General features: G+C 66.5%; 34 protein-coding genes, 1 tRNA gene and 1 pseudogene (1 of these 36 running past the window's edge). 20 read left to right on the top strand and 16 right to left on the bottom strand.

What is annotated here, in order from left to right:
* The 4 genes from ACFYOW_RS10775 to ACFYOW_RS10760 all read right to left on the bottom strand — a co-directional run.
* Positions 1 to 87: the 5' portion of a class I SAM-dependent methyltransferase gene (locus ACFYOW_RS10775; protein WP_387286637.1), read on the bottom strand. It extends 612 nt beyond the left edge of the window; only the first 87 of its 699 coding nucleotides appear in the window; its start codon is at positions 85 to 87; the stop codon falls past the left edge of the window.
* A gap of 360 nt (positions 88 to 447) precedes the next feature.
* A complete protein-coding gene (locus ACFYOW_RS10770) occupies positions 448 to 1,695 on the bottom strand; it encodes an erythromycin esterase family protein (RefSeq protein ID WP_387286635.1) in 1,248 nt (415 codons plus the stop codon).
* A 119-nt stretch (positions 1,696 to 1,814) separates the two neighbouring features.
* Positions 1,815 to 2,924 (bottom strand): DUF4185 domain-containing protein, encoded by a 1,110-nt coding sequence (locus ACFYOW_RS10765; RefSeq protein WP_387286634.1) that lies wholly within the window; start codon positions 2,922 to 2,924, stop codon positions 1,815 to 1,817.
* A gap of 178 nt (positions 2,925 to 3,102) precedes the next feature.
* Complete coding sequence (locus ACFYOW_RS10760) at positions 3,103 to 3,852, bottom strand: crotonase/enoyl-CoA hydratase family protein (protein ID WP_387286632.1); 750 nt, start codon at positions 3,850 to 3,852, stop codon at positions 3,103 to 3,105.
* A 111-nt stretch (positions 3,853 to 3,963) separates the two neighbouring features.
* Here ACFYOW_RS10760 and ACFYOW_RS10755 point away from each other — a divergent pair, with 111 nt between their 5' ends.
* The 3 genes from ACFYOW_RS10755 to ACFYOW_RS10745 are packed head-to-tail and all read left to right on the top strand — an operon-like array spanning position 3,964 to position 6,963.
* Positions 3,964 to 5,496 carry an acetyl-CoA acetyltransferase gene (locus ACFYOW_RS10755; RefSeq protein WP_387286630.1) on the top strand — a complete coding sequence of 511 codons (1,533 nt, stop codon included), beginning with the start codon at positions 3,964 to 3,966 and terminating at the stop codon, positions 5,494 to 5,496.
* Between the two features lie 23 nt (positions 5,497 to 5,519).
* Entirely contained in the window at positions 5,520 to 6,311 is a 792-nt protein-coding gene (locus tag ACFYOW_RS10750) for a crotonase/enoyl-CoA hydratase family protein (protein ID WP_387287460.1), read from the top strand.
* A gap of 4 nt (positions 6,312 to 6,315) precedes the next feature.
* Entirely contained in the window at positions 6,316 to 6,963 is a 648-nt protein-coding gene (locus tag ACFYOW_RS10745; protein WP_387286629.1) for a TetR/AcrR family transcriptional regulator, read from the top strand.
* Here ACFYOW_RS10745 and ACFYOW_RS10740 read toward each other — a convergent pair.
* Positions 6,947 to 7,735, bottom strand: coding sequence for an alpha/beta fold hydrolase (locus ACFYOW_RS10740; protein WP_387286628.1), 789 nt, complete (start codon positions 7,733 to 7,735; stop codon positions 6,947 to 6,949). The genes ACFYOW_RS10745 and ACFYOW_RS10740 overlap by 17 nt on opposite strands.
* A 105-nt stretch (positions 7,736 to 7,840) precedes the next feature.
* Between ACFYOW_RS10740 and ACFYOW_RS10735 the strand changes: the two genes are divergently transcribed.
* The 4 genes from ACFYOW_RS10735 to ACFYOW_RS10720 all read left to right on the top strand — a co-directional run bounded on the left by ACFYOW_RS10735 (position 7,841) and on the right by ACFYOW_RS10720 (position 9,325).
* Positions 7,841 to 8,065 carry a hypothetical protein gene (locus tag ACFYOW_RS10735; RefSeq protein ID WP_063046440.1) on the top strand — a complete coding sequence of 75 codons (225 nt, stop codon included), beginning with the start codon at positions 7,841 to 7,843 and terminating at the stop codon, positions 8,063 to 8,065.
* On the top strand, positions 8,052 to 8,348 hold the full coding sequence (locus tag ACFYOW_RS10730; RefSeq protein ID WP_387286626.1) for a hypothetical protein: 297 nt from the start codon (positions 8,052 to 8,054) through the stop codon (positions 8,346 to 8,348). Before ACFYOW_RS10735 ends, ACFYOW_RS10730 begins: the two co-directional genes overlap by 14 nt.
* Positions 8,349 to 8,463: 115 nt before the next feature.
* Positions 8,464 to 8,793: a hypothetical protein gene (locus ACFYOW_RS10725; RefSeq protein ID WP_063046442.1), complete on the top strand. Its 330-nt coding sequence runs from the start codon at positions 8,464 to 8,466 to the stop codon at positions 8,791 to 8,793.
* Positions 8,794 to 9,103: 310 nt separating this feature from the next.
* Entirely contained in the window at positions 9,104 to 9,325 is a 222-nt protein-coding gene (locus tag ACFYOW_RS10720; RefSeq protein WP_387286624.1) for a hypothetical protein, read from the top strand.
* Positions 9,326 to 9,420: 95 nt separating this feature from the next.
* On the opposite strand, the gene ACFYOW_RS10715 is transcribed toward ACFYOW_RS10720, so the two are convergent.
* A tRNA-Gly gene (locus ACFYOW_RS10715) sits at positions 9,421 to 9,491 on the bottom strand.
* 666 nt (positions 9,492 to 10,157) lie between these two features.
* Here ACFYOW_RS10715 and ACFYOW_RS10710 point away from each other — a divergent pair.
* The 3 genes from ACFYOW_RS10710 (at position 10,158) to dcd (ending at position 28,539) form a co-directional block, all read left to right on the top strand.
* Positions 10,158 to 27,191: an amino acid adenylation domain-containing protein gene (locus ACFYOW_RS10710; RefSeq protein ID WP_387286622.1), complete on the top strand. Its 17,034-nt coding sequence runs from the start codon at positions 10,158 to 10,160 to the stop codon at positions 27,189 to 27,191.
* Entirely contained in the window at positions 27,188 to 27,862 is a 675-nt protein-coding gene (locus tag ACFYOW_RS10705) for a DUF6875 domain-containing protein (RefSeq protein ID WP_387286620.1), read from the top strand. The genes ACFYOW_RS10710 and ACFYOW_RS10705 overlap by 4 nt, the downstream gene beginning before the upstream one ends.
* A gap of 104 nt (positions 27,863 to 27,966) precedes the next feature.
* Entirely contained in the window at positions 27,967 to 28,539 is a 573-nt protein-coding gene (dcd, locus tag ACFYOW_RS10700; protein ID WP_387286618.1) for a dCTP deaminase, read from the top strand.
* A 283-nt stretch (positions 28,540 to 28,822) separates the two neighbouring features.
* Here dcd and ACFYOW_RS10695 read toward each other — a convergent pair whose 3' ends face one another.
* The gene (locus ACFYOW_RS10695; protein ID WP_387286617.1) at positions 28,823 to 29,272 is read right to left on the bottom strand and encodes a hypothetical protein; all 450 of its coding nucleotides are present in this window, start codon (positions 29,270 to 29,272) and stop codon (positions 28,823 to 28,825) included.
* 234 nt (positions 29,273 to 29,506) lie between these two features.
* Here ACFYOW_RS10695 and ACFYOW_RS10690 point away from each other — a divergent pair, with 234 nt between their 5' ends.
* The 3 genes and pseudogenes from ACFYOW_RS10690 to ACFYOW_RS10680 form a co-directional block, all read left to right on the top strand.
* Positions 29,507 to 30,847 (top strand): XRE family transcriptional regulator, encoded by a 1,341-nt coding sequence (locus ACFYOW_RS10690; RefSeq protein ID WP_387286616.1) that lies wholly within the window; start codon positions 29,507 to 29,509, stop codon positions 30,845 to 30,847.
* Positions 30,848 to 31,120: 273 nt separating this feature from the next.
* The gene (locus ACFYOW_RS10685; protein WP_157124614.1) at positions 31,121 to 32,368 is read left to right on the top strand and encodes a pyridoxal phosphate-dependent aminotransferase; all 1,248 of its coding nucleotides are present in this window, start codon (positions 31,121 to 31,123) and stop codon (positions 32,366 to 32,368) included.
* A gap of 408 nt (positions 32,369 to 32,776) precedes the next feature.
* A pseudogene (locus tag ACFYOW_RS10680) lies at positions 32,777 to 34,045 on the top strand (YibE/F family protein); the annotation flags it as partial.
* Positions 34,046 to 34,525: 480 nt separating this feature from the next.
* Here the strand turns inward: ACFYOW_RS10680 and ACFYOW_RS10675 are convergent.
* Both ACFYOW_RS10675 and ACFYOW_RS10670 read right to left on the bottom strand, forming a co-directional pair.
* A complete protein-coding gene (locus ACFYOW_RS10675) occupies positions 34,526 to 35,860 on the bottom strand; it encodes an Hsp70 family protein (RefSeq protein WP_387286614.1) in 1,335 nt (444 codons plus the stop codon).
* A gap of 151 nt (positions 35,861 to 36,011) precedes the next feature.
* Complete coding sequence (locus ACFYOW_RS10670; protein WP_387286612.1) at positions 36,012 to 37,334, bottom strand: UDP-glucose dehydrogenase family protein; 1,323 nt, start codon at positions 37,332 to 37,334, stop codon at positions 36,012 to 36,014.
* A 149-nt stretch (positions 37,335 to 37,483) separates the two neighbouring features.
* Between ACFYOW_RS10670 and ACFYOW_RS10665 the strand changes: the two genes are divergently transcribed.
* The 5 genes from ACFYOW_RS10665 (at position 37,484) to ACFYOW_RS10645 (ending at position 42,387) form a co-directional block, all read left to right on the top strand.
* Complete coding sequence (locus tag ACFYOW_RS10665; RefSeq protein ID WP_387286610.1) at positions 37,484 to 38,032, top strand: YdcF family protein; 549 nt, start codon at positions 37,484 to 37,486, stop codon at positions 38,030 to 38,032.
* Positions 38,033 to 38,584: 552 nt separating this feature from the next.
* Positions 38,585 to 39,814, top strand: a complete 1,230-nt coding sequence (locus ACFYOW_RS10660) for an acyl-CoA dehydrogenase family protein (protein WP_387286608.1) — start codon at positions 38,585 to 38,587, stop codon at positions 39,812 to 39,814.
* Positions 39,814 to 40,962, top strand: coding sequence for an acyl-CoA dehydrogenase family protein (locus ACFYOW_RS10655; RefSeq protein WP_387286606.1), 1,149 nt, complete (start codon positions 39,814 to 39,816; stop codon positions 40,960 to 40,962). The genes ACFYOW_RS10660 and ACFYOW_RS10655 overlap by 1 nt, the downstream gene beginning before the upstream one ends.
* Before the next feature lie 2 nt (positions 40,963 to 40,964).
* On the top strand, positions 40,965 to 41,543 hold the full coding sequence (locus ACFYOW_RS10650) for a QsdR family transcriptional regulator (protein ID WP_387286604.1): 579 nt from the start codon (positions 40,965 to 40,967) through the stop codon (positions 41,541 to 41,543).
* A gap of 19 nt (positions 41,544 to 41,562) precedes the next feature.
* Positions 41,563 to 42,387 carry an enoyl-CoA hydratase-related protein gene (locus ACFYOW_RS10645; protein ID WP_387286603.1) on the top strand — a complete coding sequence of 275 codons (825 nt, stop codon included), beginning with the start codon at positions 41,563 to 41,565 and terminating at the stop codon, positions 42,385 to 42,387.
* A gap of 77 nt (positions 42,388 to 42,464) precedes the next feature.
* On the opposite strand, the gene ACFYOW_RS10640 is transcribed toward ACFYOW_RS10645, so the two are convergent.
* Positions 42,465 to 45,551: a heterodisulfide reductase-related iron-sulfur binding cluster gene (locus ACFYOW_RS10640; RefSeq protein ID WP_387286601.1), complete on the bottom strand. Its 3,087-nt coding sequence runs from the start codon at positions 45,549 to 45,551 to the stop codon at positions 42,465 to 42,467.
* A gap of 472 nt (positions 45,552 to 46,023) precedes the next feature.
* On the opposite strand from ACFYOW_RS10640, the gene ACFYOW_RS10635 reads away from it, so the two are divergent.
* Positions 46,024 to 46,779, top strand: coding sequence for a hypothetical protein (locus ACFYOW_RS10635; protein ID WP_387286599.1), 756 nt, complete (start codon positions 46,024 to 46,026; stop codon positions 46,777 to 46,779).
* A gap of 52 nt (positions 46,780 to 46,831) precedes the next feature.
* Here ACFYOW_RS10635 and ACFYOW_RS10630 read toward each other — a convergent pair whose 3' ends face one another.
* From ACFYOW_RS10630 to ACFYOW_RS10605, 6 genes are all read right to left on the bottom strand, one after another.
* Entirely contained in the window at positions 46,832 to 47,716 is an 885-nt protein-coding gene (locus ACFYOW_RS10630; RefSeq protein ID WP_387286597.1) for an NRDE family protein, read from the bottom strand.
* A gap of 137 nt (positions 47,717 to 47,853) precedes the next feature.
* Complete coding sequence (locus tag ACFYOW_RS10625; RefSeq protein WP_063044857.1) at positions 47,854 to 49,167, bottom strand: S1 family peptidase; 1,314 nt, start codon at positions 49,165 to 49,167, stop codon at positions 47,854 to 47,856.
* A 112-nt stretch (positions 49,168 to 49,279) separates the two neighbouring features.
* On the bottom strand, positions 49,280 to 50,644 hold the full coding sequence (locus ACFYOW_RS10620; protein ID WP_387286594.1) for a S1 family peptidase: 1,365 nt from the start codon (positions 50,642 to 50,644) through the stop codon (positions 49,280 to 49,282).
* 89 nt (positions 50,645 to 50,733) lie between these two features.
* Complete coding sequence (locus tag ACFYOW_RS10615) at positions 50,734 to 51,861, bottom strand: hypothetical protein (RefSeq protein WP_387286592.1); 1,128 nt, start codon at positions 51,859 to 51,861, stop codon at positions 50,734 to 50,736.
* A 44-nt stretch (positions 51,862 to 51,905) separates the two neighbouring features.
* Positions 51,906 to 54,650, bottom strand: a complete 2,745-nt coding sequence (locus ACFYOW_RS10610) for a LuxR C-terminal-related transcriptional regulator (RefSeq protein ID WP_387287458.1) — start codon at positions 54,648 to 54,650, stop codon at positions 51,906 to 51,908.
* Positions 54,650 to 56,473: an Hsp70 family protein gene (locus ACFYOW_RS10605; protein ID WP_387286591.1), complete on the bottom strand. Its 1,824-nt coding sequence runs from the start codon at positions 56,471 to 56,473 to the stop codon at positions 54,650 to 54,652. Before ACFYOW_RS10605 ends, ACFYOW_RS10610 begins: the two co-directional genes overlap by 1 nt.
* A gap of 289 nt (positions 56,474 to 56,762) precedes the next feature.
* Here ACFYOW_RS10605 and ACFYOW_RS10600 point away from each other — a divergent pair.
* On the top strand, positions 56,763 to 57,671 hold a 909-nt coding region (locus ACFYOW_RS10600; RefSeq protein ID WP_387286589.1), incomplete at its 3' end, for an IniB N-terminal domain-containing protein.

Here is a 57,671-nt window from a genome sequence, read left to right as displayed (position 1 = left end):
GACATGCTCCACCACAGTGCTGTTCGGCGGTGCGCCCCAAACCAGTTCACTCTGCGTATACCGCGTGTCCCAATCGGTCGCGTCCATATGCGCGAGTGTATTTGCCCCGCGTACCTCGCGACCGCTGTGCGCCCTGTGCCCGCCGCGTACCTCGCGACCGCTGTGCGTCTCGTGCCCGCCGCGCGCGTCTCGTGCCCGCTGTGCGTCTCGTGCCTACTGTGCGTCTCGTGCCCGCCGCGCGCGTCTCGTGCCCGCTGTGCGCCCCGCGACCGCTGTGCGTCTCGCGACCGCCGCGTACCTCGCGACCGCTGTGCGTCTCGCGACCGCTGTGCGTCTCGTGCCCGCTGTGCGTCTCGCGACCGCCGCGTACCTCGCGACCGCCGCGTACCCGCGACGATCGCGAACCCCGTCTGCGCGCCGGGGGAGCATCGCGGGCGGGCCCGAGTTTTAAGAAGTCGCTTGGGGCAACCAGTGCACCGGCGAGGTCTCGCGGATGTGGACGAGCACGTCGAAAGCATCCAGGAGAGATCGCACGCTCGTGTGGGCGGTGGCATCCTTGGCCGGATCGTAGATACCGCTGATCGTGCGCAGCTTCGCCGGACCGCGTAGCCACTGTTGCACCGATTCCGGTGCGTCGCTGTGCAAGTCGACGTAGAAGGCGGGCAGATTCACGTCGCCCAGGGAAGCGTCGACCAGGTCCGACCGTGGCTCCGGTGCCACCGCCATACCGAGATCACCGTGATGGAACCCGATGGCGACCGAGATGTACTGTGCACCGAAATGTTCGCGCAAATAGCTACCGGTACCGCGGAATTCGGCGGTCTCCGCCGGACCGTCGCCGAGGGTAAGGGCTGCGGTGTGGGCGATGCCGTCCCAATACGCGATCTTCGCGCCGGTATCGCGCTCCCATTCGATCAGTCGGTCTGCGGCGGGTCGCTCGTCGCGCGCGAAACCGCCCTGCCCGGCAACGCTCTTCTCGTGGAATTCGACTATGAGCCGCAGATGCGTCAGTGCGTTTTCGAATTCTGGTGTCACCGAGAGCTTTTCGAATAATGCCAAGGCATCGCGTGCGTCGTCGATGAACGGGCGGCCGGGGTGAATTCCCTGATGGCGCTGCACATGTTCATCTACCTGGTGCGCGGTGCGGATCGGAGCGAGGTGGGATTCTATGGCGGCCAACCGATCCGGTGCCTGCTGCCGAACATAATCCAGCACCACGTCGTAATCCGACGGTTCGGCACGCGGCGGTTCGACTCCGAAAATCCGCACCGGATCGTTAGGGTGCTCATTGTTGAATTCGCGAATCCATACCAGTGCCGCCGCCATTTCGCCGGTACGGTTCGGCCGCCATGCACCCGCGAGCACCGCTTCGGGATCATCCGCGCCGTTCCGTACATAGGCATCGAGTCGCTCACCGGAACGTGCACTGTCCTGCACGGCGAGCGCGCGGAAACCGTATTCCTCGACGAGCACCCGGAATACCCGCTCCCGTAGGCCGAAGGTCTGTCGAGAGAACCGGGTCGACTCACCGAGCCCGACCACGGTCGCAGATCCCAGCCGCTCGGTCAATGTCGCGATATCCGATCCCAGGCTATTCGAATGCGTATCGAAAATCGGCCGCGCATGCGAACGCAGCCATTCACGCAAATCCGAAGTGCCGGTAACTGATTCACTGGATGTGAGGGTGGTGCCCATGGTCTCTCCCGAAGCTCGACTACTCGACGCGACCCAGCTTCATACCTGAAGTGCCATTGAGGTCAAGTCGGCACACGAGCAACGGCACACGGTCACGGCCAGGTGCCGTTGCGGAGGGGCTAGAGGGTGGTATGCATCAGTAAAACGTTGTACTGACTGTGAACCGTGGTGACGAAGTACAGGTCGCGTCCGGTTTGGTAGGGGAAGATCGACGGAGCGTATGCGGACGGCAGTTCGCGGGTATCGATCAGGACCTCTGGATCGCTCCACGGACCCGCGGGTGAGGCGGCCCGCCGCATGACCACCGAATTGAACGGATCGGTGGTGAGTGAGATGAACTGGCCGAGGTACTCGTTGTACATCACCGACATCTCGCCGACGCCCCACATGATCGGCGCCGCGGCATCGACATCGCCCTTCTTGCTCCAGTGCTCGCCGTCCCAGTACTCGTACTCGCCCAGATTCTTGATATCGCCTTCGCGGACCCGCCCGATGTACGCGGCCCGGTTGCGCCCGGACTGGGTGCCGTACTCGTAGACGTACCCGCCGTTCTTGACGAATGCGTTCATCTGGAAGTTGGCGTTACCGCCCTCATTCGGGCGTCTGGTCTCGGGTAGTTCGGCCCAGGTCTCGCCGTTATCGCCGGATACGGCGAGTCCGGAGAAATTCGTGGTCCACCGGCCGATATCGTCCCAGGTCTGCACCGACATCAGGCTCATGTACTGAACGCCGCCGACCGAAATGCCCGCGGTGGGGATCCGGCTGATCTCGATGAATGGAATCTTCGGGCTCGGAATCAGATCGCGCGCCTGGCCGAAGATATCGCGCACGACGCTGTCGAAGTAGATGCCATTGGACGGATCGTGGGTGTGGCTGCGCACCAGAATATTGCTGCGCCACGCCCATGTGCTGCCCGCGAGCAGATTCGGCAGGCCGAGTCCGGCGGTATCGCCGAATGCGGTCAGCATCTCGCCGTCGCCGTTGTCCCACATGATGCCCAGATCGGTGCCCAGCACGTTATAGGCCTGGGTGTTATTCGGGCTGGCCATGCCGGTCACCTGGAATATCGCCCTGCTTCGGCCGACCAGATTGGGGAGTCCACTGGTGCCGTTCAATACCGGGATCGGATTGATCGCATTGGGGTTTGCCGAGGCTGGGGTAGTCGCAACGAGGAGCAAGGCCGAAGCTCCTGCCAGTGCCGAGAGCAAGGCGGACGCGGTCTTGTTCAAGTCTCAAAGCCCTCCGGTTCTGGCCGAAGTGGCACGATACGCGGCCCCCTACCTCGTGTGTCGTGTCACATTCGGCTGGCTGGCAAATCGTTCAAGATGCTAACAGCGAAACCGGGGAAATTGGTGGCTTGCGTGATTCGTCTGGACAGTTGTAAGCGCGGTGCTACCTGAATTGTGATCAGCGACGACGAGAAAAGGCCCGCCGCAGGATCAATGGCAGTTGGGTGGCTCGCTCGATGGCGAAGCTGCGGCGAGCCGAGGCGTGCCAGGAGCGATCGAATAGTTGTTTTGCCCCTGCGACGGCGTGCGGGGAGCGGATGGCGATTCGATCGGCGAGCTTTTCCGCCGCCGCGACCGGGTCCGCAGTCACCTCGGTGACCAGGCCGATCCGCTCGGCGTATGCGGCGTCCACGATATCGGCGGTCATGGTGAGCAGCAGTGCCTTGTCGACACCGATCAGCCGGGACAGCGTCGCCGCGCCGGTCATATCCGGGACCAGACCGTACTTGGCCTCCATCACCGAGAATTCCGCGTCGGCGCTGGCGAAGCGGACGTCGGCGGCCAGCGCGATCTGCAGCCCGCCGCCGTAGCAGTGGCCGTGTACCGCGGCGATCACCGGCACCGAGAGCCGACGCCAGGCCCAGCAGGCTTCCTGGAAGGTATTGGTGCCGCGCCAGGGCAGCGGGATGAAGCCGCGGATGACGGCCAGGGGATCGCGGCTCGTCCCCGCGATATCGAGGCCACTGCTGAAGCTCGGTCCGTTGCCGGACAGGATGACCGCGCGTACTTCCTTGTGATCTGCGACGGTATGCGCGGCCGTGACGAGATCGCGCAGCATCTCGATGGTCAGGCCATTGTGCTTATCCGGCCGGTCCAGCGTGACGTAGGCGCGGTCGTCGACGAACCGCAGCGCGATATTCGAGGCCATTCCCGAATATTACCCGCGAGTCAGTTAGTGGGCCATTGCTTGCATGTGTGCGCGTTTGTTCTAATCGAACGCAAGTTACCGTCAACATTGATGGTAAAGAGTTGAGGAACCATGCTGCCACCCGGATTGGACCCGCGCACGCCGGTACTTGTCGGTGCCGGACAGGTCGTGCACCGCAGCGGCGAGCCCGGACTGCCCGGACCGGTCGAACTCGCCGCCGAATCGCTGCGCCGTGCGGGCGCCGACAGCGGCACCGGGGATCGGCTATTGCGCTCGGCCGATCTGATCGCGGCCGCGGCCCCGGTCAGCAGGCCGTATCCGGATCTCGGTGCGTTCGTCGCGGCGGAACTGGGCGCCGCGCCGAAGCGGACGCTGCAATCCGCGCAATTCGGCGGTGACGCGCCGCAGCGCCTGGTCAATACCGTCGCGCAGGCCATTGCCGAGGGGCGGTGCGAGGTGGCGCTGATCACCGGGGCCGAATCGGTCGCATCCTGGAATGCGGCCATCCGCACCGGCGCCGCCCTCGACTGGCCCGAGCAGGGCGAGGATGTTCGGCCGACCGAGCTCATCGGCACCGAACGTGGACCCAATACCGAGATGGAGACCGCGGCGGGACTGTGGGGACCGATCTACTTCTATGCGCTGATGGAGACCGCGCTGCGCGGACGGCTCGGCCTGAGCGAGGCCGCGCATCGCGAGCGCATCGGCGGACTGTGGTCGCGGCTCTCGGCGGTGGCGGCCGTGAATCCGTATGCGTGGCAGCCCGCCGAACAGTCGATCGAGGATCTGGTGACGCCGTCGCGCGCGAATCGCATGGTGTCCTCGCCGTATCCGAAGTTGCTCGTCGCGAATCTGTCCGTGGATCAGGGCGCGGGGCTGATCCTGTGCAGTGCGGCGGCGGCCGATGCTGCCGGCGTGCCGAGGGACCGCTGGGTGTTTCCGCACGGTGGGGCGAGCGCCACCGACGAGTGGTACGTCTGCGAACGTGCGGATATGTCGAGTTCACCGGCCATTGCCGCGGCCGGGCGGGCCGCGTTGTCGAGTGCGGGTATCGGCATCGACGATGTCGCGCATATCGACCTGTACTCGTGCTTCCCGGTCGCGGTGCAGGTCGCGGCCGAGGCGCTGGGGCTGCCGATCGACGATCCGGCGCGGCCGCTGTCGGTCACCGGCGGACTCACCTTCGCGGGTGGCCCCGGCAACAACTACGCGACCCATTCGATCGCGACGCTGGCCGGTCGGCTGCGCGATGATCCATCGGCGTACGGCCTGGCGAGCGCGCTCGGCTGGTACATCACCAAGCACGCCATCGGCGTCTACTCCGCTCGCCCGCCCGCGCGACTGTTCCATGCCGACGAACCGGAAGTGCCTGTGGCACGGCGCGATACGGCGTCCGACTACACCGGACCGGCCACCGTCGAGGCCTACACCGTCGCCTATCGCAAGGGCCCCGCGCCCGAACACGTCGACGAACCCGAGGCCGTGGTGATCTCCGCATTGACTCCGGCTGGTGCCCGCATACTGGTTCGGTCGTTCGATTCGGAAACCGTCGCGGCGTTCACCGACGACGACCCGATCGGCGCGCAGGCCGATGTGATCGCCGCCGACAAGCTCACTTTGCTTACCGAGAGGACTGTCAAATGAATGCAGCGTCGCACAGCGACTCCATGAGCGGTGGTGGCCGGGAGACGGGTGGGCCTGACTTGGTGCTGGTCGAAAAGCGCGATGCGATAACGGTGTTGACCGTCAATCGTCCGGAAGCCCGCAATGCCATCAATTCGGCCACCGCGCAGGCCATCGAGGCGGCCGTCGACGAATTCGAAGCCGACGAGAGCGCACGCGTGCTCGTGCTCACCGGTGCGGGCGGAACCTTCAGTGCCGGAATGGACCTCGTCGCGGCATCGAAGGGGGAGATGCCGATAACCGCCAAGCGCGGCCCGCTGGGCATCGCCGCGAAACCGCCTGCCAAGCCGATGATTTCGGCGGTCGAGGGTTTCGCGCTGGCCGGTGGGTTCGAACTCGCGCTCTCCGGTGATCTCATTGTCGCCGCGAACAATGCCCAGTTCGGAATTCCGGAGGTCAAGCGCGGTCTGGTCGCCGCGGGCGGCGGCGTACTGCGGCTGACCCAGCGGTTGCCGCGTCCCATGGCCGCGGAGCTGGCGCTCACCGGTGGCCGCATCGATGCCGAACGGCTCTACCAGCTCGGACTGGTCAACCGGCTCACCGAACCCGGGGCGGCACTCGACGGCGCCTTGACCCTGGCGGCTGAAATTGTTGCCGCCGCACCGCTTTCGGTGGCGGCGAGTAAGCGGATCATCGACGAATCGCCGGATTGGTCCGTCGCGGAGGGGTTCGCCAAGCAGGGCGAAATCGCGCTGCCCGCGCTGTTCTCCAAGGATGCCGCCGAGGGGGCGCTGGCCTTCGCGCAGAAGCGCGAACCCCAGTGGCAGGGACGCTGATCCGATGCCCGAACGCGTCCGGGAGACGCAGGCGCAGCGGCGCTCGCGGATGCGCACGCGGCTCCTGGACGCCGCGGTGGAGAGTCTGGTCGAGGTCGGCTACGCGGGTACCACCACGCTCGAGGTGCAGAAACGGGCGGGGGTTCCGCGCGGCACATTGCAACACCACTTCCCGACCAAAGCAGACCTGCTCGCCGGTGCCGTAGAACATCTGGCCGAACGTCGATTCGCCCAGCTGACAAGGGAATTCGACGCGATCCCGGCCGATGCCGATCGCCTCGAAACGGCGGTCGAGCTGACCATGCGCATGTTCACCGGGCCGTCGTTCTGGGCGGCGCTGGAGATGTGGGTCGGCGCGCGCACCGATGCGGAATTGCTCGCGGCCTTCCTGCCGCTGGAATATCGACTGTTCGATCTGATGCACAACAGCATTCGCGACATCTTCCGTCAGGAATTCCCGGACGATCCGCGCGTGCCGACCATTACCGAATTCACCATCGAGATCATGACCGGTCTCGCCATGCGTGTGCTGCTCACCGGCGATCTGGACCGGAACCGAATCCTGCGGCACCGCTGGGGAAATGCGGTCCGCATCCTGCTCGGCGAGGCGGATCCGGCAACGCTGACGCGAGCGGTCAGGGATGTGGGCTGATGGTGTCGAGCAGGACCTGCGCGCAGCCGGCCGGATCGTCGAAGAACGGGGTGTGGCCGCTGCCGTGCAGCGTGACGTGGCGGGCATTGGGCAGCACGGCGCGTGCCTTCCTGCTCTGCGTGGCGTAGGTCAGCAGGATGTCCCGGTTGCCCCAGGCGATGGTGACCGGAATGTCGGCCAGCGCACCGATTTCGTGCAATTCCGCATCGGTGAAGGAGGCGAGGGCGGGCTCGAAGCCGGGTGCGTCGGCCGCGTCGGCGGCGGTGTCGATGGCCACCTGTGGATCCAGCGCCCACGGCTTGCCGAAGATCAACGTCAGAAATGTGGTGCGGCCTGCGGCGGTGCCCAGCACGTCGGGCAGCCACCGACGCAGCACCCGGGCGAGTTGACGGGATTTGCCGAGCGACTGTTGGCACCACACGCGGCCGGGGGTGTCCCAGAATCCGATCGGCGAAAAGGCGGTGACCGAGCGGGCCGCACCCCGTGCGCCGAGGTTCAGGCTGATGAGCCCGCCCATCGAATTGCCCGCCAGGTGCGGGCGCTCGATGCCTTGTTCGCGCAGGAAGTCGGCGAGCGCTTCGGTGAGGGTGTCGACGGTGGTGTGCTCGATCGGCGCGGACCCCGCGAAGCCGGGCAGATCGACGGCGATGACGTCGAAGGATTCGGCGAGGGTGCCGATGATCGGCTCCCACACCTGCCAGCGGCTGCCTACGCCGTGCACCAGGACCAGCGGTTCCCCCGCGCCCACCCGGTGGTGGTTCAACGTCGTCATATCTGTGACCGTACAGCGATTCGCAGCCGTCGGACCGAGATTTCCGGCCACGACCGGACCGGATTTCCGCTGGCAGTCGGCCGAAACGGCGGTACGATAAATGGTATGGCAACGCGTAAGGTCACCCTTTCGCTGGACGCGGCGTCCTGGGCCTTTGCCGAACAGGCGGCGGCCCGCGCGGGAATGTCGCCATCGGCGTGGATATCGAAGGCAGCGCGTCGCGAGGCAGTGCGGACCGGTGTCGGTCCGGTACCCGATGTGACGGCCCTGGCCGCGGCGGACGAAGCGGAGCTCGCCGCCGCCGAGGAGGCGATGCGTGCGCAGGGGTGAACTGTGGCTCTATCACCCACACGGTTCGCCGCGGCGCCGTACCGTCGTGCTCATCAGCAGCGATGGCATCAACGAATCACCGAGGCAGTGGCTGATCGCCGCCGAGATCCTCGACGAGGATCCGCAGGACATTCTGGCTGTGCCCGTCGAGCGGCACGGTTGGGTGCATGCCGGGAATATCGGTCGCATCTATCGCGGCTGGCTGGCCGAGCCCATCGATGAGATGGAAGCGGATGCGCTGGATCGGTTGGATACCGCATTGCGCGCGGCCATGGACCTTTAAACCACTTTTCGATTGGGAAGCCGATCGCTCGGCTACCGCTGGGCGTCGTACGGCATTATCGTTGCGGCGCCACGCGGTGGCCATAGATACAGACTGAATCGAGAAGAGGAATCAGGTGCGGACCTTCCTGATCGCCGCAGCGCTCGTCGCGCTGCCGGTACTGGCGGCGTGCGGTAACGACAAGGCCGCGGACCAGCCCGCGGTAACCCAAGCGGACCTCTCCAAGTCGCTCCAGGACAAGGGACTCAAGGACAAGAACCTGGCCGACTGCGCCGCCAAGCTCTATGTGGACCAAGGCATTTCGCAGGAGGGCCTGCGCAAGATGGTCAGCGACGAATACGACGCCAAGGCCGCCGACGCCAACAACTTCGGCATGAGCCAGTCCGATGCCGACAAGGCCCGCGAGGCCAACACCAAGATCTTTACCGAATGCCGCTCGAAATAGCGGGTTGATCAGCCTTTACGCGCCCCGGGCCCGTTGGGTTCGGGGCGCGTTCGGCCGACTGGTCAGCGTGTCGACGGTGCCGGGACGACCAGGTCGATGAGATAGCGGTCGGCTGCATTCGTCGTGCAGGGCGTGCGGTCGTAGAACCCGTGGACCAGCCGTCGTAGCCTGCGGCCCAGGCGAAATGGGCACGCGGCGTCGGGGTGGCGGCGTCTCGGATCGAGGCTGATGATGTCGAATCGCGCCCGCTGTCCCGGATCACCGCGATATCGTTCGTCGCACCATCGCGATCGGCCAATCGATCGGCACAGTGACTGTCGCGCAGTCGAATTCGGCATTGTCCTGGCAAGAGCGCCAATTCAGCGTTGGTGCCGGACTCGATGCGGAAGTACGGCCGACCAGGATGGCCGGTACCAGCGCGGTCACGATGGCGACGCTGAACATAGTGCGGCGGAAGACCTTGATGCTGCTCGTCGCCTCGCCGCGCGCCCACATCCCTCGGTCGAGCCATCCCGCACTGACACTCCGGTAGTACAGGGCTGCGGCCGAAACTGCTGGCGGGGAAGGGTTTTGGGGATAGTGGCGGATAAGAAAAGGCTCCCGGCAAGTTGCCGGGAGCCTTGTCCGAGCCGATGACGGGAATCGAACCCGCGCTGTCTGCTTGGGAAGCAGAAGTTCTACCATTGAACTACATCGGCAGACCCCGAAGGGTACGTCCGAGACTGTAGCAGAATCGTCCGGCGGCCGGTAAAAGTCCAGGTAGATGTCGCTGACCTGCTCTGATGCGGACAGGCGGTGGCGAACCGTTGGTGGCCACCGGATCGTGGCCGGCGCCGACACCTCGCCGCGATCCGCAACGCGGCGAACTCACCGCGTTCGGCATCGATGTTCGGCATCGATGTGATGAAATATCTCTGCGACACCTATTCGCCAATTTAGATAAAAGCGAAGATCGCAATGCTGCTGTCGGGTGTTAACAGTAGAATTGAATTTATATAGAATTGCATCTTGTATTGCAATTCGGTCGGTTTATACGTCAGGTACGTCATCGTGGTTTAGGGTATTTAGTCATAGGATCCGGGGGCAAAGGTCCCTGTGTTGCAACACGTTGCATTCCGCCTGCCGATGCGTCATGCCTCTCGCAGGAGAGTGTGGAGATCCGCAGGTCGCCACTGCGAATCGGGTGAAAATTTCACGGTGCAGATTCCGGAATGTGGGTATACATCGGCGAATGATTCGGCTTAGACTGGCCGTGGTCGGGGTTAGAGGAAAGTTCAATGACCGTTCTGCGACCTCAGCTTCACCCCGACCGGGGGTCGAGCGGAGTAACCGAGCCGGACGTGTCAGCAATAGCACGGATACCGTTGTCCGCTGGGCAGCGTGGGTTGTGGCTGGCGCAGAAATTGAGTCCGGATGTGCCGATATGCGAGGCACAATATATCGAGTTGCGTGGCGATCTCGATGTCGATCTACTGCGCGAAGTCTCGATACGAGCCGGCCAGGAGTTCCAGTCGGGCTACCTGCGGTTGGTAGAGGTGGACGGCGAGCCGTACCAGTTCTTCGACCCGTTGCTCCATACGACGGGGCCGTTGATCGATGTGCGCGGCGAGCCGGATCCTGTTGCGGCGGGCTTGGAGTGGATGCGTCGGGAGTACACCAGACTGCTCGACATGACACGGGACCGGTTGCTCGGGTCGGCGATTGTGCAGGTCGGGGACCATCATTACCTGCTGTACCTCAAAATCCACCACGTCGCGATGGACGGCTACGCCGGAGTGCTGATCGTGAACCGCATCGCTGCGCTGTACACGGCGGCGGTGCAGGGCCGGACACCCGAGCCGAACCGAGCGGCGGACGTACGCACGCTCTTCGAGGCCGACCGCAGCTATCGGGAGTCGAAGCGATTCGCAGACGACAAGGAATACTGGCTGAACAGACTCGCCGATGCGCCGGACGAGTCCAGTCTGGTCGCCGGGCACGCACCTGCTCGGGCGGACAGTACGGTCGCAACCGCCGAACTTTCGCCGGAGACGGTACAGCGGATCGGTGATTCCGCGAAAGCGCTGAACGCGAGCCCGGCCGCGGTGGTGATCGCCGCATTCGGCTGCTATCTGGCCCGGATGACCGGCCGCGACGAGGTCATGGTCAACATCCCCGTTTCGGGCCGCACCAACGCCGTACTGCGGCGGTCCGGCGGGATGTTCGTCAATGTCGCACCCCTTCCGCTCGCGCTGGGTCCGGGCGATACCACGGCGACATCGACGCGGCGGGTGCAGTCCGATCTGGTCGGGGCATTGCGGCACCAGCGGTGCGGCCTCACCGATATCCGTGCCGCCACCGGATACCACCGCGGACAGCGACGTTTCGCGGGCCCGGTAGTGAATGTCATGTTCTTCCACCAGGAGATCCAGTTAGGATCGATGAGCGGGGAGTTCCATATCCTCAGCTCGGGGCCGGTCGACGATTTGCTGATCGACCTGTATCAAACCGGGGACCCGCCGCGCACGATCCTGCACTTCCTGGCCAATCCCAACCTCTATACCGACGCCGAACTGTCGGCACACTGCACCAGATTCGGGGAGTTCCTCGATGCGTTCGCGGCCGATCCGGACGCCGCGCTCGAGCGGATTCACCCCGCCAGCATCCGTGATGGCGCCCTGATCAAGCGTCGACAAGAGAATCTGGCGTTCTGGCGAGCCGCGCTCGCGGACCTTCCCGATGAGCTTCGCCTGCCGTTCGACCGGCCGCGGCCAGCGGTGCGGTCGAATCGAGCCGCAACCGCACGGTACCCATTGCGTGCCGATCTGGTTCCGGCGTTGGAACGGTACGCGCGGCAGCACAACTGGTCACTGTTCACCGCGATCCATGGCGCGTTGGCGGTGCTGCTCGCCCGGCTGAGCGGTACCACCGACATTCCGATCGGCACACCGATTACCGCGCACGCTGCGGCCGCGCTCGACGATGTCGCCGATACTCCGGTGCTACGGACCGAGATCGATCTCGATGAATCGTGCAGCGACCTGCTCGGCCGCGTCGAACAAGCCGATCTGGACGCCTTCGAACATGCCGATGTTCCGTTCGAGCAGGTGCTGGCTGAACTCGGTCCGCAGCGGCATCCATTGTTCCAGGTGATGTTGGCGGTGCGGAGTGTGGAGCCGGATCCCGAACTGTCGGCCGAACTGCCAGTTGACACCTCCCGCTTCGACCTGCATTTTCTGATGTCGGCCGACCAGGACAGCGGCGCGGCGACGATAGCGGTCACCTATGCCACGGACCTGTTCGATGCCGCGACCATCGATTCTGTTGTCCATCGGTGGATTCGGATCCTGGAATCGATCGCCACCGATCCGACCATGCCTGTAGGGGCGATCGACGTTCTCGAACGCGCCGAGCGAGCTGATCTGCTGACCCGCTCCGGCGTCCCGTCGGCTCCGGCTACCACGTTGCCCGACCTGCTGACGGCGGCGGCCGCGCTCGATCCCGACGCCACCGCGATCGTGTGCGACGGACAACAGTTGAGTTACCGAGAGCTGGACCAACGTTCCAGCAGGTTGGCGCGGCAGCTCATCCGGCGCGGTATCGGACCGGAAGATGTCGTCGCGATCGGAATCCCACGTTCGGTGGACTCCGTGCTCGCGGTATGGGCGGTGACCAAATCGGGTGCCGCTTTCCTGCCGATCGATCCGACCCATCCGACTGAACGCATCACCCACATGATGACCGATTCGAAAGCAGCAATCGGTCTGACCGTGACATCTGTCCGCGCACAGCTACCCGACAGCACGGACTGGTTGATATCGAACAACCCCGACACTTCCGACGACCAGCCGACCACAGACGGTCGGCCCGTCACCAACGGCGACCGGGTCCGTCCGTTGCGGATCGACGATATCGCCTACGTCATCTACACCTCCGGATCAACCGGACTACCCAAGGGTGTCGCGGTCACCCACCGCGGACTCGCCAACTGCGCCGCAGAACACCGGGCTGCGATGGGCGTCGAGCCCGGCTCCCGGACATTGCATCTGGCGTCACCCAGCTTCGACGTGTCGGTACTGGAGATGATGCTGCCCTTGCCCGCCGGCGCGGCCATGGTCATCGCACCCAAGGACGTATTCGGCGGTGATGAACTCGCCGCGCTGCTCGATCGCGAGCATGTCAGCCACGTTCTCATCTCACCTTCGGCACTGTCCACCATCGACCACATCCGTTGGCCACTACCGGATCTGAAGTATCTGATGGTCGGCGGCGAGGACTACGGCACCGAACTGGTCGAGCGCTGGGGCGCCGACCGCGTCGTGCTCAATGAGTACGGTCCAACTGAAACCACTATCGCCGCGACACTGATCTCGCCGTTGGCGGCTGGAGAGGTGGTCACGATCGGTGGTCCGATCCGCGGGGTCTCGGTTTGGGTGCTCGATCAGCGGTTGCAGCCGGTTCCGGTCGGTGTGGCCGGTGAGTTGTATATCGCGGGTGATCTGCTTGCCCGCGGATATCACCACCGGGCAGCAACCACGGCCGGTCGTTTCGTGGCCTGCCCGTGGGCATCCGGTCGGCGTATGTATCGCACCGGTGATGTCGTGCGCTGGACTGGCAACGGAAGGATCCAGCACCTCGGCCGTTCGGATTTCCAGGTGAAGATCCGTGGCCTGCGTATCGAGCTCGGTGAGATCGATTCCGCACTCGCCGCCCACGAAACCGTTGCCTACGCGGCGACCATCGGTTATCGCAATGACGCCGGAACTCAATTGCTGGTCTCGTATGTCGTGGCCGCACCGGACCACAGCATCGATACCACGATGCTGACCGAATATGTGGCCGACCGGTTGCCGTCCTATATGGTGCCGTCCTCGATCATGGTGCTGGACCAGATTCCGTTGACCCCGGTGGGCAAGCTGGACCGAAGGGCGTTGCCGAAGCCGGTTTTCGCCGACCGCAAACCCTTCCGAGCACCACGAACACCAACCGAACACGCGATCGCCCAGGCAATCATCGACGTATTGGGCATCGACACAATCGGTCTCGATGATTCGTTCTTCGCCCTCGGCGGCGACAGCTTGGTCGCGACCCGCGTCGCGGCGCGACTCGGGGCCACATTGGATGCCGAGATTCCGGTGCGACTGTTGTTCGAGGCGTCCACAGTCGCGGAACTCGCCACTCGCATCGAGCAGCATGCCGGTACCGGGCGCAGACGCCCACCGCTCGTCGCCGGGCCGCGGCCCGATCTCGTGCCGCTCGCGCCTGCCCAACAACGGATGTGGTTCTTCAACCAGTACGACACCGCATCCGGCGCATACAACATGCCGATCGCCATTCGGCTGCGCGGCGACTTGAACATCGATGCCCTGCACGCGGCGGTTATCGACGTGCTGGGCAGGCACGAGTCGTTGCGAACGCGGTATCCGGATCACCACGGAACGCTGATCCAGCTGGTCGAGCCCGTCGAGAACGTGGACCGCGAGCTGATCGTGGTGCCGGTCGTGCCGAGCCGGTTGGTCCAGACGCTGACCGAATTCGTCGCCGACGGTTTCGATGTGACCATCCAGGCGCCCGTGCGTGCCCGGTTGTTCCGCATTGTCGGCTGCGAGGAACCCGAATACGTATTGGCCGTCGTGGTGCACCACATCGCCGCGGACGGCTTCTCCATGGCGCCGCTGGCCCGCGACGTGACAACCGCTTATGCCGCGCGGATCAGCGGCAGAGCCCCGGCTTGGACACCGCTGCCGGTCCAATACGCGGACTACGCGCTGTGGCAGCAAGCAACCCTCGGCGCACCCGACGATCCGGAATCGCTGTGCGCCGAACAGATCCGATACTGGACCGAGGCGCTGGACGGCGTTGCCGAGGAGCTTCGTCTGCCGTTCGACCGGCCGCGGCCCGTGGTGCCGTCGAATCGTGGCGCCACCATCGACTACTCGGTGTCCGCCGGTTCGGTGCGGGCATTGGAACGGTTTGCGCGGCAGCATAATTCGTCGTTGTTCATGGCGATCCACGGCACGCTGGCGGTGCTGCTCGCCCGGTTGAGCGGCAGCACCGACATTCCGATCGGCACACCGATCGCCGGACGCGGAATGGCCGCACTCGACGACATGATCGGCATGTTCGTCAATACCCTGGTGCTGCGGACCGAGATCGATCTCGACGAATCCTTCAGCGACCTGCTCGGCCGGATCAAACAATCCGACTTGGACGCCTTCGAACACGCTGACGTTCCGTTCGAGCAGGTCGTGGACAAACTGGTCGTACAGCGGTCCCAAGCGCGACACCCGCTGTTCCAGGTGCTGCTGGCGTTCCAGAATCTGGAACCGGTAACACTGCGACTTCCCGATCTAGAGCTGTCGATGGTCGAACTGCCCAACCAGGTATCCCGGTTCGACCTGCAATTCATCCTGTCGGAAAACCACGACAGCGGCGATATGAGCGTCGCGGTCACCTATGCCACCGACCTGTTCGATGCCGCGACCATCGATTCTGTTGTCCATCGGTGGATTCGGATTCTGGAATCGATCGCCACCGATCCGACCATGCCTGTAGGGGCGATCGACGTTCTCGAACCGGCTGAGCGAGTCGATCTACTGACTCGGTCCGGTGCGCCGTCGGCTCCGCCTACCACGTTGCCCGACCTGTTGGCGGCGGCCGCGTTCGATCCCGACGCCACCGCGATCGTGTGCGACGGACAACGGCTGAGTTATCGAGAGCTGGACGAACGTTCCAACCGGTTGGCGCGGCAGCTCATCCGGCGCGGTATCGGACCGGAAGATGTTGTCGCGATCGGAATTCCACGTTCGGTGGACTCCGTGCTCGCCGTGTGGGCGGTGACCAAATCGGGTGCCGCTTTCCTGCCGATCGATCCGACTTATCCCGCTGAACGCATCACCCATATGATGACCGATTCGAAAGCGGCCCTCGGCATTACGGCCGGGTCCATACCCGCGCGATTGCCAGACGACACCGAGTGGTTGACGTTCGACAACCTCGACGAGGCCGACAGCGGTCCGATCACCGACGGCGACCGGGTTCGGCCGTTGCGGATCGACGATATCGCCTACGTCATCTACACCTCCGGATCAACCGGACTACCCAAGGGTGTCGCGGTTACTCACCGCGGGCTCGGCAACTGCGCCATCGCACTCCAAGCCGTCATGTGCGTCGAATCCGGCTCCCGGACATTACATCTGGCGTCACCCAGCTTCGACGCGTCGGTACTCGAGATGCTGTTGCCCTTGTCCGAGGGGGCGGCGATGGTCATCGCGCCGTCGGATGTCTACGGCGGTGATGAACTCGCCGCGCTGCTCGATCGCGAGCATGTCAGCCACGTTCTCATCTCACCTTCGGCGCTGTCCACCATCGACCACACCCGTTGGCCACTACCGGATCTGGAATATCTGATCGTCGGCGGCGAAGACCACGGCAGTCAGTTGGTCGAACACTGGGGCGTCGACCGGAAGCTGATCAACGACTACGGCCCAACCGAAACCACCGTCACCGCGACGCGGAGCCCTTTGGCGGCTGGAGAGGTGGTCACGATCGGTGGTCCGATCCGCGGGGTCTCGGTTTGGGTGCTCGATCAGCGGTTGCAGCCGGTTCCGGTCGGTGTGGCCGGTGAGTTGTATATCGCGGGTGATCTGCTTGCCCGCGGATATCACCACCGGGCAGCAACCACGGCCGGTCGTTTCGTGGCCTGCCCGTGGGCATCCGGTCGGCGTATGTATCGCACCGGTGATGTCGTGCGCTGGACTGGCAACGGAAGGATCCAGCACCTCGGCCGTTCGGATTTCCAGGTGAAGATCCGTGGCCTGCGTATCGAGCTCGGTGAGATCGATTCCGCACTCGCCGCCCACGAAACCGTTGCCTACGCGGCGACCATCGGTTATCGCAATGACGCCGGAACTCAATTGCTGGTCTCGTATGTCGTGGCCGCACCGGACCACAGCATCGATACCACGATGCTGACCGAATATGTGGCCGACCGGTTGCCGTCCTATATGGTGCCGTCCTCGATCATGGTGCTGGACCAGATTCCGTTGACCCCGGTGGGCAAGCTGGACCGAAGGGCGTTGCCGAAGCCGGTTTTCGCCGACCGCAAACCCTTCCGAGCACCACAGACACCAACCGAACACGCGATCGCCGGAGCCTTCGCCGACATACTCGGCGCCGACACGGTCGGTCTCGATGATTCGTTCTTCGCCCTCGGCGGCGACAGCATTATGGCGATCCAGTTGGTGGCCCGAGCCAGGTCGGCCGGCGCGACGTTCACCGCACGCGACGTGTTCGAGCGGAAAACGATCGCCGGACTGGCCCAGGTCGCAACCCACGGCAGCACCGCAGCCTCCCAGTTGACGGAACTGCCCGGCGGAGGCGTCGGCCCGGTACCGCTGACGCCGATGATGCGCGGGCTGCTCGAACGGTCCGGTCCGGAGTTCGCCCGCTACTCGCAGGCGATGATGCTGAATCTGCCGATCGGAATCGACCTGGAGCGGTTGGCGCAAACGGTGCAGGCGGTCCTCGACCGGCACGACATGCTGCGCGCGCGGCTGTGTTCGGACGGCGATGGCCGCCGGGCGTGGGATGTGCTGCCGGTCGGCACGATTCGCGCCGCCGATGCCATCCACTGGGTGCCGATGCCGGCAAGTGCCGAGTTCCGGACGTTGGCGGCGGCGGAGCTGACTTCCGCTGCGGCCCGGCTCGATCCGGACGCCGGGATCGTGCTGCAGGTGGTCTGGTTCGATCCGGCGAATCCGGCCGAACCGGGCAGGGCGCTGGTGCTGGTCCATCAGTCGGTGATCGATCGGGTTTCCTGGCAGGTGCTGGAGTCGGACCTCGCGGTCGCGTGGGTGCGGATCGAGTCCGGCGAGCCACCCGAGTCGGCCCCGGTCGGGACCTCGATGCGCAGGTGGGCCTATGGGCTGGTCGAGGCGGCCCGACGGCCGGAGCGGGCAGCTGAACTCGAACTGTGGCGAGCGATGGCCGACGGGCCCGACCCGATGATCGGGTCGCGGGCCCTCGACCCCGCGGCCGACGTGGCCGCAACTGCTCGGACGCTCGAGGTCGAGCTGTCCCTCGAGGTGACCGAGTCGCTGTTGACCGACGTGCCCGCGGCATTCCACGGCGAGGTGAACGACGGGCTACTGGCCGCTCTGGCGGTTGCGCTGACGAAGTGGCGGCGCGAACGGGAGCCCGCGGCCGCGGGGCTGACGGATGTGGTGATCGGTCTCGAAGGGCACGGTCGGGAGGAAGGCGTCGTCCCCGGCGCGGACCTGACCCGGACGGTCGGCTGTTTCACCACGAGTTTTCCGGTGCGTCTGGATCTGTCGGGCATCGATATCGACGACGCATGCGCGGGCGGGCCGGCCATGGGCGCAGCGGTCAAGTCCGTCAAGGAACAGCTGCTCGCCGTCCCGGACCACGGGATCGGCTACGGCTTGCTGCGATATCTCGACGAGGACACCGGCGCGCTGCCGACGCCGCAGATCGCATTCAACTACCTCGACCCGGTCTCCAACTGGGTTCCCGAAGGGGAACCGACGGTCGGATGGCGGCCGGTGGACGGCGGCGAGTTCACCGATGCGCAGCATCCGGATATGCCGGTTTCGGCGGTACTCGACATCAATGTCCGCGCCCGGGACGACGGACAAGGGCCGCAGCTGCGGGCCATCTGGTCCTATCCCGCCGAGGTACTCACCGCCGAGGAGGTGCGTGCGGCGGCGGAGTCCTGGCGCCGGGCACTGACCGCGTTGGCGAGCCACGCCCGCCAGGCCGGCAGCGGAGGACGGACACCATCGGATCTGGATCTGGTCCGGCTCGGGCAGGCCGAAATCGAGCGACTCGAGCACAGGTACCCGACGCTGAGCGACGTCTGGCCGTTGACGCCGTTGCAGGAGGGACTGCTGTTCCACGCGTTGGTGTCCGAGCAGTCGGTGGACGCCTACCTGACCCAACTGGTCGTCGGGTTGCGCGGCCGGGTCGATCCGGCGCGGCTACGCAGAGCCGGACGAGTGCTACTGGACCGACATGCGAATCTGCGCACCGCCTTCGACACCGATGTCGGTCCCGTGCAGGTGGTCCAGGAAGATGTCGAGGCTGCCTGGTCGGAGCTCGACCTGTCCGACCTCGATGACGGTGCCCGCGATCGCGAGTGGGAGCTGCTGCTGGCCGCGGACCGGGCAACCAGGTTCGATCCGGCTCGTGCCCCGCTGCTGCGCTGGATGCTGGTCACCACCGGGCCGCAGGAGTATCGGCTGGTACTGACCAATCATCACCTGCTGCTCGACGGCTGGTCGACGCCGCTGCTCCTGAGGGACTTGCTGGTGCTCTACGCCACCGACGGCGACACCACCGTGCTGCCCGAAGTCCGTCCGTACCGGGACTTCCTGGCCTGGATCGCCCGGCAGGACTCGGCTGCGGCGCTCGACGCGTGGGCCGGCGCGTTCGACGGCGCCGAGGAGCCGACCCTGGTAGCGCAGGCCGATCCCGGCCGCCGCTACACCGAATCACGTGATGTGCTCGGCGAATTGACCGAGCAGCAGACAACGGCGCTGACGAATCTGGCCAGGTCCCGTGGCATCACCCTCAATACCGTCATCCAGCTGGCATGGGCAATCGTGTTGGGCACGTTGACTTCTCGGGACGACGTGACGTTCGGTGCCGTGGTCTCCGGACGGTCCCCGCGGATCGCGGGCATCGAAACGATGATCGGACTGTTCATCAACACAGTGCCGGTGCGCGTCCGTCTCGACACCGCCCAGAGCCTGGGACAACTGCTCGACCGAATCCAGACCGAACAGGCGGGTCTGCTCGAGCACCAGTTCGTGGGGCTCACCGAAATCGAGCGGGTGGCCGGGCCGGGGGCGGTGTTCGACACGATGACGGTGTTCGAATCGTTCCCGATCGACCGTTTCGGGCTGACGGCGCAGACCGATATCGCGGGCATGCGAGTGGTCGATGTCACGGGCACGGACGGCGCGCACTATCCGCTGGGAGTGGTCGCGCGGATCGACACCCGACTGCACCTGAAGATCAAGTACCTGCCCGAACTCTTCGACCACGACACGATGACCGCGACCCTGCAGCGCATCCTGCGTGTGCTCGGTGTCGTCGCAACCGATCCGGATCTGCCGCTGGCCCGGCTGAATCTGCTTTCATCCTCGGAGGACCGGGAGTTGACGCCGGTATCGGGCTCCCCGGCGGTGCCGGGGCGAATGCTGCCGGAGCTGTTGGCGGCGATGGTGCAGCGGGATCCGGGCGCGGTCGCGGTGGTGTACGAGGATCGGCAGTGGACCTACGGCGAGCTCGATGCGCAGTCGAATCGGTTGGCACGGTTGTTGATCGATCGGGGTGTGGGACCGGAGGCCAATGTGGCGGTGGGGCTACCGCGATCGGTCGAGTCGGTACTTGCGGTATGGGCGGTGGCGAAGTCGGGGGCGGCATTCGTACCGATAGACCCGCAGTATCCGACCGGCCGGATCGAGCACATGCTCACCGATTCCGGTGCGGCGGTGGGAATCACCTTGTCACAGTGTCGGTCTCGATTGCCCGGATCGGTGCCGTGGCTGGTCCTCGACGAGGCGGCGGTCGAAGCCGAGGCGTCGGCGGCATCGGCGGCGCCGGTGACCGATGCGGAGCGAACAGGGCCGATCCGGCTCGATAATGCGGCGTACCTGATCTATACCTCCGGTTCGACGGGTGTGCCCAAAGGCGTGGTGGTGTCGCACCAAGGGTTGGCAGACCTGGTGGCCGAGCTGTGTTCCCGGTTCGATATCGAGCCCGGCGCGCGGGTGCTGCATGTCGCGTCGCCGAGTTTCGATGCGGCCGTCCTGGAACTGCTCTGGGCGTTCACATCGGGTGGGCGGCTGGTGATCGCGCCGCCGACTGTCTACGGCGGGAACGAGCTGGCGCGGATCCTGTCGAGCGAGCGGGTCACCCATGCCGCACTGACGCCTACGGCCTTGGCGACTGTCGACCCGGCCGGGTTGGATAACCTCGAGACGGTCATGGTCGGTGGCGAAGCGCCCCCGCCCGATCTCGTGTCACGGTGGGCGCCGGGCCGGAGGTTTTTCAACACCTACGGTCCGGCGGAGGCCACGATCCAGACCGACGCCAGTGCACCGCTGGTGGCAGGTGAGCCGGTGACGGTCGGCGGACCGATCCGCGGGGTCGGGCACGTCGTGCTCGACGCCTGGTTGCGGCCGGTGCCCGTCGGAATTGTCGGCGAGCTGTATCTCACGGGTCCGGGTCTGGCTCGTGGTTACCGCAACCGAATGGGGCTGACGGCCGCGCGCTTCGTCGCCGATCCGTTCGCGGAGCAGGGCAGGCGGATGTATCGGACCGGTGACCTGGTGCGGTGGCTGCGGCTACCAGAGGGGAATCTGACGCTCGACTATGTGGGCCGCGCCGACTTCCAGGTCAAGCTGCGTGGTTTCCGCATCGAACTCGGCGAGGTCGAATCGGGCCTGCTGGCCTGTGCCGGTGTGGCGCGAGCGGCCGCGACCGTCCACCGGGGCGCCGCCACCGGTGACCGGTTGGTCGGGTACGTGGTGCCCGAGCCCGGCGTCGAGCTGGACTCGTCCGCGGTCCGCGCGTTCGCCGAACAGCGGCTGGCCCCGCACATGGTGCCCGCGACCGTGGTGGTGCTCGACACCTTGCCGGTGACAGCGAGCGGCAAGCTCGACCGCGCCGCGCTACCCGAGCCGGACTTCACCATGGGCCGGGCCGAATTCCGGGCGCCGGTCACCGAGGTGGAAAGGACGCTGGCCGGACTCTTCGCCGAGGTATTGGGCATCGACAGGGTGGGAGTCGATGATTCGTTCTTCGCCATGGGCGGCGACAGCATCATGTCGATCCAATTGGTGACCCGAGCCAGGGCAGCCGGTGTGGTGCTCTCCACGCGGGAGGTATTCGAGCGGAAGACGGTCGCGGGACTGGCCCAGGTCGCAGTCCAGGACAGCACCGCGGCCGCTCTTCCGGCGGAGCTCCCCGGCGGCGGGGTCGGCCGGGTACCGCTGACGCCGATCATGTGCTGGATGTTCGAACGCGGCGGATTCGACCATTTCTGCCAGTGGGTGATGCTCACGCTGCCCAGCGGTATCGACATCGACGGGATCGAGGCCACCGTACAAGCGGTGATCGATCAGCACGACATGCTGCGGGCCCGATTGCAGCCGGAGCCCACGCACCCGTCCGGGTGGGCATTGCAGGTGCAGCCGACCGCGACGATCGCCGGGCTGATCCGGCGCGTGCCGGTGGCAGCGGCGCCGGACAGCACCGCCTTCGCCGCGATCGCCGACGCCGAGGCGCACGCGGCCGCCGAACGACTCGACCCCGCCGCGGGCATCATGCTGCAGTTGGTCTGGTTCGACTGGGCGCAACGGCCGGGACGGCTGCTGGTTGTCGCGCACCACTTGGCCGTCGATGGGGTGTCGTGGCGGATCCTGATTCCCGACCTCGCCACGGCCTGGGCCCAGATCGGTGCCGGGCAACGGCCGCGGCTCGCGCCCGTCGGCACCTCGATGCGACGGTGGGCGCACGGCCTGCACGCCGCCGCCGAGAACCTCGATGAACTCGACTGGTGGCGATCCACGCTCGGTGCCGCCGATCCGCCGATCGGCACCCGCTCGATCGACCCCGAGCTCGACGTGCAGGCCACCGTCGCGACCATCGAGGTGACGCTGCCGACCTCGGTGACCCGCGCTGTGCTCACCACCCTGCCCCAGGCGTTCCGCGGCAATGTGGACGACGCCCTCATCGCCGGGCTCGCACTGGCACTGACTCGATGGCGGCAGCGCCACGGCGACAACGTGACCGAGACGCTGCTCACACTCGAAAGCCACGGCCGCCACGACACGGTGCTACCCGGCGCCGACCTCACCCGCACGGTCGGCTGGTTCACCACCGCTTACCCGGTGCGCCTCGACCTGTCCGGGATCGATATCGACGACGCATTCGCCGCGGGTGCCGTCGCGGCGGCGGTCATCAAATCGGTCAAGGAACAGCTGCGCGAGGTCCCCGATCATGGGATCGGCTACGGGCTGCTGCGCTACCTCGACGCCGACACCGCCCCTATCCTGCGTGCGCTGCCGACCCCGCAGGTGAGCTTCAACTATCTCGGTCGGCTGGACACCGTTCCCGAGGCGTTGCGCGAGAGCGGATGGCTGCCCGCCGATGGCGACACCGGCGGCGGAAACCAGAATCCCGACGCGGCCGCGGCGGCGGTGCTCGGCATCAACGCGGTCACCACGGATACCTCGGACGGCCCCGCCTTGACCGCGGCCTGGGACTACCCGTCCGGCGTGCTCACCTGTGCCGAAGTCACCGACCTCGCCGAACTGTGGCGCGAGGCTGTGACGGCTCTGGCTGTCCACGCGTCCCGACCTGGTGTCGGCGGGCTGACCCCCTCCGATGTCGGCCTAGTCGATCTCGACCAGGCCGCGATCGACCGTTTGGAGACCCGACACCCGGCTCTGGACGACATCTGGCCGCTCACGTCGCTACAGGCAGGACTGCTGTTCCATGCCCAGCTCGCCGACGGCGCACTCGACGCCTACATCGTGCAACTCCGTATCGAACTCGCCGGGCGCGTCGATGCGGACCGCATGCGCCGCGCCGCGCAGACTCTGCTCGGACGGCACCCGAATCTGCGGACCGCATTCGTGCGCGACGGCGCCCGCGAACCGGTCCAGGTGGTGTACCGGCACGTCGACGTACCGTTCGCCGAGTTCGACCTGGCCGAGCACGACGACACCGCGGCCGCACTCGAACAGGTCATGGCCGGCGACCGTCATTTCGACGTGACCGAGGCGCCGCTGCTACGACTGACACTGATCAGGATCGCCCCCCAGCAGTACCGGCTGGTGTTGAGCATGCATCACATCCTGATCGACGGCTGGTCCACGCCACTGCTGATCCGGGAGCTGCTGATCCTCTACGCCGGCGACGGCGACGCCGCGGCACTGCCTCCGGTGCGTCCCTACCGCGATTACCTGATGTGGCTGAACGGCCTGGACCGGACCGGTGCGGAAACCGCCTGGGCACAGGCACTCGAGGGCGTCGCGGAGCCGACTCTGCTGGCCCCCGAGGACCGCGGCCGCCGAACCACCGCTGCGGCGCGCGAAGTGCAGGTGCAGCTGAGCCAGGACCACACCGCGGCGCTGGTCGAGGTGGCCCACCAACACGAGACCACCCTCAACACCGTCGTCCAAGCGGCCTGGGCGCTCGTGCTCGCCAACGCGACCGCCCGCGACGACGTGGTCTTCGGCACCACCGTCTCCGGGCGTCCGGCACAGCTGCCCGGCATCGAATCGATGATCGGACTGTTCGTCAACACCGTGCCTGTACGGGTCCGGCTCGACCACCGCGAAAGCCTCGCCCAGCTACTGCGGCGAATCCAAACCGAACAAACCGCGCTGCTCGACCATCACCACCTCGGACTCGCCCGCATCCAGCAGGTGGCCGGTGCCCGCGCGATGTTCGACACGGTGACCGTCTTCGAGTCCTACCCGGTAGACCGGGCGGGGCTGTCCGAAGACATCGACATCGCCGGAATGCACGTCCGCGGCATCGACGGACGAGACGCCGCGCACTATCCGCTCGGCCTGGTCGTGCACCACGACACCCGGCTGCACCTGACCTTCGAATACCTGCCTGAACTGTTCACTCGACAGCAGATCGACGCCCTCGCCGACCGGGTGCTGCGCGTGCTCGACACCGTCGCCGCGCATATCGATCTCCCGCTCACCGAACTACAGCTGCTCTCGCCCGAGGAGCAGGCCGCGCTGGTGCCCGTCCGCGGTCGGCCCGGCCCAGTGGCGTCGGTATTGCCGCAGGTGTTGTCGGATGCGGTCGCGATGACGCCCGGCACGGAAGCGCTGGTCTGCGACGGCGTGCGGATGTCGTATCGCGAACTCGACGAAACCTCCAACCGCTGGGCGCGCGTATTGATCGATGTGGGAATCGGTCCGGAGGCGATGGTTGCCGTGGCGCTTCCGCGCTGCCTCGACGCTGTCATCGCCGTGTGGGCGGTCGCCAAGTCCGGCGGCGCGTTCGTCCAGATCGATCCCACCCATCCGCGCGACCGGATCACGCGCATTCTCACCGATTCCGGTGCCGCAGTCGGGCTGACCCTCGACACCTACCGAGACCAGTTACCGGACACACTCGAATGGCTCGCCCTCGACGATCCCGCCTTCGTCGCGATGACGGCGGAGACGGACCCGACGGCGATCGATGACGCCGAGCGCGCAACCCCGCTACGGCCGGAGCATCCGGCCTACCTGATCTACACCTCGGGCTCCACCGGGACTCCCAAGGGAGTTGTAGTCACCCATACCGGGATAGCGAACCTGGCCGCCGAAATCCGGGAGCGGTTCGGCCTCACCCCGGCCTCTCGGATGCTGGCCGCCGCTTCACCGACCTTCGACGTCTCGATCCTCGAATGGTTCAGCGCGACCGCCGCCGGTGCCACCTTGGTCGTGGCCCCCGCATCGGTAGTCGCCGGTGCCGCACTGGCCGAGTTGATCAATGCCGAACAGGTGACCCATGCCGCCGTCACTCCCACCGTGCTCGCATCAATGCACGCCGACGAAGTCGACACCCTGGACACGTTGATCCTGGGCGGCGAGACCTGTCCGCCCGATCTGGCAGCACAGTGGACGCCGGGCCGCACCGTGCTCAACGCCTACGGTGCTACCGAAACCACAATCGTCAGCTGCGGCCATGCTCCTTTGACCACGACCAAGGGCGGCCCGATGACGATCGGCGGGCCGGTGCTCGGATTCGCCGCCGTCGTACTCGACCGCAGATTGCGTCCCGTCCCGGCCGGAGTGGTCGGCGAACTGTACGTGTCCGGACCGGGCCTTGCCCGCGGCTACCACCGCCAACCTGCAACCACAGCAGCCCGATTCGTCCCCGACCCGTACGGACCGGCGGGGACACGCATGTATCGGACCGGCGACCTGGTCAGCTGGACCACCGATCGAACACTGCGATTCTCCGGTCGCAGCGACCTACAGCTCAAGATCAACGGCCACCGCATCGAACCCGGTGACATCGAAGCCGCGCTCCGCGCACACCCCGACATCGACCATGCCGCCGTCACGGTGCACACCGGCCCCAACGGCAGCACTCAACTCGTCGGCTACGTGGTGCCCGCTCCCGGCAGCACGACCGATACCGCCGCAGTGACCGCCCACCTCGCAAAACGGCTGTCCACGTACATGATTCCCACGGCTATCGACTCGGTCGACCGGATACCCCTCACCCCTACCGGCAAAGTCGATTACCAGGCCCTACCCACACCCGAGTGGCGACCCGCCCGGTTCCGGCCGCCGTCCACCGCACTCGAGGCCACTGTTTGTGACGCATTCACCCGAACCCTCGGCGTCGAGCGGGTCGGCCTCGACGACGGCTTCTTCACCCTCGGCGGCAACTCGCTTGCCGCGGCCGAACTGGTGGCGCGCCTCGCCGAGTCGACCGGTGTCGACGTGCCGGTTCAGTGGATCTTCACCGATCCGACGCCCGAGTCGCTGGCCCGCCGCATCGACATGCGCCGGCACGGGCTCGACGAACAGGACCCCGGCGATGCGCTGTCCGTCCTGCTCCCGCTGCGCGCCGCCGGAAGCGAGCCGCCGCTGTTCTGCGTGCACCCCGCCATCGGATTGGCTTGGGGTTTCAGCGGACTCGTGCAGCATCTCGATTCCGACCGCCCCGTGTACGGGGTGCAATCACCGGCATTCAGCGATGCCACCGCGGAGTTCGAGACGCTCGACCAACTCGCCGCCCGCTATGTCCAGGAGATCCGGGCAGTCCAGCCGCACGGGCCGTACCATCTGCTCGGCTACTCGCTCGGCGGCACCATCGCGCACGCGATCGCGGTCCGACTCCACAGCGACGGTGAGTCCGTCGCCACCCTGGCCATGATGGACACCCGCGTCGTCACCCCCGACACCGTCCGCGTGCCCACTCCTTCCATCGGGCAGCTGCTCGCCGAGTTCGCCGGACTCGACGTGCCACCGGGCGCGGCCGATCTCACCGCCGCGGCCGCGGCCGAACTGCTCCACCGGCAAGGCGGACTCTTCACCGCCGTGACCCCCGAGCACCTGGTGATCCTGCACGACGACTACACCCGGCTGGTCGACCTCACGTGGAACCACCGGCCGACTCCCTTCGACGGCGACTTGATCTACTTCAGCGCCGCCGCCCACACAGACGAAGGTCCCTCGCCTGCCCTCGCATGGCACAACCTGATCAACGGCCGGATCACCGACCATCACATTCCGGTTCGGCACGAGCGGATGATCGAACCCGAGTCGCTGCGTGCGATCGGACTCGTCCTCACCGAGCATTTCCGCTCAGCCCGGACCGCTCCGATGGAACCCGCCACCTCGACAAGGACAAGCCGATCATGAACGCGCACCGAATCGTCGGGACTCGGTCCGGCATCGAGCCGGTCAACCTCTTCGATCCCGATCCGGCGACGCATATCGACCCGCACCCCCGTGCCGGCGAATTGCGTACGTGGACTCGCGAGTACCTGTGCCGGCCGCACCCCGACCTCGGCCGGTCCGGTCCGGTCTGTCCTTACACCAGCCACGCCATCGAGAACCAGTCGCTCTGGGCCGCATTCTTCGAGGGCCCCTCCGTCGACGCCGAGCGCCTGACCGCGATCATCGACGATCTGTACGACATGTTCCCCGCCCTGTCACCACAGGATGAACCCGAGTGCAAGTTCAAGGCCGTCCTCGCGGTCTTCCCGGACCTCACCGATTACGCCGACATCGATGCGGTGCAACACGACCAGAAGTCTCGGTTCGTCGCAAAGGGTCTGATGCTCGGCCAGTTCTATCCGGGCTGCACCGTCCCGGGGCTGCGCAACCCGGCCTTCCCCGCACTCGACGCGCCCCTGCCGATGCTCGCCATTCGCCATATGGCCGCCACCGACTTCCCATTCCTCAGCTCCCGCCATGAATGGGTGGACTCCTATCTCAAAATATTCGCCCCCGCGATCCCCAAGTTCATCACCAGCGCCATGTCCGACAGACTCGTGCAGACAACCGAAGCCGCGGACGGAAATCGCTGAGATCGGGTACGGGACAAGGCAACCGAGCCATCGACAACGCGGCGGCAGTTCGTCACCATGCGGCGGCTGAGCAGCGGTATCGAGCAGGCGCTACGCTCGTCGGCGTGCTGCTTTCCGATCGTGACATCCGTGCGGAGATCGCCGCTGGGCGTCTCGGCGTCGAGCCGCTCCTGGAAAACCTGATCCAGCCGTCGAGTATCGATGTGCGGCTGGATGGGCTGTTCCGGGTATTCGACAACACGCGGTACACCCATATCGATCCGGCGCAACGTCAGGACGAGCTGACCAGTCTGGTCGAGCCCGACCCGGGTGAGCCGTTCGTGCTGCACCCCGGCGAATTCGTGCTCGGCTCCACGCTGGAGGTGTGCACGTTGCCGGACGACCTGGCCGGTCGGCTCGAAGGCAAGTCCAGTCTCGGACGGCTCGGCCTGCTGACGCACTCGACGGCGGGCTTCATCGATCCGGGCTTCAGCGGCCACATCACGCTGGAACTGTCGAATGTGGCGAATCTGCCGATCACCCTGTGGCCGGGTATGAAGATCGGTCAGCTGTGCCTGTTGCGCCTGACCAGTCCCGCCGAGAACCCGTACGGCAGCACCACCGCGGGCTCCAAATACCAGGGCCAGCGCGGACCGACCCCCTCCCGGTCATATCTGAACTTCCCACTGCCCACTTAGTCTGTGGCAGTGCGGGTTTCGGCGACCCGGAAAGAGTTGCGACCAGCGGCAGCGACCCATACGCAGCGGCGTCGATCCGAACGAGCTTCCTCGTCTCGCTCGAATCTTGCAGATGCGTACGGGTTTCGGCTCCAGGACGCAACCCCACTGCCCTTTCGCTGCCTCTTCGCCCACGTCGGATCGCGCGGATCCGGGTCGCAAAGCACCCGACCGAGCCCGCCCCTGTCGACTGCCAGTAGAGGGGCGGACTCGGTAGGCCCGGCGGCGGGGACCGACGACGCATTCAATCCCCGCCACCCGCCCCCACCGCGAGTGCCGTAGTGATGACGACGGATAACGGTGGGAGCGTGTCGCCGCGACTCGGTGGGTTGACCCAGAAGCACCCTTCCCGGGTCCATCGACCGAGCCCGGTCGGCAACATCACGGCACTGCCGATGGCCGGTATGCCTATGTCGAGACGGTTCAGCACCTCCAATACCTGCGCGCCCGGCCGACTGTCCGGCTCGGCGAGGAAGCTCCAGCGAATCTGCCTGGCCAGCATGGGGCCCCTCGTCCCCTGCTGTTCCAGTGCGGCCCTGACCTTTTCGGCCCGAATCGTCGGCAGGTGGACAACGCAGACCCGGCCGGTGATGGGCAGCATCACGAACCCGCCGCGTTCGGTGACCGGTAATCCGAACTCGTGCCGGTAATAGGCCACCCAATCGTCGACTGTTCTGAGTTTCTCCACATTCACGGCCAACTCCTTGCCTCCTCGTGTCCAAGGGTCCTGTGCCGGACGGCGATTCGGGAATTGCCCACCCGCTCGCCTTCTACTGCCATTCCGCTGCCTCTGATAGCGGACGGCTTTTGCCTGTGGCCGCACTCACAAAGCGCTCGTACCCTGGGAAGGAGTTCGTTCGGAAGGGATGACGTCGTGGTCCGGCAGTGGTCAGGTAAAGAGGCCCGTGCCCTTCGCGATGCCAGGCGGATGAGTATCCGGGAGTTCGCAGCGCATCTGGGTGTGCACGAGCGGCTCGTATCGAAGTGGGAGGCCGGCGGCGCGCGGGTCCATCCACGTCCGGTGAATCAAGCCGCCCTCGATACATCCCTGGCCAGGTCCGACGATGTTGTGCGGGCGCGGTTTGCGGCCATGATCGATCAACCCGTATTCGATCGACCGACCGCGCCCGGATTCGACAGGCGGGCCGATGTCTCGGCTCGCGCCAATTATTCGAGTGACGCGGATCTTTTGGCTCTCATAGACGCCGGTGCGATGAGAGGTGATGCGTTAGCGGCGATTTCGGAGAGGGATCTGATCATGGCGGCTGCCCACGAGGCGAGCGAGCACGCCGGCCAGGCCGAGAGCACCAATGTGGGTGCCACCACCTTGGAGCAGCTCGATGCCGATGTCACGCGCATCGCGAACGAATATGTGCACATCCCGCCGGTACCGATGATGGTGGAGATGCTGCGGGTGCGACGCCGGGTGTACCGGCTGCTGGAGGGGCATCAGCGCCCCGCCGATACCAGCCATCTGTATCTGCTGGCAGGCACGCTGTCGGGATTGCTCGCCAATGCGAGCACCGACCTCGGCTATCTCGATGCCGCGGGCGAGCAGATCAGAGCGGCCTGGGCCTATTCGGAATTGTGTGGTCACAACGGGTTGCGCGCCTGGACCCGCGGCATGCACGCGCTGATCGAATACTGGTCCGATCGACCGCGTCGGGGAGTGCTGCTGGCACAGAGCGGGCAGGACTTCGCCGAATCGGCCACGGCCAAGGTTCGACTATTGAATATCGAGGCCAGAATCTGGTCCCGGTTGGGCAGTGACGCCGACGCCGATCGCTGTATCCGGGCCGCCGACGATGCCCGCGAGGTGTCCGACACCGACTCCCTGCACGACGAGGTCGGCGGCGTCTTCGGCTTCAACGAGGCCAAGGCCCATTACTACGCGGGCGCGACCTATATCCATCTCGGTCAGGCCGAACCCGCCTTGGCCGCGACGCAACAGGCCATCGAGTTGTACGCGAACGGACCGTCCGAGCGGCGTTCCTACGGCACCGAGGCGATGGCCCGGGTCGACAGCGCCGCGGCGTATCTGATCAACGGCAGTTTGGACGGTGCGGCCGCCGCCCTGGTTCCGGTGCTCGGCCTTGCCGAGGACAAGCGCATCGCCCAACTGGAGGAACGGCTCGTCGGGCTGCGGCGGCGGATCGCCGGACCGGAGTTCCGCGATGCCGTCGAGGCGCGCTTCCTCGACGAGAAAATCGAAGAGTTCTGCGGAACCACTGCGGCCAAAGGCATCCCGCCGGGCAACTCGTCGGCCTGATTCGGCGGAGCGCACCGGATCGAACTGCGGCTACAAGCCCTGTCGACCACGACGGAGCGAGTCTTACGAGCGAGGAGTTCGCGGCCCGTCTCGCGTCCGAGTGGCCGAAGCGCATGCGACGAGGTCGCGAGTCTCGACGGCGCCGCTAGCGACTGCTTGCGGGTCGCTCGAAAGGGTCGGACGCGAGACACCAGAGGGCCGCGAACACGCAGCGCCGAAGGCGCTGCCATCAGGCGCCGATTAACCAGTTGCCGGAGATGGCACCATAGCAGGGTGAGTCCTAGCCATCTACCGCATCACCCGCCGCGCGTGCTGGAGCAATCCACGAAGCTGCAGAACGTCCTCTACGAAATTCGTGGACCGGTGGGCGCACATGCGGCACGGCTGGAGGCGGAGGGGCATCGCATCCTCAAGCTGAATATCGGCAATCCCGCGCCGTTCGGCTTCGAGGCGCCCGATGTGATCATGCGCGACATCATCGCCGCGCTGCCGTATGCCCAGGGCTACTCCGAATCAAAGGGCATCCTGTCGGCCCGGCGTGCCATCGTGACCCGCTATGAGCTGGTCCCCGGCTTTCCCGAGCTCGATGTCGACGACGTCTACCTGGGCAACGGCGTCTCCGAGCTGATCACCATCACCATGCAGGCGCTGCTCGACAACGGTGACGAGGTGCTGATCCCGGCGCCCGACTATCCGCTGTGGACCGCCATGACGAGCCTGGCCGGCGGCACTCCGGTGCACTACCTGTGTGACGAATCCAACGGCTGGCAGCCCGATATCGCCGATATCGAAGCCAAGATCACCGATAAGACCAAGGCGTTGCTGGTGATCAATCCGAACAACCCGACCGGTGCGGTGTACTCCACCGAGGTGCTGCAGCAACTGGTCGACCTCGCGCGCAAGCATCAACTGCTGCTGCTCGCCGATGAGATCTACGACAAGATCCTCTACGACGACGCCAAGCACATTTCGCTGGCGACGCTCGCGCCCGATCTGCTCTGCCTGACCTTCAACGGACTCTCCAAGGCCTACCGGGTCGCGGGATATCGCTCCGGCTGGTTGGCGATCACCGGCCCCAAGGAGCATGCGGCTGGTTTCCTCGAGGGCATCGATCTGCTCGCCTCGACCAGGCTTTGCCCGAATGTGCCTGCGCAGCACGCGATTCAGGTGGCACTCGGCGGACATCAGAGCATCGAGGATCTGATCCTGCCCGGCGGCCGACTACTCGAGCAGCGCGATGTCGCATGGGAGCGGCTGAACATGATTCCGGGCGTTTCCTGTGTGAAGCCGAAGGGTGCGCTCTATGCGTTCCCGAAGTTGGATCCGAACGTCTATGAAATCCACGATGATTCGAAGCTGATTCTGGATCTGCTGCTGCAGGAGAAGATCTTGATGGTGCAGGGCACCGGGTTCAACTGGCCGAATCATGATCATCTGCGGATCGTCACGCTGCCGTGGGCACGAGATCTCGCGGTGGCGATCGAGCGCTTCGGGAACTTCCTGTCGAGTTACCGGCAGTAGGGACTGGGCGGTCCGAACCTCCTCGTCAGCGTGCGCTGGGCTACCGGATCGCCCCGCTTCCGGGGGCAAAACATACTCGGTGTACGGATAGTTGCGAGTTTTGGTTACTAGCTAGCGCTAAACGAGACTTTTTGTGTACAGTGTCTCTTGGCACTTCGAGTGCCCGGTCAAGTTGTCTACCCCCCCTGGACAACCTGACCTCGGGTTAGGCTGCCTACCCCCCTGGGCGCCAACCTGCGGGCGGCGGAGACATCCCCCTGCTCTCCGCCGCCCCCTCCCGATTTTCCATTCGGAACCTTTTCATGACTCGTCGTCGGTCGCTGCCGGTCCGTGAATCCGATCTTGAAAATGAAATCCTTTAAGCTCGCACCCTGGACTACAGACGAAAAGGTAGGAGTCCGGTGAGCCATGAGTGATCATCACCATCACCACGACCATTCCGGCCCGATCGCGATCGGCGCGACCGCGGCCCGGGTGGTCGTCGGACTGCTCGCCGCGATCGGGGTCGTGGTCGTGATCGCCGCGATCGTGCTGTGGCCGAGCAGCCAGCACATCGACATCCCGCTGCCGATGCAGAACGCGGGCGGTGGCGCGGTGCAGACCGAGGCCGGAACCGTGGTGATGCAGGACGTCGGCGCGTGCGGCAGCAGTTCGATCGGCAAGGTGTTCGTCGATAAGCCCGAGCAGCCGCGCGCCGCGGGCTATACCTGTCAGCGCAGTCTGATCAGCATCGATTCCGGTCCGCACAAGGGCAATCACACCCTGTTCGAAATCGCACCCGGCCCAGGACAACCCGATCTGCATGCCGGTGACCACATCCGGATCGTGCGGCAGACCGATCCGAGCGGAATGCCGCTGTACTCGTTCGAGGACTACTCGCGCGGGCTGCCGCTGACCCTGATCGTGCTGGCCTTCGTGGTCGTGGTCATCGTGGTGGCGCGCTGGCGCGGGTTGCGGGCATTGCTCGGGCTGGTCTTCGCCTTCGCGGTGCTCGTGCTGTTCATGCTGCCCGCACTGCTGGACGGCAAGCCTGCTATTCCGGTCGCGCTGGTCGCGGGTGCGATGATCCTGTATGCCGTGCTGTATCTGGCGCACGGTGTGAATCTGCGCACCAGTTCGGCGCTGCTCGGCACGCTGACATCGATGATCGTCGCGGCGGTGCTGTCCTGGATCGCCATCGAGGTCACGCATCTGACCGGCCTATCCGAGGAACAGAACACCAACGTCGCCACCTACATCGAGCACGTCAGCATTACCGGTCTGCTGCTGGCTGGCTTCATCATCGGTTCGCTCGGTGTGCTCAACGATGTGACCATCACCCAGGCCTCGGCCGCCTTCGAACTCGCCGCCATCGATGAATCCGCATCGCGTCGCGAAGTTTTCGCCGCCGCCATGCGCGTCGGCCGGGACCATATCGCGAGCACGGTCTACACCCTGGTGCTGGCCTACGCCGGTGGCGCGCTTCCGTTGCTGCTGCTGTTCAGTGTCGCGGGCCGCTCCATCCGCGACGTCCTGACCGGCGATGCGGTCGCCATCGAAATCGCTCGCTCCTCCGTCGGCGGTATCGCGCTGGCTCTTTCGGTCCCGTTGACCACTGCCATCGCCGTCATGCTCGCCCGGCCCTTCGGTCACAAGCCCGAACCCGCTGCTCCCGCGCGGCACTCGCGGCATGCGAAGTCCGAGGCGTCCGCACCTTCCCGTCGCTCGCCGTCCCGCTCCTCCGCCGCGGCTCCCAGCCGCCAACGGACCTCAACCCCGACCTGGGATGACGAGCCGGGCCCGGCTGCCTGGAACGACCAACCCTCGAATTCCCGGCCATACGAACGCAGTCGGGGCTATCGCAGCGCCGATCCGCCGGACTACGAGCCCGACTACGACACCGACCCGCGCGGCTATCGCCGTCCGGATCCGCGCGGGTCCTGGGACGACGATGGCCCTGTCTCTCGGTAACCGCCGTCCGGATCCGAGAGTGCGTGGGGCGACGAGGGTCCCGCCCGTCGGCGACTTCCGCAGGGTTCAGCCCAACTGGCCACCGCCCTACACCCTCGCAAGGCGAGTGCGCACCCCCTCTAACGGGTATGCACTCGCCACAAAGGGCGTGCAATACGAGACCTACTGCCGCACAGCCTGCTTCGCTGGGGAGTGCAGGTCGCCGGTTCAGCGCGGCGCGGGTGGCGGGAAGGGGAGGATCACGGGCGGAATCGTCGGCACCACGATCGGCGGAAGTCCTGGCACGACAATGGTATTCGGGCCGGGCGTGGACGGGGGCGGCTCCGTGGTCGTCGCACGGTACGGGGGCGGGGCGGCCACCGACTCGGCGGACTCGGTGGTGCTGGCCGGTGCGACGGCGATCTGCGGGTCCAGGGTGGTGGTGCGCGGCGGGTTGGTCGGCGAGACCGAGGTCGGGTGGTCACTGCTCTGCGAATCGCGCGTGAGAACCTGTGGGCCGTAACCGAGTCCGAGTCCGATCGCCGCGACGACAGCCAGTGCACTGACGGTCAGCACCGCGCCATTGATTTCCCGCTTGCCGCGGCGCCGCTTGGGCGGTGCGGACAGCCAGGCGGGTGAGAGCTCATCGTCATCGAGCAGCGAATCCGCGGCGGGCGCGTGCTGCTGCGGGGTCTGGACGACCGTGCGCACCGGCCGCGCCATCAGGGCGGCACCGCGGGTGACCACCGTCTCCGGGCTGTCGGGCACGATGACCGGCACACCCATCCAGCGTTCGAGGACCTTGGCGATCAGCGGAATTCGCGCGCAACCGCCGATCGCGAGCACGCCGTGCACCGGACGATCCGAGCGCACGATGACATCGCGCGCCATCCGCGCCGACGATTCGATCGCCAGCATGATGAGGGCTTCGAAATTCTCCTGGGCCAGCAGCACCAGCCCTTGTTCGCTGGGCAGCGCCACGGCGGTATTCGAGGACAGTTGCTCCTTGGCCTCGCGGCACAGTGCGTCCAGGGCGGCCAGCCCCGCCGAATCCGGCGGATGCGCGATCCGGCCCGAGGCGATCTGCTGTTCGCGAATCAGCGAATCCAGGTAGTCGCCGCTGATATCGCTGGTGCGTTCGCTGTGGCGGATCTCACGGGTCTGCGTGTCGACGACGCTGACCGTCAGTCCGGAGCTGCCGAGGTCGTAGACGACGAGTGAGGAGATGCCGCGGATATCCCCGGTGGCCTGCGCGAATTCGAGCGCCGCGACGATTTCGGGCACCAGTTCGTAATTGGTGAGCTGCTGACGCGCCATGGCCGCGCGCAGCGCCTTGGCATGCTGCTCACTGCGGTAGGCGATCGCGGTGGCCGCGATACCTGGCATGGATTCCAGTGTCACGCCGATCGCCTCGGCGGCCAGCTCCTCCACCTGGTGCGCGACAACCGGAATGGTCTGCAGATCGAAGGAATGCGGGGCGATGGGGCCGTGGGGGCTCGCGGTGTGTGGTCGCGCCATACGGACGGCGCCGGCCCCCACCGAAACTCCCAGAACCGAACTCATCAGCTGCCCATCCCGTTTCACACATCACGACATGCGAGCCTGCGCCGCCCGCCGGGGGATCGGCCCGCTCTCGGGACCCTACCGTCGACATCCGACAGACCCGAAGGCAGGATCTGATCGTCCCGGCGTCGCCCCCGCGTCGCAGGCAACTCTACGGTGTGCCGAGTCCGGCGTACACCCATCCGGCGTCTCTCCAGGTGGCTCGATTGAGACAGTTGCGACCGTCGATGATCGACCGTTTGCGGACCACCGGATCGAGGTCTTGCGGACGCAATGCGACGAATTCGTCCCACTCGGTCAGCACCAGCACCACATCGGCGCGGTCGCAGGCCTCGGTGACCGAGGTCGCGTAGTTCAACGTGGGAAAGACCCGTCGCGAATTCTCCGCCGCCTTCGGGTCGTACACCGTCACCACCGCGCCGTGCAGCTGGATCATCCCGGCCACATTCAGCGCGGGTGAGTCACGCACATCGTCGGATTCGGGTTTGAAGGCCGCACCCAGCACCGCCACATTGGCGCCGAGCAGCGATCCGCCGCAGGCTCGCGCGGCCATATCGACCATCTTGGTGCGGCGGCGCATATTGATGTTGTCGACCTCGCGCAGGAAGGCCACCGCGTGATCGGCGCCGAGTTCGCCGGAGCGCGCCATGAACGCGCGGATGTCCTTGGGTAGGCAGCCGCCGCCGAAACCCAGTCCGGCATTGAGGAATCGGCGGCCGATGCGCGCGTCGTAGCCGAGTGCGTCGGCCAGCATGGTCACATCGGCGCCGGTCGCCTCGCAGACCTCGGAGACGGCGTTGATGAAGGAAATCTTGGTCGCGAGAAAGGCATTCGCGGAGACCTTGACCAATTCGGCGGTGGCCAGGTCGGTCAGCAGGAACGGCACCTCGGCCGCGATCAGGTCGGCATAGACCTCGCGCACCAATTCCTCGACCCAAGCGGCGCTTTCGCGTTCCCCATCCACGCCGAGCACCAGTCGATCGGGGCGCAGTGTGTCCTTCACTGCGAAACCCTCACGCAGGAACTCCGGATTCCACGCCACCTCGACCGCGGCGTCGGTGAGCGCACGGGCCCTGGCACCCAATGCGGCGGCGGTTCCCACGGGCACCGTCGACTTCCCGACGATCACCGACGGCCGCTCCAACAGCGGTGCGAGCGTATCGACCACGGCGTGCACATATTTCAGGTCCGCGGCGTACTCGCCCTTCTTCTGCGGTGTCCCGACCCCGAGGAAATGCACCTGGGCGTGGTCGGCGGCTTCCGCGTACGAGGTGGTGAAGCGCAGCCGACCGGCGTCCAGGTTCCGGCGCAGCACCTCCTCGAGCCCGGGTTCGTAGAACGGCACCACACCATCGGACAGCTTCGCGACCTTGCCGGGATCGATATCCACGCCGATCACATCGTGTCCGAGCTCGGCCATGCACGCCGCGTGCGTGGCCCCGAGGTACCCGGTTCCGAAGACTGTGCATCGCATGATCGATTGATAGGTCGCGCCGATGGCCACCCCACGTCAGCGAGGCAAGGGTCTCGGCAACAGCAGATGTACATGTGGCGACATGAATGACGGATAGCCTTCTGGCCTGCGTAAACTCATTCGATGACGGCCCGGTTACGATCGATCTCGTGCGACGCCAGCGCAGCATCCGGGCCCGCAGCGCCTGGGTGGTAGTCGGCGTTGCGGTGGTGGTGGTATCGGTCGCTGGTCTGTGGCCGGTTTACGTTCGGCCGCAGGTGGACGCACCCGTGAAAGCCGATGCGATTCTCGTGCTCGGCGGCGCGCACGATGGGCGCGAGAAGCTGGGACTGCGGCTGGCCCGAGAGGGTTACGCGCCCCGGGTGCTGTTCTCGGACCCGTATGAGAACAGTGCCATGGTGAATCGAATCTGCCACAGCCGCTATAGCTTTCAGGTCACCTGCTTCGATCCTTCGCCGCGCACCACGCGTGGCGAAGGTCGTGAACTCGCCGAACTCGCCGCGGCGCAGGGTTGGCGTCGAGTCATCGTCATCACCTTCACGCCGCATATTTCGCGGGCCCGCTACATCCTCGGGAAATGCTGGGACGGTGAGGTGTTGATGGTGGATCCGCAGCCACGTCTTTCGGTCGCCAGGTGGGCCTACGACTACGTCTACCAGTCCGTCGGATACGTCAAGGCGTTCTTCGAAGACTGCTAGCTTCTGGCCACCGGTACGCCAACCACCAGCCCTTCTCTCCCGCAGCAGAATCCATCGAGTCCGCCCTCGCCAGTCCCAGTAACGCCCCACGGGTACTTCGCGACAGTGAACATGGGTGTTCGTGATCCCGTGGGGCCAGGTCGCGTTCGTCACGCGGAATATGCAGCCCGACGCACCCGAAGAACCGTGTGCTGCGGCGCGGCGTCTCGGCGGTGCTCTGATCGGGTATCTGCCCTGAGCGACTCCCGTGCGGGAGGGTGCGGCAGCCGAATTCGATGACGTGCCCGCATCGTCGGGTGGACACTGAAATGTTGGGACCGGGATGGTGAGAGCTTCCCGGTCCCAACGCTGTTCCGGCTACATGCTGGGGCGACCTCGGCCTGGGTCGGCGCGCGGGCTCGCGTGCCCAATGCGGCCTTCGAAGACTGCTACCGCGCACAAGTGCAGGCAGGCGGCATCAGTTTGATTTCCGGCGTGAGACAGACGTACATTGTGTCTCGTGGGGCCGCAGAGCGACCCGATGCAATGACGCAGATCCCTCCGGGAGGGCAGATGGATTACGACTGGTCAGCGGCCGATCTGGACTTTCGCGACGAGGTTCGCGCATTTCTCGCCGAGAAGCTGACGCCGGAGCTGCGGCGCGCCGGGCGCTTGGCGACGAGCGTGTACCCGGACCACGAGGCCAGCATGCGATGGCAGCACATCCTGCACGAGCGCGGCTGGGCCGCACCGGCCTGGCCGGTGGAGCACGGTGGCTGCGATTGGAGCCTCACCCAGCACTACATATTCAATCGCGAGTCGATGCTGGCCGGTGCGCCGTCGCTCTCGCCGATGGGCATCCGGATGGTCGCGCCCGCGATCGTCGCATTCGGTACGCCGGAGCAGAAGGCCTTCTATCTACCGCGCATCCTGACCGGGGAAGTCTTCTTCTGCCAGGGCTATTCGGAACCGGAGGCCGGTTCGGACCTGGCCTCGCTGACCATGGCCGCCGTCGACGACGGCGCCGATTTCGTCTGCACCGGCAGCAAGATCTGGACCACCCATGCCACCGAGGCGAATTGGATCTTCTGCCTGGTCCGGACCTCGCGCGAGGGGAAGAAGCAGCAGGGCATCACCTTCCTGCTGATCGATATGACCACGCCGGGCATCGAGATCCGCCCGCTGGTGATGACCTCCGGCGAACAGGTGCAGAACCAGGTCTTCTTCGATAACGTCCGGGTGCCGAAGGCCAATGTGCTCGGCCGGATCGATGACGGCTGGACCGTCGCGAAATATGTGCTCGTGCACGAGCGCGGCGGTGCGGCAGCGCCGATGCTGCAGGTCATGGCCCAAGATGTGGCCACCGCGGCGGCCGAGCAGACCGGACCCGACGGCAATCCGCTGATCGATGACGCGGCATTCGCGGCGAAGTTGGCGCAGGCTCGAATTCGCACGGAGGTGCTCGAAATCCTGGAGTACCGCACGCTTTCGGCGATGGCACAGGGCAAGAATCCGGGTCCGGCGTCCTCGATGCTCAAGATCCTGGCCACCGAATTGAGTCAGCGGATCACGGAATTGGCGCTGGAGGCGGCCGGTCCGCGCGGCCGCGTTTATCAGCCGCATGCCACCGCGCCGGGCGGGCCGATCGCCGAATTCACCCCGCCCGCCGACGAATATCGCAGCGGCGCGGACTGGCAGGCGGTCGCGCCGCTGCGCTACTTCAACGACCGGGCGGGCTCGATCTATGCGGGCAGCAACGAAATTCAGCGAAATATTCTCGCCAAGGCAGCATTGGGGCTCTGATGGACTTCACCTTCACCGATGAGCAGGAATTGCTTCGCGACGCGGTGGCCGGATTCCTCGGCGCCCGTTACGAACTGGACAAAAGCCGGGGCGCGGCGAAATCCGATGCCGGTTGGCAGCCGGGCGTGTGGCGCGGATTCGCCGAGGAGCTGGGCATTCTCGGGGCAACCCTGCCCGAGCGGGTCGATGGCATGGGCGGTGGTCCGGTCGAGTTGATGATCATCACCGAGGAACTCGGCCGTGCGCTGGTCGTCGAGCCGTATGTCGACACCGTGGTGGTCGGCGCCGGTCTGCTGAATCGCGCCGGTGGCGAGCGTGCGGATTCGGTACTGCGCCAGATCGTTTCCGGTGCTGCGCGGACAGCGTTCGCGGCGCTGGAGCCGAGCTCGGGACAGACGCTGCACGATGTATCGACCACCGCGCGCCGCGATGGTGACGGGTGGGTGCTCGATGGCGTCAAGACCGTCGTGACCAGTGCACCGCTGGCGACACATCTGCTCATTACCGCGCGGACCGCTGGTAATCGGCGCGATAAGGATGGCATTTCGCTGTTCCTCACCGAATTCGATGCCGCTGATCTGCCCGCCGGTGTCGAGGTGCATTCGTATCGGACGATCGACGATCGGGTCGGCTCCGATATCACCTTCACCGGATTCCGATTGCCGGCCGATGCGCTGCTCGGTGCCGAGGGCGCGGCATGGGACGCGATCGATGCGACGGCGGACGAGGCGATCGCGGCGATCGCGTCCGAGGCCGTCGGCTGCATGCGAAAGGTGTTGGCGGACACCGTCGAATACGCGAAACAGCGGCAGCAGTTCGGCCAGCCGATCGGCAGTTTCCAGGTGCTCCAGCATCGCATGGTCGATATGTTCATCGAGCTCGAGCAGGCCATTGCCGCGGTGTATCTGGCTGTCTACTCGTTGGGTGCGGCCGCGGCGGACCGGGCGCGGGCGGTATCGGCCGCGAAGGTCACCATCGGTCGGGCCGCGCGCTTCATCGGCCAGAACGCCGTGCAGCTGCACGGTGCCATGGGCATGACCGAGGAACTCGCGATCGGCCATTACTTCAAGCGACTGACCGCGATCGAATACGAATTCGGTTCCAGCGACCAGCATCTCGCTCGATATGCGGCGCTGACGAGGCCCTAGCCGTGTCCGACGAGGCGGCGGTCGTATCGAAGCCGGCCCGTGCGGATGTGATCGACCTCGCGCACCGCTGGTTCCTCGACGGCCGCCGCATCGATATGCAGCAGCTCGCGCGCGAACTCGGCATCGGCCGCGCCACGCTCTATCGCTGGTGGGGCAGTCGGGAAGTGGTGATCGGGGAGGTGGTGTGGCGGGTGATCGCGGAGGCGATCACCCGGGTCGAGGCGCGCGGTTACGGTGCGCCGGCCGCACGTTTCGTCCGCAATTTTGGCAAGCTCGCCGATACCGTGCGCACCTTCGAACCGCTGTCACGCTTCGTCGCCGAGGATCCGGAGTACGGACTGCGCGTCTTGACCTCGCGTTACACCGTTGTACAGGCGCGCATGATCGATTGGGCCGCAGAGCGTTTGGCCGGGCTGCCCGATCTGGATCCGCGCATCGAGATCCGCGATCTCGCCTATGCGATCGTGCGCATCGGCGAAGCTTTCGTCTGGAGCGATGTCATCACCGGTGATCCGCCGCAGTCCGAAAAAGCGACCGCCATGGTCGAGTTGCTCATCTCCGCCGCATCCGGCAAGCGCTGAACCGTAGTCAGGAGCCGAATTGTCCTATAACACCATTACTTACCGCGTTGCGGATGCGATCGCCACTATCACGCTGAATCGACCCGAGGCGCGCAACGGTTTCACCACCGAAATGGCCGATGAACTCGGTGCCGCCTTCACCGCCGCCGATAACGACGATGCGGTGCGCGCTGTCGTATTCGCCGCGGCCGGAACGGATTTCTGCGTCGGCATGGACCTCACGGCGGGTGGCTCCGACGAGGATGTCACCGCGCCCGACTGGGTCGAATGGTCCACGCGTGTGGTTCGGCCGATGACCAATCTCGACAAACCTGTCATCGTCGCGATGCAAGGTGCCGCAGTCGGTGTCGGCCTGTCCATGACGCTCGCCGCCGATTTTCGCTTGGCCGCAACCGATTCCCGCTTCGGATTCGTCTTCGCCCGCCGCGGCCTCTTTCCCGAGGGCGGCTCGCTCTGGTTCCTGCCGCGCATTGTCGGCCTGGCCAAGGCCAAGGAATGGATGATCACCGGGCGCGTCTTCGGCGCCGACGAGGCACTGGCCGCCGGCCTGGTCACCAGCCTGCACGCCCCCGAAGACCTACTCCCCGCCGCTCGAGTCCTCGCCATTGAACTGGCCACGCAGGTAGCCCCCGTCTCCATCGCTGCCATCCGCCGCGGCCTGGTAGCCATGTCCGGCGACAAAACCCCCGAAGACGTCTTCACCCTCGACGCCCGCCTCATCTCCTATGCCTTCTCCAGCGCCGACCTCCGCGAAGGCATCCTCTCCTTCCTCCAGAAACGCCCACCCACCTTCACCGGAAAGGTAGCCACCGAACTCCCGTCCCTCGACGATTGGTTGGCGTAGGGCCGGGCGGTCAACGAAAACGAGCGGCCCGGATGCGCAATGCGCACCCGGGCCGCTCGTTCGTTTCCGCTTACCCGTCAGTTTTTGCGGCCGGGAGCCTTGGCGCTGGATTTGAAGCCGAGGCCGCCGGGCTTGGCGGGCGGGGGTGCCACGGCGGGGGCGCCGTTGCCGTTGGCGGGCTCGGCCGGTTCGTCGGCGGGTTCCGTTGCGGTTTCCGGGGTGGCGGAGGCCGGTTCGGCGGGAGCCGGGGTGTCCGTGCCGGGGGCCTTGGGGCCGGGGCGTTTGAAGCCGGACTTCATGGCCAGTCCCTTGGCGGGGATGGACGGCTTGGTTTCGGTCGGGGCCGAAACCGGTTCGGTGGCGGGGGTTTCCGCTGCCGGGGCCGCTTCGGCGGTGGCCGAGGCTTCTGGTGCCTTGGCTCCGGGTGCCTTTGCCGCGCCCTTCATGGCCAGCCCCTTGCCGGGTGCCTTCGCCGGACCCTTCATTGCCAGACCCTTGACCGGCGGTGCCGCCGGTGCCTCGGCGGCGGGTTCCGCGTCGGTGGCGGCGTCGGGAGTTGCCTTGGCGCCGGGCGCTTTTGCACCGCCCTTCATGCCGAGGCCCTTGCCCGGTGCCTTGGCGGGGCCCTTCATCGCGAGGCCCTTGACGGGCGCGGCCGGCGCCGCTGCCGCGGTGTCCTCGGCCGCAGCCGGGGTCGCCTTGGCTCCGGGTGCCTTCGCGGCGCCCTTCATGCCGAGACCACCACCTGGTGCCTTGGCCGCACCCTTCATACCCAGACCACCGGGTGCCTTGCCGCCGCCCTTCATCGCCAGACCGCCGCCGGCCGGAGCCGCCTTCGGTTCGGCGGGCGCTTCGGCCGCGAGTGCCGGTTCGGGTTCGGCGGCAGCCGGTTCCGGCTCGGGGGCCTGCTTCGGTTCCTGCACCACGGTCAGGTTCTCGGTGAGCTTCGACGGGTCGACCCGGTCGATGGCGTCGAGCATCAACTGCGCGACATCGACGACCTCGACGCCCTGGCCGACCTCGCCGCTGTCCTTGCGTGCGGTGACACCGTCGGTGAGCATGACGCGGCAGAACGGGCAGCCGGTCGCGATCTTGGACGGTTCGTTGCCACCGTTCAAGGTGGACAGCGCCTCGTCGACGCGATCGATATTGATCCGCTTACCGAGCTGCTCTTCCATCCACATCCGCGCGCCACCGGCGCCACAGCACATGGAACGTTCGCCGTGCCGCGGCATTTCGACGAGGGTGGAGCCGGAGGCCTCCATCAACTCGCGCGGTGCGTTGTAGACCTTGTTGTGGCGGCCCAGGTAGCACGGGTCGTGGTAGGTGACATTCTGCGATACCGAGGCGACCGGAATCAGCTGCTTGGTGCGCACCAGCCGGTTCAGCAGCTGGGTGTGGTGCACCACCTCGTAGGTGCCGCCGACTTGCGGGTACTCGTTGTTCAGCGCGTTGAAGCAGTGCGCACAGGTGACCACGATCTTCTTGCGCGACTGCTCGACACCCTCGAACACCGAGTTCAGCAGTTCGATGTTCTGCTGCGCGAGCTGCTGGAACAGGAATTCGTTGCCCGCCCGGCGCGCGGAGTCACCGGTGCAGGTCTCGTCGGCGCCGAGCACCATGAACTTCACGCCCGCGGTGGCCAACAGCTCCGCGACGGCCTTGGTGGTGCGCTTGGCGCGATCCTCGTACGCACCCGCACAGCCGACCCAGAACAGGTACTCGTACCCGTCGAAGGAGTCCGCATCCTGGCCGAACACCGGGATCTGGAAGTCGAGTTCGTTGATCCAGTTCAGCCGGTCTTTGGCGTTCTGGCCCCACGGGTTGCCCTTGTTCTCCAGGTTCTTGAACAAACCGGCCAGCTCGGAGGGGAACTCCGACTCGATCAACACCTGGTAGCGGCGCATATCGATGATGTGATCGACATGCTCGATATCGACCGGGCACTGTTCGACGCACGCACCGCAGGTGGTGCAGCTCCACAGCACCTCGGGGTCGATGATGCCGTTGACGTCCTCGCCGCCGACCAGCGGACGCTCCGCCTCGGCCTTGGCCAGTTCGGAGATCTTGGCCAGCTTCGCCTCGTTGGGCTTGCCGTCACCGTCGACCAGGCCGATCTCGTCGCCGCCCATATCCTTGCGGCCACCGGCCAGCAGGTACGGGGCCTTGGCGACACCGTGGTCGCGCAGCGACATGATCAGCAGCTTGGGCGACAACGGCTTACCGGTATTCCAGGCCGGGCACTGCGACTGGCAGCGGCCGCATTCGGTGCAGGTGGTGAAGTCCAGCCAGCCCTTCCAGGAGAAGTCCTCGACCCGGCCCGCGCCGAAGGTGTCGACATCCGGGTCGGCGGTCTCCATATCGACCGGCTTGCCCTTGGACATCATCGGCTTCGCGGCGCCCAGTGCGACGCCGCCGTCGTCCTCACGCTTGAAGTAGATATTGAAGAAGGCCGCGAACCGGTGCCAGGCCACACCCCAGTTGATATTGCGACCGACCAGCAGCAGGAAGGTGCTGCCCGAAACCATCTTGATGAACGCGAAGATGGCGACCATGGCCACGCTGGAGGGCAGCAGCTTGGCCACCTGCATGGTGAAGAAGTCGGTCCAGGCCTCGGAGTGGCCGTAGGTGGCGATCTTGCCCGCCTTCACCATGACCATGCCGATGCCCTCGAGGAACACGATTGCCTCGATGACGTACGCCGGGGCGAACCGGGAACCACTGAATCGCGACAGCCGCGCGGGCACCCGCGGGTGGTTGAGCTGGCGAATGGTGATCAGTACCAGGATGCCGATCACGGTGCCGATGCCGAGCAGTTCGTCCCACAGGTGGTAGATGCCCCAGCCGCCGATGATCGGCCAGTGGAATTCGGGATCGAAGGTCTGCCCGTACGCCTCGAAGTACAGGATGAAACCGCCGAGGAAGCCGATCATCACCAGCCAGTGCGCCCAGCCGACCGTGCGGAATTTGTTCATCCGGGTGTGGGCGAGGAATTCGACGATCATCGTCTTCAAGCGCGGGAAGAATGGTCGCCAACGATCCGGCGCGGGCTGGCCGATCATGATCGCGCGGGTCATTTTGCCGACGCCACCGACGAATGATGCCCAACCCAACAGGCTGAACGCCACACCAATCGTGCCCAGCGTCAATGTCAGGGCATTCATGTCGCGACCTTTCTTTATCTTTAGAGGCAACACGAGCGTGGGCGGCGATCTCGCCACCCGGTTGGCTCGTATCCTAACTGCAGGTAAGTTACCCACCGGTAACTTACCTGTCTATCGTACGATCGGCGGTTGGCTCTTGCCCCCTCTTCCTGGGGCTTGACCGAATTTTCACCTGTGATGGATTTCACGAAGATTGCGCGATCCGGGTGTGGTTCGGGGCGACAACCACCGTAAACAATGCGCGGTGCCCGCTCGGCGGTAAGGACAGCCTTATGTCACGCCGAGATCACAGTGGGAATAGTCGATCTCGCATCTTCATGTCGGTTCGATTACGCTCACCACGTTCTGTTTGATGTGCCTGTCTTTCACACTGCTCGGGGAGAATCCGGGGTCCGACCACCTCGGGTTGATGAGCGCTCTCGCGTGTACGGAAGCGGCGCGCGGACAACCCTGATGATGGATTGGAAACTGAATGAATCTCCGCAGCACCACCGCGGCTGCCACGATGGTCATCGGCGCGATGACCATCGGATTCGGAGTTGCTCACGCCGAGCCCGCCCCCACGGCAGCTCAACCGATCAGCTACTCCGTGAAGCTCGTGGACAAGACGGTCGTCGCCACGCTCAAGGGGGGGACCTTCGAGCTGACGAAGTCCGATGAGGAATTGAAGGAACCAGACCTCTACACGGTCAAGGACGAACTCGGCAACACCGTCGTCTCGGTTCCGCTCGACGTCGATGTCGACCAGACCCCGGTCGACGTCAAGCCGGTTGTGAAGGACGACGGCAAGGTCCTCGAACTGACCCCGGACCAGAGCGTCAAGATCGAGCAAAAGGTGAATACGGTCAACGCCGTCGCCAAGCCGATCGCCTCCCCGGATGAAGACCAGCGGGCAATGAACGAGTTCTCCACTCAGTTCGGCATCGCCACGGCGGTCGGCGGCTTCGTCGGCACCGCCATCGGTGTCGTCGCCGGTGGTGTCATCGGCTGCATCCTCGGCCTGCCACTGCTCGGTGTCGGCTGCATTCCGGCCGCGATCGCGGGCGCGGGTATCGGTGGCATCCTCGGCACGCTCGCCGTCGGTGGCCCGATCCTGACCCTCGCGGGCATCGACCTGGTCAACACCCTGCAGGCGGCGCCCGGCACCACCAAGTTCGCCGAGAAGTCGGTGCCGGCCCAGCAGCCTGCGTCGGCTCAGCAGCCGGTGCCGGCTCAGCAGCCGAACTGATCTCGATCGAACTCGACCGGCCCGCTCCCATCAGGAGCGGGCCGTTTGGGTTTCAGGCCTGGTGCTCGCGCAAATCCAAACTGCCGCTGAAGATTTCCTCGCCCCTGTGCCGCCCGAAGCGTCCGAAGGAACGCTCGGCCATCTCGAACGAACCGTCCTCGCGCACCAGCAGGACCGTGCTCGCCCTGGTCCCGTGCAATGCGTTGGCGATGAATCTGGCCGAGAGCGTGCGCTCGCGCCGCAGCGGAACTCCGGTGTGCGGCAACAGATCATCGGGCGCCTCGGTGCGATCGGCCAGCACCTCGAAGTAGCGCGCCACATTGCCTGGATCCGATTCGACCACCGCGCGCAGATCACTGAGACCGCCGTGGACTTTGGGCCAAATGGGTTGGGGCGCTTCGAATGCCGCCCCGGGGCCGGGTACGGCGGAGGCGATGAACATGCCGTTGGATACCCCGTGGAAGCCCGGTGCCAGCTCCTGCGGCGGTAGTGCGCTGCGGTTGGAGTGCCACCACAGCGATTCGAGATCCGAGACCAGCATGTTGTAGCCGTTGTAGTCGTCGGGGGCGGCGGCCACGTCGAGCACGTACTGCTCCGGGCCCAGTAGTTCACGCCGGTCGCCGATGCCGCGCAGGAAATCCATCAGCAGCGCGCCGCGTGAGCGGGCATCGCCGCGTTCGTCTTTCGGATTGCGCACATTGGTGACGGTGGCGAATCGATTGCGGCCCTTGTCTTCCCGCGTCAACCCGAGCCAGGTACCCGGCGGATCCCCCGCAACCTTGCGCAGCGCCCCGAGATCGCGCCCGGCCAGCAGTCCGGGCACCTCGGGCCACCATCGCATCGACTCGGTCGGGCGGGAGTAGAACTCGTCGCGGTTGGCCGCGACGATCAACCGATACTCCGGATGGACCCGCCAACCGATCAACACCAAACACATGCATTCCAGGATGCCGGAAGGTCGCCGGGCCCCACAGGGCATTTACGTGGTCTCGGGCACCGCAAGTTCACTGGATCGGCCCAAGGACAGCAAAAAGGCCGACAGCGTCGTTGCTGTCGGCCTTTCGCGGGGTAGTGCTAGTTGTTGACCTTCAGGCCCGGGTTGTCCGAAAGAACCACGCTGACCGGCTGGGCGAACAGCTGCGGCGCATTGCCGGTGAGCGCACCGATCAGATTCGGGATCTCGCAGATCGGGAAGTCGGCCACCGACGACGCGCTGGAGATGCCCAGTGCCATCCGGCCGGACACGATCGCGCCGCCACTGTCACCCGGCAGGGCGCAGATGTTGGCGGAGAAGGCCTGGGTGAGCTCCCGGTCGCCGACCTGCACGGTCTGGTCGACGGCGTTCACGATGCCGCAGCTGAAGCCGGTGCGCGCACCGGACTTGCAGACCGGAGCACCGACCACCGGCACCGCAACGCCCTCGACCGCGACCGGCTGGCCGGGCTGGCGCACGAAGTTGTTGCTGAACCGGTCCTTGGCCTGATCGTTGATCCGGATGATCGAGTAGTCCTGGGAGCCGAGCACCGACTTCTGGAACGTGCCCACTTGTGCACCCGCCCGATCGCCGGCCAGCTCGTAGACGCCAGCCGCATTCCCCGAACCCGCCGACGGAATGTCCGGATTGCAGTGGCCCGCGGTGATGTTCACGACGTTGCCTGCGCGGTCCGTGCCGTTGAAGCCGAGCGAGCAGCGCAGCGAGGTCTTCCCGGCGATCGAGGCGAAGCCGTCGCCACCGGCCAGCGGACCGGTCTGCATCGCAGCCGCGACCGGGGTGGTCTGCAACTGCTCACCGGCGATCGGCGGGGCCGTCACGATGACCCGCGACGGGTCGACGAAGTTCGGCATCGGCAGGCCGGCCTGCTCGACTCGCACCGCGATGCTGTTGTTGACGGGATCGACCACCACACCGCGCACCAGCGCGGAGACCGCCTCGGGCTGCCCCTCCAGCCAGCGTTCGAACGCGCTCTTCTCGCCGCGCAGCGCCGCCTCGCTCTTGGCGACATTGCGGACCTCGAATCCGGCCGACGTGGCCGCCTGGCGCGCCTCGTCGGCACCCGGGCCCTGTGCGAGCGCCACGACCGCCTTGCCGCCGTCAGCGAGCCACGAACCCGCGAAGACCTGCGGGAACTGGCGCTGCGCTGTGGTGGCGAAGGCCGCGAGCTGCTGGGCCAGATCGGCCCGGTGCAGGTACTCCTCGGGGGAGATCTTCAGATCGCGCGCGACCGCGGCGACCAGGTCGGCGGGCAGGGCCGGCTGGTCGGGTTCTGCGTTCGCCACTGCTGCCGTCGGACCGAACAGCAGAATCGCCGCCGAGGCGGCGATAACTGTTTTTCGGACCCGGGTCTGTCGCGCAGCTGATCGGAACTGACCTATACGTGGCAGGAGCATGCCCATACCTTAAAGTGTCCGGCCGGTTATGCCTACTTATGTCGGGATGTTGTTCGGCCCACTAATGGACCGGCGGTCTGTTTGTCGGAAATACGGTGTCCGACAAGCCCTCTCACCCGGCGTTCGGACGGGTCCGCAGCGCGATGCCGGTGCCGACGCCGCCACCGGCGGACGCATCGATATCGGCCAGGATCGAGCGGATCGGGATACCGAGCGTCGCGGTGCCGCCGTATTGCGCGAGGGCGATATTGGCCTCGTTGCAGTCGGGCGCGTCGGCGGCATTGGAACCGCTGGTGATGCCGAGGGCCAGCGTACCGGTGACGATCGCGCCGCCGCTGTCGCCGCCGAGCGTGCAGGCCGAGCTGGCGAAGCCGCGCACGGTCTTGCTCACGCCCTCCGCGGTGTACAGCTGGGTTTCGACCCGATCGGCCACCACGAACCCGCAGGTGAAGGTGGAGGACTGGCCCGACTTGCAGATCGGGGCGCCGGTGACCGGCTCGGCGGTGCCGGTGATGGTCAGCGTGGTGCCATTGGAGCCGCGCACCGACGGCTGGTCCATGCCCGCATTGACCGAGCGCTCGTTGAGCTTGATGACGGAGTAGTCGAGCGCGGTCGGGCCGCCGAGGCGTGCCTTGACGAAGTTGCCGAGCTCGATGCTGTTCGGGATGTCCCTGACATTGGGCAGGTACACCGCGGCGTGCTGGTCGTCGTTTTCCAGGTTCGGGTCGCAGTGGCCCGCGCTGATATTCAGCGCGTTACCCGCCGCGTCCACGCTGTTGAAGCCGAACGAGCACACATCGACGCCGCGCAGCGAGGTGTCCTTCAGCGAGGTCGGCGCGGTGATGTAGGTGTCGCCGCCCATCGGACGGCGTTCGATCGGGCCGCCGCTATTGGGCGAGAGGATGACCTTGACGTTGGCGATCAGGGTCGGCAGGTTCAGCGCGTGGCCGACCGGCGTATTGGCGACCGACAGGACCAGCTGGCTGTTGAGGAAGTCGACCGCGACGGAGTTGATCGACTGGGAGATCTCCTTGGGCAGCGTGTTTATCCACTGATTCAGCTGCATCAGCGCGTTCTCCAGGCCGTTCGCCGAGATCGGGGCCAGATGGGTCTGGTAGCCGTCGGCCGCGGCAATCTTGGCGGCATCGACCGAGGTGACCGCCACGACCGGCTTACCGTCGGTGCCGATCCAGGCGCCCGCGTAGGTGTCGGGGCGCTCGCTGCGGAACGACTCCGCGTATTCGCTGAGCTCCTGGGCCTTGGCGGAGCGTTCCAGATACTCAGCCGGCGTCATCTTCAGGTCGCGGGAAATGGCCGCGACGAGTTCAGGCGGCAGGTTCTCGGCGGAAAGCTGCCCGGGTGCTGTCGGTTCGGCCGAAGCGGCGGTGGTGACGAGCAGGGGTGCGATGAAAACGGTCGCGGCGAATCCGATCGAGGCTGCCTTGACCGCGGCGCTGCGCGCCACCAACTTGCGCATGAAGTCCCTTCGTCGGCACGAGATGTGCCAGCCACTACACCGGTCAGCGGATCACTTTAAGGCACAAACCCCGGTAGGTCGCTGCGAAATCAACCAGGAGGCGCCAACTCGAACGGAATCGGCTGCTGCCACGGCAGCTGCGTCCACGTCGGCGGCGTCCACATCGGGAAGCCGGGACGGGTGGTCGTGGTCCGGCTCGGCCGGGTGGTTGTCGGCGGTGTCGTCGTGGTCGGTGCGGGCGTGGTGGTCGGTGGCGGCGTGGTCGGCTCGGTGGTCTCCGGTTCGCTGCTGGTGATGACGACCGGCGGTTCGGTGGTCGGCGGCGTGGTTTCCGGCACGGTCGGTAGGTCCACCGGCGACTGCGGGGTCGGGCTCGTCGAGACCTGGTCGGATTTGGCGTCGCGCACAGGCGGCACCGGGGTCGAGCCGGGATCACGGAACAGCACGGCGACACCGATGCCGCCGAGTATCAGGCCGACGCCGACCGCGACCGCGATAAGCAGCGGTGTGCCGCGGTCTTTCTTGGGGGTCGCGGCCGGCGGCGGCTCCGGGGTGGTCGCCTCGACCGCGGTCGCCGCGACCAGCGGTGCGGCCACCGGCATCGCAGCCGAATAAGCCTGCGGCTGCACCTCGGGTGTCGGCACCGCCGGGATGACATCGGTGACCACGGTCGAGTTCTCGGCATTGCTCGGATCCGGCGGGGTCGCGCCCGCCGGGGTCGCCAGCACCGCGGCCAGCGCCGCGCGCGCGGCGTCGTAGGCGTAGGCCATTTCCGGTGCGACGGCGTCGCTGCCGGGGAGGTCGCCCTCGCTGACCAGCAGTACCGACTTCAGGCCCAGATAGTCCAGTGCGTCGCGGAGCGAGAGCACGTACTCCGACGGCCAGCCCGCGGGATAGGTCGCATAGAACTCGGCGGCGCCGTTCAGATGTTCGGCGGTCAGATTGATCAGGCAGAACAGTGCGGTCGCGACCAGATCCTCGGCCCGGTATGCCTCGCCGGCGTCGACGGAGATCCCGGCCGGATCCCCGACCGAGGATGCGAAACCGGTGATCGAATGCGTATGACCGGCCGGGGCCGGTCCGCCGAGGACGGTGTCGCCGTCATCGGACATATGCAGGATCGACTCGCGGACGATGAACGTCGGTTCGCCGTTATCGGTGACGATGGCCGCTGTGCAGTTGTCCTCGGCGATGCGCAGGCCCACCCCAGTGGCCATCCTCAATACCTCGCTTCGGCGTCACGGATCGGGCCGCACCCCGATCACACCAGCAGCGAGCCGTGTCCCATGGCGCGGAGCATCGACAATAACTCCGAACGGGAACGGGCACCGATCCGGCGTCGGATCCGGGCGACATGATGCTCCACCGTCTTGGCGGAAATGTACAGGCGAGCGCCGATCTCCCGGTACGTCAGACCGAGTAGGACGAGTTCGGCGACCTCGCGTTCGCGTTCGCTGAGAATCGCCGCGTCGGCAACCGGTGGCGAGGCGGCGGCCTGACCGTCGCCCGAGGCCGAGGCCGCGGCCGTTGCGGCCGGACGAGCCGTGGGCTCCTGCGGACGGGCGTCGGCCCGGACGGTTCTGGCCAGTTTCAGCAGGGTGGTCGCGGTCGCGGAATCGGCGGCGGCGAGTGCGGCCTCGCTCGCGAGCCGGGCGGCATCCCAGGTCAGCCCGATCTCGCTGAGTCCGGCGACCGCCGCCTGCACCGGAGCCGCGGCGACCTGGCCGCGCAGCACCAGCACCCAGGTACGGCCGGCGTCGGCGAGGATCGCGGCATGCCGGTCACCGGCCTCGGCCGCGGCCTTGAGCAGCCGGGCGTGCGGGAGCAGTTCCTCCGGGCTCTCGTGTGCGATCGCGGCCTGCACGCCGTACCAGTGGAAGGCATTGGCCCAGGCGGGCGGCTGGTCGAGGCGACGCAGCAACGCGAGACTGGCATCGACCAGCGGTGCGATCCGGCGCTCGTCGCGCAGCCGGATGCCCGCGAGCCACAGTTCGCCGATCGGCAGCAGGGTGAGCAGGTCGGCGTCGACGTCGTCGAAGAGCGGATAGGCGGCCTGCCAGGCGCGGGTGAGTGCGGCATGATCGCCGCCGCGGCGGGCCAGACCGACCGCGACACCGTGCGCGAGCAGGCGGTCGCGGATATCGAGGGAATCCATTTGCAGCGCGGCGACAGTGGTCGCAGCGGCCTGTTCGTCGCCGCCGAGCATCGCCGCCCAAGCGGTCAGCACCTGCAACTGGTGACAGCGCAAGCCGCTGGGGGTGGCCCGGCGCAGCGCCTCACCGGCACGTCGCGGTTCGCCGGTGCTCAGGCACAGCAGCGTCGCGATGGAGACCGCGGTGCACGGCAGGAACCGATCGGTACCGGCATCGGCCTGCGCGGCCTGGATGAGCGCGGATACGGCTGTGGCGGTACCGGTTCCGTGTTCGACGATGGTGCGCGCGAGTGCGGTGGCGATCAGGCGGGCGTGCGCGTTGGCCTCGGTCGGCGGCCACTGCGTCGCCGATTCGGACAGCTCCGCGGCGGCGGTCACCGCACCGGCGAGATACTGCACGGTCGCGCCGACCGCCCAATCCGCACCGACCCGATGCGCGCCGAGCCAGGAATACAGTTGCGCCGCGCGCCCGACCAGACCGCGGCGGGTCAGCACCGCCGCGCAGATCCGCACGGCCGCAGCCAGTTCCGCGCCGGTGACACCGGGACGAGCCAGCACCGGTTCGGCAAGTCGCATGGCGGTATCGCCGTCGCCGGTGCATGCGGCCGCCTCGGCCCAGCGCAACGCGATGACGTCCGGATCCGCGCCGGTCGCCGCGGCGGCGGCGTAGTAGCGCACGGCCTCGCGGCCCGCCTTTTCGGCTGCGGCGCAGAGGAATTCGGCCAGACGCTGGTCGCGGACACCGGATTCAGCGAGCAGCAGCGCGGTGTGATCGCGCAGCAGGCCCGCATCCAGTCGCGCGTTGAGCAAACGACGCTGCACGGCCACGAAGCGGCGGTCGCCGAGCAGGGTGCGCAGGGGTGTGACGGCGGGTTCGAGCAACAGATCGGCATCGGTGACCAGCGCACTGGCCCTGGCCCGGTCGATGAGTTCTTGGGCCGCGGCGGTGTCCACGCCGAGGACCTCGGTGAGTTCGGAGGAGTCCAGGCCGGTGCCGGTGGTGGCGACGACCAGGGTTTCCAGCAGATCGGGCTCGAGGTCGTCCAGGAGGGCGCGGGCCCAGGCGGCGACGGCGTCGTCGACAGCGCGGATGCCGGCATCGAGGCGGGCCGAGCAGGCGGCGGTCAGCGCGGCCACTACGCCACCGCGGCTGCCCGCGGTCTGACGATGGATGTGCTGGGCGACCGGACGCGGCACCGCCATACCCAATTCGCGGGCGAACGGGGCGATATCGGAGACCCCGAGTGCGCGCAGATCCGCCACCCGCCCGCGGCGGGCCACGGTGTCGGCAAGTGTGCGCAGCTGCGGATCGTGCGGGCGCGGCTGGGTCGCGACAATGACCGTGTAGCGGCCGGATTCGATGGTCGCGCAGAGCGATTCGAGATCCGAGTCGCTCAGGGTGTGGGCGTTGTCGATGATCAGGGCCGGGCGCGGTATGCGCGGGTGTGCGCCGTCGAGGCGGTGGATCGGATGCGCTCCGTTATCGGTGCGCTGAATGATGTCGGTTTTCTCGGCGGTTCGGGTTCCGTGGCCGTTGCCGGTGGCGTGGGCCGCGCCGATGGTGTGCGAATCGTCGTGGTCGGGGTGCTGCCCGTCGGCGCGGTGGGCGTCAGCCATCGCATGCGCTCCGTTGACGGAGCCCGCTTGCGCTGCAAGGTGTTCGGGCATTACGGGGTCGTCTCGGAACGGGATGCCGTGGGCGCGCAGGCGGGCCCGGATCACCGACAGCAGAGTGGACTTGCCGGAGCCGGAGCGGCCCCTGATCAGATAGACGACCGGTTCCCGGTCCGCGGAGTCCAATTCGCGGAAGATCTCGCGTGCGCTGGGCAGCGTGTCGAAGGCGATATCACCCATCATCTGCCTCCGGGGATCTTGGGCAGTGCGGATTGGACGCCGCCGAGAGTGTCGCTCAAGGTGTCGCCCAAGTTGGTCTGCAGGGGCGGCACGGTCGGGACCTGCACCTGCGTCGATGTCTGCGGGGCAGGCTGCGGTGGCGGCGCGGGCTGGGTATGCGTCGCCGGAGCTTCCGCCGTCGGCTGCGTGGCCGGTGCGGGAGCCGGTTGGTTCTGGGTGGTCTGGCCGTCGGCGGACTCGCCTGCGACGGGTTGGCTGCTCGCCACCGCGACGGTGCTCGTCGCAGCGGAACCCGGTTGTCCCGCAGCGGGTTTCGGCTTCGGACTACCGACGGGCGAATCCTTCGCCGAGGTCGTCGCCGAGCCGGTGGGATTGCCGTCACTGGTCGCCGCGACGACGGAAGCGCCCGGCGTTGTCGTCGGATCGGAGCTCGCCGGTGAGGTCGGACCGGGCTGCGCGCCGGTGCCGATGGCGACGGTGCCGGTCGCGAGTGCGCCGAGCACCAGTGCTGCACCCGCGATGATGGCGGCGCGCCGACGGCCGCTGCGCCTGCGGCGGGGCCGGTCGCTCATGCCGGGCAGGGTCTTTTTGGGCACGGCTTCATCGTGGGAAAGACCGCCGCTTGCCACCGCACTGCTGGTCATACGGGCGCTGTTCGCGGACTTTTCGACCGGCCGCGGCACGGTGGGCAGTTCCTCGGTTTTCGTGTTGCTGCCCATGGCTGCTACCGGGGTGCGATCCACGGTGACCGACATCAAGTCCACGCCCAGTTCGGCGGCGCCGAGCGCGCTGGTGAGCCGTGGTTGCGGCGCCGCGACCACCGGGAGTGCGAATTCGGTGGAGATCAACTCGGCCACCAGCGGGATCGCACCGCCGCCGCCGGTTAGCAGCACCCGGCCGATATTGCCGATATCGAGTCCGGCGCGATGTACCGCGTCACGGATGAGATCGAGCGAGGTGAGTAAGGGGCCGCGCAGTAGGTCCTCGAGTTCGTCACGGACCAGCCGGATGTTTTCGGCGTGGTGATCGTCCGGGTTCAAACGGACCGGGACAACCGTCGCGGTATTTGTGGAAAGCTCTTCTTTCGCATATCGGCAGCGATCGCGCAATGCCGACAATTCCCGTTCCACCACCGGATCGAACGGATCGAAATCATTTCCACGCAAGGCATTAGCCAGGACATAGCGCATGGTCAACAGATCGAATTCGGCGCCGGCGACATCGGTGGTGCGCAATGGCGCGCCGAGCACGGCCGCCTGCGCGCCGGTGCGGACCACCGAGACGGTGAGGCCCGAAGCGCCGAGGTCGTATACGACAACCGTGCCGTCGCCGAGCGGGCCGTGCGCGGCCTCCAGCCAGCGCACCGACGCGGTCGGCTCCGGAACCAAGGTCACCTCGCGCAGGCCCGCGCGATCCAGCGCGGCCCGCTGCACATCGACGGTATGTCGCGACCACCACGCCGGATGGCAGGCGACCATGGAGTGCGCGGCGCCTGCTCCGATCTCATCGATCAGACAGCCGACCGCGGTGGCCACGAGATCCGCTGCGGAGTGGGCGGTTCCGTCCTCGGCGAGGATATCCACCGGATCACCGACCCGGGCGAGAAAGCCCTCGAGTACAACGTCACTGGAGTGCCTGCCGGTGGGGCGAGCGCCGCTCCCGAACGCGGGCGCCGCCTGCGGGGCGAGGCGAAGCACACTCGGATGGGTGATGACAGTGTCGCCGGAGTGACCCCTGTCATAGTCGCTGCCGTCCCCCGGGGTCGCCACGGCGACCGAATTCGACGCTCCGACAGTTATGCCGAGCGCCAGACGCTCTGTCATTCGAGAACCCCGTTCGAAAACTGTGTGGCCCGGTAGTCGCTGTTGTATAGACGGGAAGGCGCAGTGGACCTGCCAGCCGCAACACTTCTGTCGGTTGCTGGGCATCAGCCGTTACTCAGTCGGGGAAGGTGCGGGGAAATTCCCCTAATGGTTCGGGGGTCCCTAACGGGAACGTGCGGTTCGCAGTAGGGGTGCGCCCCGTTTCGGAGTAACGCCGGGCGTCCCTAGCGTGAAATGCATTCCAACGACTGCGGATCGCGAGGGTCCGCTCATCCAGGAGATGATTTCGATGACACCCAACGCGATTCTGGAGTTCATTCTCAACCTGCTCCGTGACCACGAGGCCGCGGTGGGTTATTGCGCCAACCCCGGCCAGGCGCTGGCAGCTGCCGGTTTGCCCGCCGTGACGCCGGAGGATATCGCCGCCGTCGCCCCCATGGTCGCCGAATCGGCCCTGATCGCGGGCGGCTCGCAGCTGTCGGCGATCGTGGCGGCCGGTGGCGCCGGAGCGGTCGATGCCGGTGCCGCCGCAGGCGCCAATACCGCCGCCGCGGTTGGACTCGGCGCCGCCGCCGACGCGGGCGTGGACCTCGGCACCGATATCGACCTCGGCGCGGATCTCGGCCTCGGTGTCGGCACCGGGCTCGACCTGGGTGCCGGGCTCACCGGCGCGATCGGCGCGGGCCTGCAGGCCGGAGCCGACCTCGGCGCCGGTCTCGGCAGCATTGTCGGCGCGGGCGCGGATCTGACCGCCGGCCTCGGCGGTGCGATCGGTGCGGGCGTACAGGCCGTGACGGGTCTCGGCGGTGCGCTGAGTGGCGCGCTCGGTGCGGGAGCACAGGCCGGCGCCGATCTCACCACCGGCCTCGAGGGTGCACTCGGTGCCGGAGCGCAGGTCGGAGCGGGTCTGGAGGGGGGTCTCGGCGCGGGCCTGAACGGCGGCGCGCAGGTGATTTCGGGCTTGGAGACGGGTCTCGGTGGCGCAGTCGGCGCCGGGCTTAGCGGCGCCATCGGCGCGGGCACCCAGTTGGGTGCCGACCTCGGCGGTGCCTTTGTCGGCGGTGCCCAAGCGGGCGCTGACCTGGGCACGAGCCTTTCGACCGGTCTGAATGGCATTGTGAATGCGGGCACGCAGGCCGGCGCGGGTCTGGAGGCGGGCCTCGGCGGTGCTGTGGGTGCGGGTGGTCAGGTTGGCGCG

The organism is Nocardia sp. NPDC006982, from assembly GCF_042869435.1.
Lineage (GTDB): Bacteria > Actinomycetota > Actinomycetes > Mycobacteriales > Mycobacteriaceae > Nocardia.
This window is presented reverse-complemented; position numbering and strand designations above follow the sequence as displayed.

Coding starts and splice junctions, on each gene's coding strand:
- ACFYOW_RS10755 (WP_387286630.1), top strand. CDS start 3,964: ATGCTGCCACCCGGATTGGACCCGCGCACGCCGGTACTTGTCGGTGCC.
- ACFYOW_RS10750 (WP_387287460.1), top strand. CDS start 5,520: ATGAGCGGTGGTGGCCGGGAGACGGGTGGGCCTGACTTGGTGCTGGTC.
- ACFYOW_RS10770 (WP_387286635.1), bottom strand. CDS start 1,695: ATGGGCACCACCCTCACATCCAGTGAATCAGTTACCGGCACTTCGGAT.
- ACFYOW_RS10745 (WP_387286629.1), top strand. CDS start 6,316: ATGCCCGAACGCGTCCGGGAGACGCAGGCGCAGCGGCGCTCGCGGATG.
- ACFYOW_RS10690 (WP_387286616.1), top strand. CDS start 29,507: ATGAGTATCCGGGAGTTCGCAGCGCATCTGGGTGTGCACGAGCGGCTC.
- ACFYOW_RS10675 (WP_387286614.1), bottom strand. CDS start 35,860: ATGAGTTCGGTTCTGGGAGTTTCGGTGGGGGCCGGCGCCGTCCGTATG.
- ACFYOW_RS10735 (WP_063046440.1), top strand. CDS start 7,841: ATGGCAACGCGTAAGGTCACCCTTTCGCTGGACGCGGCGTCCTGGGCC.
- ACFYOW_RS10640 (WP_387286601.1), bottom strand. CDS start 45,551: ATGAATGCCCTGACATTGACGCTGGGCACGATTGGTGTGGCGTTCAGC.
- ACFYOW_RS10635 (WP_387286599.1), top strand. CDS start 46,024: ATGAATCTCCGCAGCACCACCGCGGCTGCCACGATGGTCATCGGCGCG.
- ACFYOW_RS10615 (WP_387286592.1), bottom strand. CDS start 51,861: ATGGCCACTGGGGTGGGCCTGCGCATCGCCGAGGACAACTGCACAGCG.
- ACFYOW_RS10625 (WP_063044857.1), bottom strand. CDS start 49,167: ATGCTCCTGCCACGTATAGGTCAGTTCCGATCAGCTGCGCGACAGACC.
- ACFYOW_RS10630 (WP_387286597.1), bottom strand. CDS start 47,716: ATGTGTTTGGTGTTGATCGGTTGGCGGGTCCATCCGGAGTATCGGTTG.
- ACFYOW_RS10620 (WP_387286594.1), bottom strand. CDS start 50,644: ATGCGCAAGTTGGTGGCGCGCAGCGCCGCGGTCAAGGCAGCCTCGATC.
- ACFYOW_RS10605 (WP_387286591.1), bottom strand. CDS start 56,473: ATGACAGAGCGTCTGGCGCTCGGCATAACTGTCGGAGCGTCGAATTCG.
- ACFYOW_RS10760 (WP_387286632.1), bottom strand. CDS start 3,852: ATGGCCTCGAATATCGCGCTGCGGTTCGTCGACGACCGCGCCTACGTC.
- ACFYOW_RS10610 (WP_387287458.1), bottom strand. CDS start 54,650: ATGGGTGATATCGCCTTCGACACGCTGCCCAGCGCACGCGAGATCTTC.
- ACFYOW_RS10670 (WP_387286612.1), bottom strand. CDS start 37,334: ATGCGATGCACAGTCTTCGGAACCGGGTACCTCGGGGCCACGCACGCG.
- ACFYOW_RS10740 (WP_387286628.1), bottom strand. CDS start 7,735: ATGACGACGTTGAACCACCACCGGGTGGGCGCGGGGGAACCGCTGGTC.
- ACFYOW_RS10660 (WP_387286608.1), top strand. CDS start 38,585: ATGGATTACGACTGGTCAGCGGCCGATCTGGACTTTCGCGACGAGGTT.
- ACFYOW_RS10655 (WP_387286606.1), top strand. CDS start 39,814: ATGGACTTCACCTTCACCGATGAGCAGGAATTGCTTCGCGACGCGGTG.
- ACFYOW_RS10705 (WP_387286620.1), top strand. CDS start 27,188: ATGAACGCGCACCGAATCGTCGGGACTCGGTCCGGCATCGAGCCGGTC.